This window comes from Novosphingobium sp. fls2-241-R2A-195 (assembly GCF_030209485.1).
GTDB classification, from domain to species: Bacteria; Pseudomonadota; Alphaproteobacteria; order Sphingomonadales; family Sphingomonadaceae; genus Novosphingobium; species Novosphingobium resinovorum.
The window spans coordinates 1-57671 of the sequence record NZ_JARVRY010000026.1; the positions used below are offsets into that span (position 1 = coordinate 1).

Genomic DNA, 57671 nt, shown 5'->3' on the forward strand with positions numbered 1-57671 from the left:
CTGTGTTGGCGACCGTAGCAGAAGCGTGCTCCGCTGCGGTGAAGCGGCCTCTAAGACCACCAAGTGAGTCGGTCAACAGTCTAATTTCAAAAAAAGTTCATTTTCAACGCAAAGCCCGGATTTGCGCGGGTTTGGCACGATCATGCCCGGAAACGCACGGCCCGACCGTCTCCGGCCGGGCCTTTTCGCGTCAGGGCACGATCACGAAGTCCGGGTTGGAGACCGCGAAGACCGCCTCCCGCTCCGGCGCAGGCGGATAGATCCACACGCCGTTGATTTCCTGCTTCAGCTTCTTGCCTTCCGCCCGGGTCAGGTGGACCTGCCGGTCCCAGCCCTCCGTATAAAGGGCACCCCATGCGCCGAGGTCGAGACAGGTCACGTACTTGGGCTGGCTGTAGGGGTGGAGGCCCAGCCCCACCAGTTCCGCAGCGGCATTGTGGCCCGCCACCCGGCCGAGGCTCAGCGCGTGCTGGCAGGACATGACGGTGAAGTTGCCGATATCGTCGGTCGCCGCTTTCACGGTGTCTCCGGTGACGAAGATGCCTGGCGCCTCGGGCGCGCGCAGATAGACGTCGCCGAGCACCCGGCCGGTGGCATCATGCTCTCCGGGCACCTGCCCTGCCAGCGGATGAGCACGCATCCCGGCCGACCACACGACGGTCGCTGCATCGATCCGCGATCCATCCGAAAGCGTGACCCCGCCTGCGTCCACCGCCGTCACCCGCACGCCGGGGCGCTGCTCGACACCCAGTTCGTCAAGGGCGCCCCGCACGACCACGGCCGCATCGGCGCCCATCTCGGCGGCGATCTGTTCGGCCGGGTCGACGATGACGACGCGGATCGGCGCATCCTTGCCCAGAATGGCGCGCAACCGTTCGGGCATCTCCGCCGCGCCTTCGAGGCCGGTGAAGCCGCCGCCTACCACGACTGCCGTACCGCGTGCCTCGTCGGTGCGGGCAGCCAGCAGCCCGAGGTGCGCGTCCAGCCGCTGCGCCGAGTCCAACTGATCGACATCGAAGGCGTGATCCGCAATGCCCGGGATCGGCGCAGTCGACAGGCGGCTGCCGGTGGCCAGTACGAAGCGGTCCCAGGCGATCGTCTCGCGCCCGCCGTCGTTACGCAGGATCGTGGCCTGCTGCGTATTCGCGCCGATCGCCTCGACCAGACCGGCCACGTACCGCGCGCCGACCGCTGCGAGCAGGGCAGAAACGTCGGGGTTCATGTTCTCCAGCACGGCTTCATAAAGGCGCGGACGGATCACCATGGTCGGGCTCGGCGAGACGACGACGACTTCCACGTCGTCCTCCCGCCCTGCAAGCGCAATGGCGCGGGTTGCCGACAGGGCGGCCCAGACTCCGGCGAAACCGGTGCCGGCGATCAGGATGGTCTGCTTGCTCATCGATCTTCTCCTCTTGTGCGCCGGACGCGGTTCATCGTCCCGACAAGCGCGAGGTCTGCGAAGGCAGCGCGCAAGTCGGCGCTTTCCCGGTGCGTCCGGCAGGACGCCGAGAAAGGTGTTCAGGAATGCGGGTGAGAAAGGCTCAGATCATGAAGGACCGTCCCGCCGGGGACGGCCGATGCGTGCGGTGCGGGTGGTCTGGCGATCGCCCGCCCAGTCGCGGAAATCGTTGAAGAATGTCTCGGGCGCCTTGCGGCCGAAGCGGCTCGCCACATCGCCCAGGGTCTGCGCGGCAAGAGCATCGCGCATCGCCTTCTCGGCCTGGAGCATGACGGCGTGGACGGCGCAAGTTCCGGCGGTTGCCCAGCCGGGCGCATCGCCGCCGAACAGGGCGCAGCGGCCGCGCACCTCCTGACAATCGAACAGCGGCTTGTCGCCTTCGATCGCGTCGATGATCTGGAGGAAGGTGATCTCGCCCGCCGGCCGCGCGAGGCGGTAGCCCCCGCGCACGCCTTCGCTGGCGGCGACGATGCCGGCTTTCTCCAGCTTGGGGAAGATCTTCGCCACGAAGCTGGGCGAGATGCCCTGGATCTCGGCGATCTCCCGGCTGCTGAGGGCGCGGCCGTCTTCCACCAGCCAGAGCAGGCCGTGGATTCCATATTCGACGCTGGTGGTGATGTGGGCCATGAACGCGGAGTTACTCTGTCTGCGTTAAAGCGTCAAGTATATAACGACGACAAATTTGGTCTGCGTTTATCGTGCAATCATGCGAAAAGGGGCGAGCCTTTCGGCCCGCCCCTTCGGTAGCGTGATCAGGGATAATCGTTCAGGCGCGAGCCTTGCCGAAAGCGACGATCTGCAGCAGGCCGCCGGCGATCGCGATGTTCTTGAAGAAGTGGATGAATTGGTTCTGGTCGGCCAGGTTGTTGTGGAAGAACGCGGCGGTGGCGAGGCTGAACAGCGCGATGACGGTGGCGACCGCACGGACCTTGTAGCCCGAGATCAGCAGCGCGCCGCCGACCACTTCGACGAGGATGGCGCCAGCCAGCGCCACGGCGGGAAGCGGGAGGCCGACCGAGGCGATGTAGGCCATCGAACCGGCGGGGTCGGCGATCTTGGACAAGCCGCTGATGATGAAGATGGCGGCGATGAGAACGCGGCCGACGAGCGGCAGCCAGGCTTCGAGGGTGCTGGCGGTGTTGGCGGGAGCGACGGAGGCCGTGTCGATGGTGGTGATGGTCATGGCGGGAACTCCTGGGTGATCGGGGGCAATACGGTGACGACGGGCGTGTCGTCCTGACGCCCTCCAGATGCGCCCGGTCAGGGTTCCGAAATAGTGGGATTAAACGCGATCATATGTTCGAATTATGCCAACATAAGGCGGATAGGCTATCCGCCAAGCACCAACGCACGATGATTTTCCATCAAATCGTCATTGCGAGCAAAGCGAAGCAATCCAGGGCAGCATCACACCGCGCTGGATTGCTTCGCTTTGCTCGCAATGACGAACGTGCTTTAGATCGCGCCCTAAGCGCTCGCCGGGGCCGCGGCGTACAAGGTGATCTGCGTGTGCAGACCATCTTCGGAAGACTGGCCCACCCAGACGTCGAACGCGCCCGGCTCCGCCAGCCGCCGGTTGCCCGCGCCGACGAATTCGAGGTCCGTGCGGGACAGGGTGAAGCGCACGGTGCGGCTCTCGCCCGGCTCCAGAGTGACGCGCTCCATCTTCTTGAACTCGCGGATCGGGCGGGTGCGACTGGCCACGCGGTCGCGTGTGTAGAGCTGCACGATCTCGCTGCCGCGCCGCTTGCCGCTGTTGGTCAGGCGCGCGGTGATCGAGACGGTGCCGTCCCAGCGCAGGGCGGGGTCGGAAACCTGCAGCTTGTCCAGCGTGAAGCGCGTGTAGCTCAGGCCATGGCCGAAGGAGTAGCGCGCGCTGTTGTCGGTGGTGGCGTAGCGGGCCTTGTACTCGGTGCTGCCGTTGGGGACGGTCGGGCGGCCGGTGGACTTGCGATCGTAGAAGAACGGCTCCTGCCCCGACTCCCAGGGGAAGCTGACCGGCAGCTTGCCCGAGGGATCGACCTTGCCGAACACCACGTCGGCGATCGCATTGCCCGCCTCCGAGCCGAGGAACCACGTCGCCAGCACGGCATTGGCGTTCGCCACTCCGTCATGGATCGCCAGCGCACGGCCGTGACGAAGCAGCACGACGGTCGGCTTCTTCACCGCCGCCACCGCATCGGCGAGCGCCTGCTGCGCGGGCGGGATCTCGATCACGGTGCGCGACTGCGCCTCGCCCGACATGTCCTGCGATTCCCCGAGGGCGAGGATCACCACGTCGGCCGCCTTCGCCGCCTTGACCGCCGCCTCGATCCCGCCGTCGGTGGGGCCGTGAATGGCGCAGCCGGGCACGACGGTCAGCTGGTCCGGATCGACCATCGCGCCGCGCAGCCCGCTGGCCACGTCCACGCCCTTGCCGGGATCGCCGTAGAAAGCCCAAGGGCCGTAGAGGTTCGCCTTGTCATCGCCGAACGGGCCGATCAGCGCGATCTTCTGCTTCTTTCCCTTGTCGAGCGGCAGCACCCCGTCGTTCTGCAGCAGCACGATGGAGCGCGCGCCCGCCTCGCGCGCGAGTTCGCGGTGAACGGGCGCGCCGATGCGCGATTTCTCCGCCGCCTCGTCCAGCGAGCGCCAGGGGTTGTCGAACAGGCCCATCGCCATCTTGACGTAGAGGATGCGCCGCACCGCCACGTCCACCGTGCCCATCGGCACCGCGCCGCTTTTCACGAGGTCAGGCAGGTAGCGGATATAGAGCCCGCTCTGCATCGACATATCGACCCCCGCCAGCACTGCCAGCCGCGCGGCGTCGCGGTCATCCTCGGCATAGCCGTGGGCGACCAGTTCCTCGTCGGCGGTGTAGTCCGAGAAGACGAAGCCGGTGAAGCCCATCTCGCCGCGCAGGATATCGGTGAGCAGGGTGCGGTCGGCGGTCGCGGGCACGCCGTTGATCTCGCTGAACGCCGCCATCGTGGTGAGCGCGCCCGCAGCGAAGGCGGAGCCGAAGGGCGGTAGGTGCGTCTCGCGCAGGGTCTCGTCGCTGATGTCGACACTGCCGTATTCCAGCCCGCCCGCCACCGCGCCATAGGCAGCGAAGTGCTTGGGGCAGGCGAGCAACGAGTCGTCGCGCCGCAAGTCGCGCCCCTGGAATCCGCGCACCCGCGCGGCGGAGAGCAGCGCGGTCAGCGTCACATCCTCTCCGGCGCCCTCGACCACGCGGCCCCAGCGCTGATCACGCGCGACGTCGGCCATCGGCGCGAAAGTCAGGTGCAGGCCCGCCGCCGTCGCCTCCAGCGCCATGGCGCGCGCGGTGCGCTGCGCCAGCACCGGATCGAAGCTGGACGCCTCGGCCAGCGGCACCGGGAAGATCGTCTTGAGCCCGTGGATCACGTCCCCCGCCAGCAGCAGCGGAATACCGAGGCGACTGTCGTTGACCGCGATCTCCTGCGCCTTGCGCGCGCCCGCCACGCCGATACCGTTGAACAGGCAGCCGACGCGGCCCTTGCGGATTTCCTCCGAGAGCTTCTTCACGTCCTGGATGCCGGCCGCCGGGTTGGGCGGGTTGAAGGGGCGGAAGGCGTCGGCAAGGCAGGTCATCTGCCCGGCCTTCTCCTCGATCGTCATCTTCTTGATGAGATCGTCCACCCGCGTCACCTCTTCGGCGGCGAGAGCCCTGAACGAGAAGCCCGATGCGATGGCGCTGGCGATGATACCGGAAAGAACGGTGCGGCGGTCTGGGTTCATGAACTCTTGGCTGTTGGTGCGTCGATTTGCCCCCGTCAAACCGCGGTAGGGCATTTTGTTGCATTGCGGCAAGGCCCGGGCGGGCGCCATGGCTTCGGACCACCCTGCCCCCGCGCCACCTCGTCGTACGGCGACACCGGGTTGACGCATCGCGCCGCACGATGCACAAGATATGCGAATAATTCGCAATAGCATATCTTGAGGCACGCGCATGTACGACTTCCTCGACCGGCCGGTCACCGAACTCGACAACGACGGCCGGTTTCTGCTCTGGGCCATGCGCGGATGGGCGCATTCGGCATCCAAGGGCAATTGCCCGGCGCAGTCGCTGGCGCGTGCCTTTGCCGGATACAACGCCGCCGCCGTCCTGCCGGACTTTCACATGGCGATGGCGCTCGTCAGCCGCCGGGCATCCGAAAGGATCACGGTCGCGCCGATGGGCTGCCACCGCATCTGCGAACATGAGGCGTTGCTCCTTGCACTTTGGCGCGATGTCGGTATAGGCCGCCGCGAAAACGTGCGCGCGACTCTCGCGCATGTCGTGCCATGCGACACGGTCGCCGCGGTCGCTCAGGCCATGAGCCGCGCAAGCGCCGCGATGACCATCGCCGGCTTCGGCATTGCACTGATAAACCCGCCCGCGTGACCCATTCGATGAACCAAGGACTGACGTTGATGAACGATAGCAAGGCAGAAGCCGCCACCCTGGACAATTCGGCGGCTCCTGCGACCGTTCTGGAACCCACTGGTGCGCTGACCGTGGAAACGGTGCTTTCGGTCCATCACTGGAACGAGCACCTCTTCAGCTTCAAGATCACGCGCCCGGCCTCGTTCCGCTTCCGCTCGGGTGAGTTCATCATGATCGGCCTGCAGGGCGACAACGGCAAGCCGCTGCTGCGCGCCTATTCGATCGCCAGCCCCTCGTGGGCCGAGGAGATCGAATTCCTCTCGATCAAGGTCGAGGACGGCCCGCTGACCTCCAAGCTGCAGTTGATCCAGCCGGGCGACCAGATCTACCTCGGCCGCAAGCCGGTGGGCACGCTCGTCACCGACGCGCTGACGCCGGGCAAGCGCCTGTTCCTGTTCGGCTCGGGCACCGGCCTCGCGCCGTTCCTCTCGCTGATCCGCGATCCGGACGTCTACGAGATGTTCGAGCAGGTCGTGATCGTCCACTCGGTCCGCCGCGTCGCCGACCTCGCCTTCCGCCAGGAGCTGGAGAGCCAACTGGCCGGCGACCCGCTGGTCGAGGACCAGGCGCTGGTGCAGCTGACCTACGTGCCGACAGTCACGCGGGAAGAATTCCACACCACCGGCCGCATCAACGTGCTGATCGAGAACGGCCGCCTGTTCGAGGGCCTGAAGGGCGAGGCCCGCATGGACCCGGCGACCGACCGCGTGATGCTGTGCGGCTCGATGGCGATGAACAAGGACATCGCCGCGATGCTGGAAGGTCTGGGCTTCGTCGAAGGATCGAACAACAAGCCCGCCGACTTCGTGATCGAGCGCGCGTTCGTCGGCTAAGCGACGACTGCCGTGATGCGAGAGCGGCCTGCCCGAAAGGGCGGGCCGTTTTCGTTTCGAACATCCTCCCTGTTGCGAAGCAATGGGGAGGGGGACCGCCGCCGCAGGCGGTGGTGGAGGGGAGAAGGCCCCCTCCGTCAGTCGCTGCGCGACTGCCACCTCCCCATCGCTGCGCGACAGGGAGGATGCTTCTTCATCGCCCGCCTTGACTTCCCCCCACCATTGCGCTGAAATCCCACCAACGGGCACGCGCGGACGCCCGTTCAGACGGCAACGTCCAAGTCCGCTCCATCAGCCGTACCTGCGGCCTGCGGAGCACTTGCATGACGACCGACACCGCCTCCATCACTATCGCGCCGCCCACCCTTTCGCTGCCTGCGCTGTTCCTCAAGTTCCTGCGGTTCGGCGCGCTGGCCTTCGGCGGGCCGGTGGCGCAGATCGCCATGCTGCGTCAGGCGCTGGTCGAGGACGAGCGCTGGATCGACAAGGGCCGCTTCAATCGCCTGCTCGCGGTCCTGCAGGTGCTGCCGGGGCCGGAGGCGCATGAACTGTGCGTCCATCTCGGCATGATCGCGCGCGGGCGGATCGGCGGATTGCTGGCCGGGCTGGGTTTCATGCTGCCGGGGCTGGTGCTGATGCTGGTCGCGGGATGGGCCTACGTCACCTGGGTCGCGGGAAACCTGACGCTGGCGGGTGCGCTTCTCGGCGTGCAGGTCGCCGTGCTCGCGATCATCCTGCGCGCGGTGGTGCGCATCGGACACCATATCGTCGAGAACGCGCTGCTCGGCGTGATCGCGGCCGCAAGCCTCGTCCTGACCCTGCTGGGAGTGCCGTTCTGGATCCTGCTGGCGGCGGGCGGACTGACCTATGCCGTGTCGCATCGGCCGCTGGTGGCTTGCGCGATCCTTGCGGTCGCCCTCGCGCTGGCGACCGCGATCCACCTGCTTTCCGGCTCTGGCGACGGCCTGCATGCCGTGCAGGGCATCCCCGTCACGACCTTCGCGCTGTTCGTCGCCGGGCTCAAAGGCGGGCTGCTGACTTTTGGCGGGGCCTATACGGCCATTCCCTATGTCCGCTCGGATACGGTCGGGCGGGGCTGGATCGGCGACGGCGCCTTCCTCGACGGGATTGCGCTCGCCGGGGTGCTGCCTGCGCCGCTGGTGATCTTCGTGACTTTCGTGGGCTATGTCACCGGCGGGGTGAGCGGCGCGCTGGCGATTACCGCGGGGATGTTCCTGCCCGCCTTCGCCTTCTCGCTGGTGCTGTTCGAGCGTTTGGAGGCCATCGTCGAGAATCCGGCGCTGCACCGCCTGCTCGAAGGCATCGCCGCCGCCGTGGTGGGGATCATCGCCGCCACCTTCGTGCAGCTTGCCTATGCGACCGGACTGCGCGTGACCGCCCCGCTCGGTGCGCTCGCGATCTTCGCGGTGGCCCTGGCAGTCGTGTGGCGGATCAAGGGGGCCTGGGTGACGCCCGCGCTGGTGGCGGGAGGGGCCTTCGCGGGCTGGGCCTTGTTCACGTAAAGAAGCGGGCGCTTTCCTACAGGACGGGCGGCGCGGTACGATGCGCCCATGCCCCGCCCGATCGCTTCCATCTGCACAAGGTTACACCGCAAGGTGACACTTTCTCCTCACAAGGTGACACATCGTCCGCAAAATGTGTCACCTTGCGCACCTAAGGTGACACTTTCCGGCCCAAGGTGACACCTTTTCCCTCTGGACCGTGTCAACCGTGTAAACCTGCCCGGAACCTCCCGCCCCCCATGCGTGTTAGCGGATGCAGCATCATGCAGGAGGCAGCACGTGACGCAGGGCCCAGCTACCGACCATCCCGCCGACATCGCGTTTTCCCGCCCCGAGCGGATGATCCATGAACTCGGTGCCGAATATACCGGCGAGGGCACGCATTTCGGCGTCTTCTCTGAAAATGCCGAAGCGATCGAACTGTGCCTGTTTTCCGAGGACGGCACCGAGGAAACCGCCCGCCTCGAACTGCCATCGCGGGAAGGTTCGATCTTCTCGGGCTACCTCCCCGGCGTGAAGCCCGGCCAGCTCTACGGCCTGCGCGCCCACGGCCCCTACGATCCCGCGAGCGGCCACCGCTTCAACCCCAACAAGCTGCTGCTCGACCCTTATGCCCGCGAGGTTTCGGGCGCAATGCAATGGGACGATGCGCTCTGGGGCTATGACCTGACCACGGGCGACGACACCACCTTCGACGCCCGCGATTCCGCCCCCTTCATGGTCAAGAGCGTGGTGCAGGACCCGGACTTCGACTGGGAAGGCGACAAGTCCCTCTCCCGCCCCTGGACCGAGACGGTGATCTACGAGGCCCACGTGCGCGGCCTGACGATGACTCACCCCGACGTCCCCGAAGCCCTTCGCGGCACGTACGAAGGCATGGCCAGCGAGCCGGTCCTCGACCACCTCCGCAAGCTGGGCGTCAGTGCCATCGAACTGCTGCCCAGCCAGTTCTTCCTCGACGACCGCATGCTGCTGGACAAGGGCCTGTCGAACTACTGGGGTTACCAGACGCTCGGCTTCTTCGCGCCGGAACCGCGCTTCCTGCGCGGCGGCGACGTCGCCCCGCGCGCCATCCGGCAGTTCAAGGACATGGTGAAGCGGTTCCACAAGGCGGGGATCGAGGTCATCATGGACGTGGTCTACAATCACACCGCCGAAGGTTCGGAGAAAGGCCCGACGCTCAGCTTCCGCGGTCTCGACAACGCCGCCTACTACATGCTGAGCCCCGAGAACCCGCGCTTCAGCTTCGACAACACCGGCACCGGCAACACACTGGCGGTGGCGCATCCGATGGTCATGCGCATGGTGCTCGATTCGCTGCGCTACTGGGTGCAGGTTATGCACGTCGACGGCTTCCGCTTCGACCTTGCCTCCACATTGGGCCGCGAGGAAGCGGGCTTCGACCGCGAGGGCGGCTTCTTCGACGCGATCCGGCAGGACCCGATCCTTGCCGGCGTCAAGCTGATCGCCGAGCCGTGGGACATCGGCATGGGCGGCTATCAGGTCGGCGGCTTCCCCCACCCGTTTCGCGAATGGAACGACAAGTTCCGCGACGACACCCGCGCGTTCTGGCGCGGCGACGAGGGGCTGGTGGGCGACATCGCCCAGCGCCTGATCGGCTCGCCGGTCCAGTTCAACCATTCGGATCGCGGCGCCACCAGTTCGATCAACTTCCTCGCCGCGCATGACGGCTTCACGCTGATGGACACCGTCTCGTTCAACGACCGCCACAACGAGGCCAACGGCGAAGGCGGCGCGGACGGGCACGACAACAACCTTTCCGACAACATGGGCGCCGAAGGGGCCACCGACGACGAGGCCATCACCGCCGCCCGCGCCCGCCGCCGCCGCGCCATGGTGGCGACGCTGATGGTCAGCCAGGGCGTGCCGATGCTCCTTTCGGGCGACGAGATCGGCAACAGCCAGCACGGCAACAACAACGTCTACTGCCAGGACAACGAACTCGGCTGGCTCGACTGGGAGAGCCGGGACGACGATTTCCTCGACTTCTGCAGCCGCATGATCGCGCTGCGCCGCCAGTACCCAGTGCTCTGCCAGGAGAACTTCCTGATGGGCGAGACCGGCGACAACGAGCGTCTGGAAATCGCCTGGTTCCAGCCGGACGGCCGCGCGATGGACGGCGAGCTGTGGGGCCAGCAGGGCCTGCGCGTGCTCGGCATGCTGCTCGACTACTCGACCCGCGAGGTCTTCCTCGACGGCGGGCGCCCGCTGTTCACCGTGGTCAACGCGGGCGACGGCCTCGACTTCACGCTGCCCGAGGGCGAGTGGGTGCGCCTGCTCGACACCGCGCGCGACGATCCCTTCACCGAGGAGCCGGTCGACCGCGAGGCCGCCGCGATCTCGCCCGGCAGCCTCTGCCTGTTCCGCCCCGCGTGATGGCAACGCACTGGGGCGCCCAGCCGCTGGGCGACGGTCGCTGGCGCTTCGGCCTCTGGGCGCCGGACGCGGAGGAGACCCGGCTGGAAGTCGGCGGCTTGGCAATGCCCGCGCAGTCTGCCGGGCAGGGCTGGTGGCTGTTCGAGGGCGAGGCCGCCGCAGGAGACGCCTATCGCTGGGTCATCGAGGGCACGCCCTACCCTGACCCCGCCGCGCGGGCGCAGATCGGCGACGTGCACGGCCCCTCGATGCTGATCGATCCGGCGGCCTACCAATGGCGACGCGAATGGCCGGGACGCCCTTGGTACGAGGCGGTGGTCTACGAACTCCACCTCGGCACCTTCACCGAGGAAGGCACGTTCGCCGCCGCCATAGCAGAGTTGCCGCGCCTTGCGGACCTCGGCGTGACGATGATCGAGATGATGCCCGTCGCCCAGTTCGAGGGCGACCGGGGCTGGGGCTACGACGGCGTCCTGCCCTTCGCACCGCACCCCGCCTACGGCACGCCGGACGAGATGCGCGCGCTGGTCGATGCGGCTCACGGGCTGGGCATCGCAGTGATGCTGGACGTAGTCTACAACCACTTCGGGCCTTCCGGGAATTACCTCGGCGCGTGGTGCCCCTCGTTCTTCCACCCCGAGCGTGCCTCGCCGTGGGGCGCAGGGATCGCCTTTGAGGCCCCGGCCGTGCGCGAATACTTCATCGCCAACGCCCTGTACTGGCTGGACGAATACCGCCTCGACGGCCTGCGCCTCGACGCGGTGCACGCCATCGAGGACCATTCCGAAACCCATTTCCTCGACGAACTGGCCGCGCGCATCCGCGCCTGTGACTTCGGCCGACCGATCCACCTCGTCACCGAGGACGAACGCAACCTCGCCCGCTACTTCACCGCCGATGCGCCCTACGACGGCACTTGGAACGACGACTGGCACCATGCCGTCCACTGCCTGCTGACCGGGGAGGAAGAAAGCTACTACGCCCCCTTCGCGGTGGACCCGGTCGCCGACATCGCCACAGCACTCGCCGATGGCTACGTCGAACAGGGCCAGCCTCGCGAGAATGGCGAGGACACCCCGCGCGGCGAACCCTCGACGCACCTGCCGCGCTCCGCCTTCGTCAATTTCCTCGGCAATCACGATCAGATCGGCAACCGCGCACGCGGCGAGCGGCTGCACCATCTCGTCACCGACCGCCATGCCTACCGCGTGATGACCGCGCTCACCCTGCTGACTCCCTTCACGCCCATGCTGTTCATGGGCGACGAGTTCCTCACCGATGCGCCCTTCCAGTTTTTCGTCGATTTCGAGGGCGACCTCGCGGAAGCCGTCCGCAAGGGCCGGGCGCAGGAATTCGCCCGCTTCAGCAGCTTCGGCGGCGAGGTTCCCGACCCGGTGGCGGCGGGGACTTTCATGGCCTCCAGGATCGGCCGCGCTGTCCGGCAGGAACAGCATGACCACCACGCTTTCGTACGCGAACTCCTCGAACTGCGTCGGACGCATGTGACGCCGCTGGTTGCCTGGAACCCCCAGCCGACGGTGGCCATTCGACGGGAAGCGCTGCTTATCGACGCGCAATGGTCCTTCGCCCCCGGCACCCTGCATATCCGGGCCGCCCTGGGCACGGAGCGCACGCCCTTCCTCCCTCATCGCAGCCCGAACCTGCTGCTTCACGATGCGTCGAGCTCCTTCGCGCTGTCGGCGACAGTCTCACCGGAGTGATACCGATGTCCAAGGCCATCCCTCTCGTCGCCACTTATCGCCTCCAGCTTCGGGACGGCGTGGACCTCGACAAGGCGCGCGAACTGCTGCCGTGGCTGGCCACGCTGGGCATCAGCCATCTCTATCTTTCCCCGCCCTTCCATGCAGCCTCTGGATCGACCCACGGCTACGACGTGATCGATCCCACGCGGATCGATCCGGTGCTGGGCGGGGAAGCGGCGTTCCAGCGCCTTAGCGGAGCAGCACAACGGGCCGGGATCGGCATCATCGTCGATATCGTGCCGAACCACATGGCGTTCACGCCCGAGAACCCGTGGCTGGCCGACGTGCTGCGGCATGGCCGCGGCAGCGCCCATGCCGCCATCTTCGACATCGACTGGGACGCCGGACCGCTGCACTTCCCCGTGCTGGACGGCGCCATCGAAGACCTGCTCGCACAAGGCCATCTCGCCCCGGCGGGCGACGCCGACGATCCGCGCCTGCGGGTTTACGATCGCGAATATCCGCTGCGCCCGAACGACCTCTCGCGCCATCTGTGCGGCGTGACGCGCACACTGGACGCACCGACGCTGGACGCTCTCCTCGCCGAACAACATTGGTCTCTGGGCGACTGGCGGACGAGCGCCGACCGCATCACCCATCGCCGCTTTTTCAACATCACCGACCTCATCGGCGTGCTTCAGGAAGATCCCGAAGTTTTCGCACTGACACACCGCTGGATCATCGAGCAGGTCGAGGCGGGAAACATCCAGGGTTTGCGCGTCGACCACGTGGACGGACTGGCTCGGCCGGGCGGCTATCTCCAGCGATTGCGCGATGCCGTGGGCGACACGCCCATCTGGGTCGAGAAGATCGTCAAGACCGGGGAGGACTTCCCGTCGGCGTGGCCGGTGGAAGGCATGAGCGGATATGAATTCATGACGCCGCTCACGCGCCTGCTGACCTCCCGCGAAGGCCTCGCGACGATGCGTGAGACGTCGATCGATGCCGTTCCGCCGGACTATGGGCGGGAGGTCCGCAAGGTCCGTCGGGAACTGCTGGAACAAGTGTTCACGCCGGAATTGCGCCGTGTGGCCGGAGCCGCGCTGACGGCGCTTGCGCTTGATGAGGGCGCACGCGCACAAGTGTCCGAAGCAGTCGGCCGACTGGCGACGGGGTGGCCGGTCTACCGCTCTTACGCGGCCGATCTGGCCCCGCTCTCTCCCGCGATCACGCAGGCCATCGACGGGCTGACCGAAGACACGACGGTCGCGAGCCTGATCGGCCTGCTGCGCGCGCCCGACGATCCGCACGCACGCGCCTTTGCCGTTAGGTTCGAGCAGCTGACCGGAGCGCTGACGGCGAAGTCCGAGGAAGACACGGTATTCTTCCGCAGCGTCGCCTTCCTGCCGCTGTGCGAAGTGGGCGCCGAACCGGACCTCGGCGTCATCGACGATGCGACATTTGCCGCCGGCATGGCGAAACGTGCGGACCGGACGCCGCTCGCGCTGGATACCCTGTCCACGCACGACACCAAGCGCTCTGCGGATGCGCGCGCCGTTCTCGTCGCGCTAAGCCACTTCCCCGATTTCGCCCGAGAACTCTACACCGATGCGCGGCAGCGCGGGCGTGAGGCGGGGGTATCGGAGCAATGGGCACTCTATGCGCTCCAGACCGCCTTAATGTTGCGCGCCGAGCCGGATACGCCGGAGCGCATCGATGCACACGTCGCCAAGGCCATGCGCGAAGGCAAGGACCTGTCGCGGCACGAAGCACCCGATACGGCCGCCGAGGCCGCAATCGCACAGCTATGCCGCGCCCTCCATCACGGACTGGCGACCGGCGAATTGCTTCCCGACCGTCTGCGCGGCGACTTCGAAGCTGCGATCGAGACCATTGTACTGGCACAGACCGCCCTTCAGCTGACTGCGCCAGGCATTCCTGACATCTACCAGGGCAGCGAGGGGCTGGCGGTCACGCTGACCGATCCGGACAATCGTCGTCCGGTAGACTGGGCGGCGCTGGCATCAGGCCAGTTCCCGCCCCTCGCTGCACGCAAGCTGGAACTTACCCGTATCCTCCTGACCCAGCGGCAGGAGCGACCGGATCTGTTCACCTGCGGAACTTATGCGCTGCGGACGGACGACGACAGCTGGATCGTCGAACGTACAGGGGAAGGCGAAGCCTTTTCGGTGCACATCCCAATGCCCAAACGCCACTCCGCCGATTGCCTGAAAGATGTGCGCGCCGTCGACTAGGGATGCACCCATGCGTTGACAACTCCCTGGCCGCAGCCTAGCGGAAATTGCGAGTGCGTCGCAATAGTGAGTTGCGCGACAATAGGGGGCTTCGTGATAGTTCGCATCGCCGGCAGTCATCGATGACCGCACGCAACGGCACCATCGGTCGCGGCGAGATCGTCGCACGGCTGATTGCAGCGATTCCCGCGAACTACCTTCTGACGTCGGCGGCGACGGCCTGCATTGCGCGCCTGCTGTGGCGCGGCATGGGCGTCGATCCCGCCAATGCCAGTGTCGCCGCGACGCTGATCTCCTTCGCCCTGTTCGCTATACTGGCGCTCGTCGCCTTCGGAGCGCGTTCGGTGGTGAGGCTCTGGCTGTGGCTCGCCGGCTCGGGACTGACGCTCGGCATCACCCTGTGGTTCTCGCTCTCGGCTGGAGCGCGGATATGAAGGACAGCCTCCGCCAGTCGATGGCGCTGCTTCATACCTGGAGCGGACTGCTCCTTGGATGGCTGCTTTTCGCGATGTTCGCCACCGGGACCGCAGCCTATTTCCAGGACGAGATCACTCGCTGGATGCAGCCCGAGGTAACCGGCGATGCAGAACCCGCAACCGCCGCGGAGGGCGCGATGCGTTACCTCAATTCTGTCGCTCCGGACGCGAAGAGCTGGTACATCTCGCTGCCCAACAGCCGGAGCGCCACCACCCAGGTATATTGGCAGCCCTCCGGGGAACGCCCGGCGAAGCGCGTCGAAACCAGCGCGCTGCTCGACCGTGGCGGCCACGCCATCACCTCGCGCGAGACACGTGGCGGTTTCTTCCTGTACCGCTTTCACTTCGACCTGCATTACATGCCGGTGTTGTGGGCACGCTATCTCGTCGGCGTCGCGGCGATGTTCATGCTGGTGGCCATCCTCTCGGGCGTGATCACGCACAAGAAGATCTTCGCCGACTTCTTCATGCTGCGCTTCGGCAAAGGGCAAAGGAGCTGGCTAGACGCCCACAACGTCACCGCGGTGCTGGCATTGCCCTTCCACCTCATGATCACTTTCACCGGACTGGTGACACTGGCGTCCATGTACATGCCGTGGGGCATAGCGGCCAATTATGCCGAGCAGACCGCATTCTCCGAAGCGGTGTTCGGCCGCAGCGCCGAGACCGTCCCCAGCGGCAGACATGCTCCCTTGGCGGACCTAGGGCCGCTAGTGCGTAATGCCTCCGCTCGGTGGAACGACGAGCGGGTCGGCTACATCAGCATCGCCAACCCCAACGACGCGGCCGCCCTGATCGAGATGAGCCGCGCGCCCGAAGCCGCCTTCGGCGCACGCGGCCAGACTGCCACATTCGAAGGCGCTACCGGCCGCGCGATCGGCACGCACCAGGCGACCGGCAGCGCCCTCGCGACCGAGAGCGTCATGATCGGCCTGCACACGGGCCGCTTCGCCGAATGGGGCCTGCGCTGGCTCTACTTCCTCAGCGGTCTAGGCGGCACGGTGATGGTGGGTAGCGGCCTCGTCCTGTGGACGGTCAAGCGGCGCGCCCGCCTTTCCGACCCCTCTTGCCCGCACCTTGGCTTCCGCATCGTCGAGCGTCTGAACATCGCCGCCATTGCCGGGCTGGCGACCGGGATCGCGGTCTATTTCCTCGCCAACCGCCTGCTCCCGCTGGAAATGGTTGACCGCGCGGAGCGTGAGATCGACAGCCTGTTCCTCGCTTGGCTCGGCATCGGACTGTGGGGCATCCTGCGTCCCGCCGGACGCGCATGGACGGAGGCGCTGGCGATCGCCGGTGCCTGCTTCGCCGCCATCCCGCTGGTCAATGCCATGACGACTTCCCGCGGGCTGCTCCCTAGCTTGCTGGCGGGGGACTGGACTTTCGTGGCCTTCGACCTGGTGATGCTCGTCCTCGCCGCAGGCTTTATCCTTGCCGCAGTAAGAAGCGCTCAACTCCGGACAAAGGCAAAGGCCGGTGCGAAGCCACGTAGTGCGAACCGGCGGGCAACAAGCGCATGATGCACATTCTTCCCGCCACCGTGATCGTTGCCGGATTCCTCGCGCTCGCCGCCAGCATGAAGCGGCACCAGCGCGATCTCCTGGGTCGGCTCCTCACTCATGTACAGACGCGCTCTACCCGTATGGCAGGGTGGTTTCTGCTCGGCATCGGCTGGGCCGTAGACGCCGCGCTGCTCGGTCCGGCCATGGGCACGATCGTCTGGTGCGGCGAACTGAGCCTAGGCGCCGCGCTCACGGTCACCACGCTCAACTGGCGCACCCGGCGCCCCTCTCGCTAGCCTCCTTCGGGCAGCACCAGTCTCGCCTCAAGAAAGTCGAGGAAAGCGCGGATGCGGGAAGCCAGTCGCCGATGGCCCACATAGAGGGCGTGAATGTCTTCATGGTCCCCCGGATTGAAGGGGCGCAGTATTTCGACCAGCCTCCCGGCCGCAAGATCGGCAGCGACATGAAACCGCCCCAGCCGCGCGATACCGCCGCCCGCGACCGCCATCAGCCGCACCACTTCCCCCGAATTGCCGAGGAATGCCGCCTCGATCGGCCTTTGGACTAGTGCTTCGTCGATCCGGAACGGCCAGGTGTCGATGGAGCGTCGGAAGCTGAACTGCAGGCAGGCGTGCCCGGCCAGTTCGCGCGGGTGTACCGGTTCGCCATGCATGCGCAGATAGTCCGGGCTCGCGACCAGCGCCATCATGCTGCGCCCCAGTTTCTTCGCCTTTAGCCCGGTGTCCCGCAGGGGGCCGATGCGTATGGCAAGGTCGGCCCGTTCCTCGACAAGATCGACCAGTGTATCGGACAGCGCCAGGTTTACTGTGACCCTGGGGTACGCTCGCTGGAAACGAGGCAGGATCGGTAACAGGCACTGCGTCCCGAAAGGCACCGAGGCATTGATGCGCAACGGCCCGCGCGGTGGCTCTTCAGCCGAGCCGAAGCCCCGCTCGACCTCGTCGATTTCCGCCACCAGCCCTGCTACCCGGGCGCGATAGACTTCACCCTCCGCCGTCAGGGCCAAGGCGCGCGTAGTGCGCGACACCAACTGCACGCCCAACCGCCCTTCGAGCCGCGCCATGGCCCGGCTCACCGCCGAGGGCGTCAGGCGCAGCGCCTTGGCCGCGCTCGCGAAACTGCCGTCCTGCGCGACCGCGAGGAATATCTGCATCTCGCCAAAGCGGTTGTCCATGACGCAATCCGTGATTTTGATTCACTTCTGATATGCCAGATGCATCACTATGCATCAATGACGCGACAACCTAGATTTCAGGGCACATCAGCAAGGAATATCCCGTCATGGATCTCAAACTCACCGGCAAGTCCGCTCTAGTCACCGGCTCGACGGCCGGCATCGGCCTCGCCATCGCCGAGCGCCTCGCCGCCGAGGGCGTGAACGTCGTCATCTCCGGCCGCAACCAGACGAAGCTCGACGAGGCGGTAGCCAAGGTCAGCGCAGTCGCCGCAAACGGCGGCAAGGTACGCGCCGTGCTCGCCGACCCTGCAACCGCCGAGGGTGCCGAAACCCTGATCGCCGCGGTCCCGCAGGTCGATATCCTCGTCAACAACCTCGGCATCTACGAAGCCAAGCCCTTCACCGAGATCACCGACGCGGACTGGCACCACTTCTTCGAAGTCAACGTCGTCAGCGGCGCGCGCCTTGCCCGCCACTACTTCCCAAAGATGCTGGAACAGGATTGGGGCCGCGTGATCTTCATCGCCAGCGAAAGCGCGCTCGTGATCCCCGGCGAGATGATCCATTACGGCATGACCAAGACCGCCCAACTGGCGATCGCGCGCGGCCTTGCCGAGCAGACGCGCGGAACCGGCGTAACAGTGAATTCGGTCATGCCCGGGCCGACGCGCTCGGAAGGCATCGTCGAGTTCATTCGTTCGGTCGTCGACAACAAGGATGCGCCGGAAGCCGAGCGCGAGGCGGAATTCTTCGCCAAGCTGCGCCCCTTGTCGCTCATCCGCCGTTTGATCGAAGCTGACGAGATCGCGGCGCAGGTCGCGCTGCTCGCCAGCCCGCTCGGCGCCATCACCAACGGTGCGGCGATCCGCGTCGAAGGCGGGATCGTGCCGACCATCGCCTGACGCGCCGATAGACCGCCTGCCGCCGCGTTTAAGTCACATTTCAGTTTTGTAATTTCGATTGCAACGCGGCGGCAGATGACCGAGGGCTCTATCTCCCGCTTATACGGAGATTCCCTTGGTCGGGTCGTTGTCGCGTCGCATCGTCATCCTGTGCAGCGTGCTGTGCCTGTTGCTGGCACTGCTCGCAGGGTTGCTGCTCGAAGGCTCCGCGCAGACACGCGCCAGCCTCGCGTGGGTCATCCATTCTTCGCAGGTGCTCAAGACCGCAAACCGCGCGATGGGGCATCTGCAACAAGCGGAATCCGGTGAGCGTGGCTTTGCCCTCACGCACAACCCCGAATTCGGCGAGACGGTAGAGGCCGAAGTCGGCGCGGCACGGGCGGCGGCAGGCGAGCTTGTCATCCTCACCAAGGACAATCCTGCCCAGAACGACCGCGCCGTCCAGATCCGCACCCTCATCGGCCAGCGCGCGGACCTGCTGGAGCAGATCGCCAAGCAGACCCGCGCGGGCGATTTCACCGGCGCACAGGCCGCCGTCGCATCGGGACGCGGGCGCTATCTCATGCAACTCGTCGAGGCACGCGTGAGCGACCTGCTTAACGAGGAACGCGCTCTGTCGACGACGCGAACCGACGTCGTGGACAAGCGCCTGAGCTACATCACCTGGCTGGTGCTGGGCGGCGTGCCGCTGACGATGATCTTCGTCGGCTACACCGCGGCCACGCTGATCCGGCGCATCCGCCGCCCGGTCGATGCGATGATGACGGTCATGGGCCAGCTTGGCGCGGGCGACCGCGCCGCGCGCATTGATGCCCACATGGAATCGAGCGAGTTCGAACGGCTGGCAAACGGCTACAACGCCATGGCCGAGGAACTGGAGGGCGCCGTCGCCGACCAGCACGAAAGCCAGGATCGCCTCCACGTCGCTAATGCGGAACTCAGCCGCAACACCGAAGTCCTGCGCGAACGCGGCGAGGTGATCGAACTGCTCGGCGGCATGGCCCATCGCATGCAGGCCGCCCGCACCGACGACGAACTGGCATCGATCATCCGCGTCTTCGTCCCGCGCGTGCTACCCGAAATCCCGGGCGCGCTCTACGCCCACAACAATTCGCGCAACCTGCTGGTGCCGATCGCGGCCTGGGGTGGGCTGGATGTTGCCTCATCAGGCTTCGCGCCCGATCAGTGCTGGGCTCTGCGCCGAGGCCAGAGCCACTTCGTCGTCGAGCCCGATTCCGACATCGTCTGCGCCCATGTCGGCAACCAGACCGACCATTACCATTGCGAACCGCTGTTGGCGGGAGGCGAGGTTATCGGCGTCCTCTACCTCAAGGGCGTGGTCGGAACCGAGAACCGTTTCCGCCTGACGGTGCTGACCGAGAACATCGCCTCCGCCCTCGTCAACCACCGCCTCCAGCGCGGTCTGCGCGAGCAGACCATCCGCGATCCGCTCACCAGCCTGTTCAATCGGCGCTACATGGAAGAGACGCTGGCGCTGGAAATCGCTCGTGCCTCGCGTTCAGGCAGCCCGCTCAGCCTCGTCATGTGCGACGTCGATCACTTCAAGCGCTTCAACGACGAGTTCGGCCACGACGCCGGCGACGCCGTGCTGCAGGCCGTGGCGGCCGAGATGCGCAGCCGCTTCCGCGACGGCGACGTCGTCTGCCGTTTCGGCGGCGAGGAATTCACGATCATCGCGCCGGGTACCTCAGCGGTCACTCTCGCCGCGCGAGTGGACTCCGTACGCCAGTCGATCAGCGAACTGATTGTCCACCAGGGCGGCCGCGCGCTGGGTTCGCTGACGATGTCCTTCGGCATTGCATCGTGGGAGGACAGCATGGAGCGCGACGGCTCCACGCTTATAAAGGCCGCCGACGCCTCGCTCTACCGGGCCAAGCGCGAAGGGCGCAACCGGGTCCTCGTGGACGCGCGTTCGGAAACGCTGGCGGCCTGACGCCTCAGGCGCTGCGGCGCTGTTCGGTCTCATCCGGCGGGATCATCTGCGCGACCAGTTCCGCGGTGATTGCCGAGAGCGTCCAGCCGAGATGGCCGTGGCCGGTGTTGTAGAACACGCGCGGATGCCTGCCCCGGCCGACGAAGGGCATCATCGTCGGCGTCATCGGCCTCAGGCCCGCCCACGGCACCACCTGCCGCGTGCTCATGCCGGGGAAGTGCCGCTCGCTCCAGTCGACCAGCGGGCGGATGCGGTCGGCGCGGATGTCGCGGTTGAAGCCGTTGAACTCCGCCGTGCCCGCCACCCGGAAGCGGTCCGCGCCGAGCCGGCTGGTGACGATCTTGGCGTCCTCGTCGAGCAGGCTGACCTCGGGCGCGGCGGCGCGGCTCTCGTCGTCGTTCAGCATGACGGTGATCGAGTAGCCCTTGACCGGGTAGATGTTGACTCGGTCCCCCAGTTTTGCCGCCAGCGCGCGGCTGGCGACCCCGGCGCAGACCATCACCATATCCCCCTCTACGACCGTTTCGGCACCGAGATCATCGGTCGAGAAGTCCTGCAGGCGGCCGGTATCGGAACCTTCCCCAAGGCCGCCCGCCGCCTGCAGCCGGACCGACACACCGTCGGGCCGAAGCGCTATGCCGTCCACCTCGCCCCCCAGCACGAACCGCGCGCCGAGGCGGGCGCAGGCGCGGCCGAGGCCGGTGGTGAACTTGTGAATGTCGCCCGTGGAATCGGACGGCGTGAAGAAGCCGCCGCAGAAATCGCCTCGCAGCGCCGGTTCGATGCGGGCGATCTCGGCGGAGGAGACTTCCTCGCGCTCCAGCCCGCCCTCGACCAGTAGCGCATTGCCGCGCCGGGCCGCCTCGAACGTCTCGGCGTTGCGATAGAAATGGAGGATGCCGCAGCGCGAGAGGTCGAAGTCTATGCCCTCGCGCTCCGCGATGTCGAACAGGTGGCGACGCGCGGCGATGGCGAGGCGGGTCGTCTCCACGGTGTTGGCGTGGTGCCTGCCGATCGCGCCGACGAACTGCGCCATCCACGAATACTTGTGCAGCGAGGGACGCGGGTTGAACAGCAGCGGCGCGTCGGGGCGCAGCAGCCAGCGCAGGCCCTTGGCGATCGTCGCCATCGAATTCCACACTTCGGCATTGCTGGCCGAAAGCTGCCCGCCATTGGCGAAGGAGGTCTCCATCGCCGGATAGCGGTGCCGCTCGACCAGGGTGACCTCGTGCCCGCGCGAAAGCAGGGCGTAGGCGGCCGTGACGCCGGTGATGCCGGCGCCGATGACGATGATGCGTGCCATCTGCAGTTCCCTTCGTGGGAGGGAGGGTGTCGGAAAGAAAAGAACCGGCCGGGGCAGTTGGCTCTTGTCAGGGTGTTCGTGACCCCGGCCGGTTGGCGCGCTGGGGGGCTTAGCTGCCCGCGCCGGAGGTTTCGCGACCCGAAGCCTCGTAATCGATGCCCAGTTGCTGGAGGTAGGAATCGTACTTCTTCGGATCGTAGTAGCTGGGCTGCATCGCCGGGCGGATCTGCGCCATCGTGCGCGCATTGCGGTCGATCGCGGGCATGTCGGTGGCGGCGATCAGCGGATCGTACTTCTGGTCCTTGAGCTGGACGTCCTTCATCCAGGTCTTGGCCTCCGTGATGATCTGCGGCGTGGTGACGAGATCGAGGATCGTCATCGCCACCGCCTTGGCGCCGACGACGGTGCCCTTGTGCGCGATCGGCGTGGCCATCGCCATCGCGGCGGTGGCGTGGTGGAAGATCACGTTCGGGATGTTCGCCGGATAGCCGATGGTGACCGTCGGCACCGTCCACATCACGTCGCCGATGTCGTCCGAACCGCCGAAGCTGCCACCGCCGCGCAGTTCGGGGGTGGAGAGCGGCGCCACCTTCGTCGGCAGCGCCTCCACCTTGAGGTGGTTCTTCACCTGCACCGCCTTCGCGAAGGCCTGGTCGGCGGCGGACCACTGCGGCACGCCCACCGTCTCGATATTGGCGTAGAGCGCCTCGGCCAGCGGCTTGTTGCCGTAGTTCGGCGCGGCGAAGCCCAGCACCTTGCGGCTGACCGTGGTGCCCGTCGCCAGCGCCGAGGCCTCCGAAATCTGGTTGCCGACTTCGTAGAGGTTGCGCAGCGAAGCGAAGTCCTTGTCGCGGAAGTAGTACCAGCTGCTCGCCTTGTCCGGCACCACGTTGGGCTGGCCGCCGCCGTTGGTGATGACGTCGTGCGAGCGCTGCGTCAGCGGCAGGTGCTCGCGCCGGAAGTTCCACATGACGTCCATCAGCTCCACCCCGTCGAGCGCGCTGCGGCCCTCCCACGGCATGCCTGCGGAGTGGGCGGTCTTGCCCTTCCACTCGTACTCGACGGAGATCATGCCGGTTAGGCCGAGGTCGCCCCAGCCGGTGCCGAAGCCGGTGTTGACGTGCGCGAAGATCGAGGCGTCGACGTCCTTGAACATCCCGGCGCGCACATAGTACGCCTTGGTCGCCAGCAGTTCCTCGGCAACGCCGGGCCACAGCATCAGGCGGCCCTGCAGCCCGTGCTTCGTCATCACCTGCTTGGCGGCAAGCGCGGCGGCAACCATCAGCGGCATGCCCGAGTTATGCCCCTCGCCATGTCCCGGCGCGCCTTCGGTGAGCGGCTTGACGTCCGCCACGCCGGGCACCTGCGAGACGCCGAGCAGGCCATCGATGTCGCTGCCCAGCGCGATCTTGGGGCCGCCGGTGCCCCATGTCGCGGTGAACGCAGTCGGCACACCGGCGACGCCGCGCACGACGGTGAAGCCGTTCTTCTCGAGGATGCCGGCGAGATATTCGCTGGTCTTCACCTCCTGAAAGCCGGGTTCGGCGAACGAGTAGATCTCATCCACCATGACCTGAATCTGCTTGCGCTGCGCCTCGACGGCGGCGGCGACTTCCTGCTTGAGCGCCGGGTCGGCGGCCGCCTGCGCAGCGCCGGGTGTAAGCGAGGCCGCAGCCAGCGCGGCGGCGATCAGGGTACGCAAACCGTACCCGCCCGGGCGCCGGTCGTCCCCCCCTCGTTCGTCATTGCGAGCGTAGCGAAGCAATCCAGAGCGGCGCGGCTCCGCCCTGGATTGCCGCGCGGCTTCGCCGCTCGCAATGACGGGGGTGGGGGAGGCAGAGGAATGTGTGTTGCTGCGCATCCCGATTACTCCGCCGGCTTCGTCAGGGTGGGGTACTTGACGCCCAGCTGGTCGAGGTAAGTCGGGTACTTGGCCGGGTTGTAGTAGTATTTCTCCATCATCGGCCGGTAGAGTTGCATGTTGCGCTCGTTCAGCCAGATCGCGGGCACGTCCTTGTCGGTCAGCACCGGCGCATACGTGTCGGTCTTCAGCTGCACGTCGGTGAAGTAGGTCTTGGCGTCGGTGACCAGCTGCGGCGTCGTCAGGATATCGAGCACAGTCATCGCCACCGCCTTGGCGCCGACCTCGACGCCCTTGTGCGCGATCGGGGTGGCCATCGCGAAGGCCGAAGTGGAGTTGTGGCCGATCATGTTGGGGATGTTCGAGGGGAAGCGGATGGTGATCGTCGGCACCGCCCACATGATGTCGCCGATATCGTCCGAGCCGCCACCGGTGGAGGGCTTGCGGTTCTCCGGCGTCGAGAGTTCGGTGACTTCCGACTTCAACGGCTCGATCTTGCGGTCGTTGAAGGTCTGTGCCGCCTTGGCGAAAGCCTGGTCGTCGGCGCTCCACTGCGGCATGCCGACCGCCTTGATGTTGGCATAGGCAGCTTCGGCCAGCGGCTTGTTGCCGAAGTTGGGCGCGGCATAGCCCAGCGTCTGCTGGCTCACCGTAGTGCCGGTGGCGAGCGCGGCGGCCTTGGCGATGTCGTTGCCGGTCTCGTAAAGCTTGCGGATATCGGCGAAGGTCCGCTCGCGGAAGAAGTACCAGATGCTGGCCTTGTCCGGCACCACGTTGGGCTGGCCGCCGCCGTTGGTGATGATCATGTGCGAGCGCTGCGTCAGCGGCAGGTGTTCGCGCCGGAAATTCCACGCGACGTCCATGATCTCCACCGCGTCGAGCGCGCTGCGGCCCTCCCACGGCATGCCCGCCGAGTGCGCGGTCTTGCCCTTGAAGCTGTATTCGACCGAGACCATGCCGTTGTTCCCCATCTCGCCGTAGCCGGTCGAGAAATCGGAACTGACGTGGGTGAAGATCGAGGCGTCCACGTCCTTGAACAGCCCGGCACGCACGTAATAGGCCTTGGTCGCCAGCAGCTCCTCGGCGACGCCGGGCCAGAGCATCAGGCGGCCTTCGAGGCCGTGCTTGGTCATCACCTTCTTCACCGCGATGGCCGCGGCGACCATCAGCGGCATGCCCGAGTTATGACCCTCGCCATGCCCCGGCGCGCCTTCGACGATGGGCTTGAGATACGGCAGGCCGGGGGTCTGCGACACGCCGAGCACGTCGTCGATGTCGCTGCCCAGCGCGATCTTCGGCCCGCCCTTGCCCCAGGTGGCGGTGAAGGCGGTGGGAATGCCCGCCACCCCGCGCGTCACCGTGAAGCCGTTCTTTTCGAGGATGCCGGTGAGGTATTCGCTGGTCTTCACTTCCTGAAAGCCGGGTTCGGCGAAGCTGAAGATCTGGTCGACCATGACCTGGATCTGCTTGCGCTGCGCCTCGACTTCCTTGGCGACCTCGTCCTTGAGCGGCTGCGGCGCGGCGGCATGGGCAGGGGCGCCCATCATCGCGGTGGTGGCAAGGGCGGCGGCGAGCGCGGCGCGTTTGACGGTCTTCATGATCCGAAATCCTCTCTTAGAACTCGACCTTGGCGGAGACGCGGAAGGTGCGGCCGATCACGTCGTAGCGGCTGCGGTTGGTCTGGGCATAAGCGGGTACGTTGTTGCCGTCCGGACCGTTGCCGACGAGCACCGGATCCTTGTTCAGCAGGTTGTTCACAACGAAGGTCAGGTGGCCCATGCCGCCGCCCATCGCCGGGAACTTGAAGTCCACCGAAGCGTCGAAATAGACCGCGCCCTTGATCGAATTGTCGTTGATCGTGCGGTACTGCGCGGTGCTGGCCGGGCAGTCGCCATCGCACTCGATCCAGTCGTTGCCGTAGACGCCATTGGTAAAGCCGCGCGCCACCAGATTCAGGCTGACCGGGTCGATGTCGTAGAATGCGCTGACGCGGTAAACCCAGTCGGGCGAAGCATAGGTGGTATTATTGGTCAGCACGCCCGCATAGTCGATCGGGAAGCTGATGCCGTCATCGACCACGTTCTCGATATAGTGCGTGGCCTGCCCGTGCAGGCGCAGGGTGCCGGGGCCGACTTGCGCGGTATAGCTGGCCTCGATGTCGAAGCCCTTGGTCTGCTGGCGGGCGAAGTTGATCGGCGTCAGGTCGATCGTGCTGAGTTGCCCGTTCACGAAGTTGATGTTGGGGCAATACGAGGAGATGCCCTGTTCGTAGCACAGGTCCACCGTCTGCTGCGCGGTGATCGAGCCGATCGCGTCCTTGATCTTGATCTGGTAGTAATCGAAGGAAAGCGAGAAGCCCGGCAGGAAGCTGGGTTCGAACACCGCACCCAGCGTCCAGCCGTCAGCCACTTCGGGCTTGAGCGAGGAGTTGCCGAAGGCGTTCTGCACGAACTGCAGCGATCCGGTCTGCGGGGCATCGGCGCCGTCCGGGATGATGACGGTGTTGGTACGCGCAGTGCCCGCCGCGAACAGTTCGTCGAGGTTGGGCGCGCGGATGTCGTGGCTCAGCGTGCCGCGGAAGCGCAGCGCGTTCATGGCCTGCCAGTTGGCGCCGACCTTCCACGTACCGACCCAGCCCGACGTGGAATAATGCGTCCCGCGCGCGGCGGCGTTGACATTCATCCCGTCGAAGATCGGCACGTCGAGTTCGAGGAAGCCTTCATAGACGTCGTACTTGCCCTGGTTGACGCGGAAGTTGCCGTAGAGCCAGCCGGAATTGTACTGCGAATCCACGCTGCCGTTGATCTGCTCGCGTCGCCATTCGACGCCGGTGGCAAAGGCCAGATCGCCCGCCGGAAGCGCGAAGGCCTTGCCCGAGATCGTGGCGGCGGCGACGTCCTGCTTGATCGTCTGGTGGCGCAGCGGCTGGTTGCCATCGTTGTAGATGTAGTCCAGCGCCTCCTGCGAGGGGCCGTTGGTGCCAAGCCGGTCGATCGGCACGCAGCCATTGCCCGGATTGGTCAGCGTGGAACGGCACACGATGTTGCCCGATCCGTCGAACACCGCATCCTGCGCCAGCGCCATGCGCGAATTGACCCAGGTGTTGGTCAGTTCCTCGCGCGCCTTGGTGACGCCTTTCTGGTAGTAGACGTCCCAGTTCATCGGCTTGTCGAACAGGTCGAACTTGCCCTTGGCGCCGATGACGCCGCGATAGACCTGCCGCTTGATGTTGCTGCCCGGGATCGGGAAGCCTGCGTTGGAGGTGCCCACGGTGATCGAGGACAGCCCCTGCGCCGCCATCTGCGCCGCGACGGTGGGGTACTGGCTGAGCAGGTAGGCATTGTCCGCCGCGATGGTCACCCCGGTGCTGGGAGTCTGCTGGTACGAGGACGCACTGACCGAGCGGTTGTAGGAGAACTGCCCGAAGATCTCGATGTCGGGCGTGATCTCGAAGCCGACGCGCTGGAATGCGCTCAGGCGTTCATCGAGCGGAACGAGGGTGTTGGTGCCGACATGGCCGGCGAGCGTGGTCTGCCAGTCGCCGCCGATCATCCACGGGCTGGAGACGATGCCGTAGTTGAGCTGCCCGGTCTGCCCCTCGCCCAGGAAGTACGTACCGCGCAGCGGGCCGCTGGTGATGAGGCCGCCCGCCGTGTACCCCGCCGGGCCGATCCCGCTGCCGACCAGCCGCTGTGGCTCGCCGTTGGTGGCGGTGTAGGCGGGGTTGTTGATCTGGAAATAACCCTTGTTGTTCCAGTCACGGTCGATCCCCTCCTCGCGGTTCTGCTTGAAGTACGACACGTTGGTGAGCAGGTGCAGCCGGTCGTCCAGCAGCGAGAAGCCCGCGGTGCCCGTGAAGCGGTAGTTGAAGGCATCGCCATAGGTCGAGATGCCGGTGTCGGCGCCAATCTTGAAGCCCTTGTAGCCGGTGTCGAGGATGAAGTTGACGACGCCGCCCACCGCGTCCGACCCGTAAGCGGCGGAAGCGCCACCGGTGATGACTTCCACCCGCTTCACCAGATCCTGCGGGATCGTGTTGATGTCCACCGTGCCGCCCACGGTCGAGGCGACCGAGCGCTGCCCGTCCACCAGCACCAGCGTACGGCCGACGCCAAGCCCCCGCAGGCCGATCGAGTTGATGCCCGCACCCGCGTTCGAAAGCCCGCCCGAGTTCGTGCCCGAAGTGCCCGAACCGGCGATGGCAGGCATCTGGTTCACGAAGTCGGAGATGTTCGCCGGGGCCTGCGCGGCGATGTCCGCCTCGCCCAGCACCGCCACGGGCGTGGGCGCGCTGTAGCCGTCGCCGACAATGCGCGAACCGGTCACGACGATGTCGTTGACCGGCTCCTCGTCCGCAGGGGCCGGAGCGCCTTGGGCCATCGCCGGAGCCGCAAGAAACAGCGGTACCGCAGCACCTGCCAGCAGCAGGGCACGGGCCGAACGCACTGAAAAGCTTTCCATCATGCCCCGACTTTGCGAGGTCTGGCCCAAGGCCGTGTTTGCATTGCGCATCGCGAAAAACTCCCTGTGACCGAATCTCTCGCCACAGGCGCCCTCATCCCGATGGACGGAGAATGGACGCGGTTCCTCCAGGCACACGGATGTGCTCACCGCCCTCGCGGTGCCGCCGGCAAAGCGCTTGATGAAAAACCCGTATTCCCCGTTCCCGCCTACCCTTGCGGGAACCCCATCATCCGGCAGTGTCCGTCTTGGATTTCGGTTTGCCCCCGATCCGGATCGCTGCCTGATGCCGTCGATACTATCCGGAAGGGGGCGAATGATCCCAATAAAGTTGCGGCTATTTTGCCGATCGCTTGATGGATTTCAGCGTTAATATCGCGATCCGCGCAAGATTGGTGCGGATGCTCCGGAACCCGCGCATTTTCCCGAACCCGATCGCGCCGTGATTCGCGAAATGCAGCGCAGCATCGGCGATGCGGTAGGCGACTTGTGCAAGCGACCGAGCACTTGCGCATGATTTTCGCGGCTTTCTAATTCTCTGCGCAGGATTCCATCAACGATGCGCCATTCCGCCCCGATAAGTTCGGGGAAGCTGCGCGAGGTTTGCGCTAGGCTTTGCTGCAACGGCGAGATGAGGGGTTCACGCTCTCGCCACCAGCTCCACAGGGGGAATACTCACGATGTCTTTCGTCGCCCGCATGAAGCCTTTCCTCGTCGCCGGTTGCGCTGCCGTAGCCTGTGCAGGCGCCCCGTCCGCATGGGCCGCACCGGTTGCGGTCGCTTCCACCGCTGATGGCGCGCTGCTGCCGGTGCAGGTCGATGCCGCCAAGGGCAAGGTGCTGTTCACCCTGCCCGCCCCCGCCGCCGACGGCACTTCGGGCCGCTACCTGTTCACGCAGGCGATCAAGACCGGCCTCGGCTCCGCCGCGATCCGCATCGACCGGGGCATGCAGGGCGATACCAAGGTGCTCGCCTTCCGCCGCATGGGCGGCAAGGTCGCCGTAGTGTTCGAGAACCCGCGCTTCCGCGCCAGCGGCGACGCGGGCGTGCAGATGGGCGCGAAGGCCAGCTTCCCGTTCAGCACCGTCGCCATGCTCGACGTGGTGAGCGAGGGTGCCAACATGAACGGGGGCAGCGTCACAGTGGACCTCACCCCGCTGCTGATGACCGACGCGATGGACCTGGCCGGCGCGATCGGCGAAAGCGCCAAGGGCTACAAGCTTTCCGAAAAGCTCAGTGCGCTCGATCCCGCCTCGGTCAGGGTCTTCCCGAAGAACGTTGAGCTGGAGACGGTCCAGACCTTCACCGCCGACAGCGCGGGCCGCGAACTCGATACCCTGGCCCCCGATGGCCGCGCGGTCAGCGTCACCGTCCATTCCTCGCTGATCGCCCTGCCCGAGCCCGGCTTCGTGCCGCGCAAGTTCGACATCCGCTCCGGCAGCCACGCCACGCAGGCCTATGACTTCGGCACCCCGCTGGGCACGCCGATGCTGGTCGAATATTCCAACCGCTTCCGGCTGGAGAAGACCGATCCGTCCGCCGCGCGCTCCCCGGTGAAGAAGCCGATCGTCTTCTACATCGACAGCGCCGCGCCCGATCCGATCCGCACCGCGCTGGCCGACGGCGTGCGCTGGTGGGCCGACGCCTTCGACGCTGCGGGCTTCGTCGATGCCTTCAAGGTGGAGATCCTGCCCCCCGGCGTCGATCCGCAGGACGTGCGCTACAACGTGGTCAACTGGACCGACCGCCAGAACCGCAGCTGGTCCTACGGCGGCGGCGTGATCGACCCGCGCACCGGAGAGATCGTCAAGGGCGTGGTCGTGCTTGGCGCCCTGCGCGTGCGGCAGGACATCACCATCTTCGAGGGTCTCGTCGGCACCGCGCAGAACAACACCGGCGGCCCCAACGACCCCGTCCGCGCCGCGCTCGCGCGCATCAGCCAGCTCGGCGCGCACGAGGTCGGCCATGCGATCGGCTTCGTCCATAACTTCAAGGCGAGCCTGCAGGACCGCGCCTCGGTGATGGACTATCCCGCGCCCAAAGTGACCATAAGCGGGGGCAAGCTGGACCTCGGCGATGCCTACGCCACCGGCATCGGCAAGTGGGACAAGTTCACCGTGGACTGGCTCTACGGCCAACCCGCGCCCGGCGTCGACGGGGACGCGGAAGCCGCCGCCAAGGCCGATGCGATCCGCAAGGCGGGCCTGATCTTCGGCACCGACGTGGACGGCCGCGCGCCCGACCTCGCGGTGCCCGGCGTCAACATGTGGACCGAGGGTGACGACACCCCCGCCGACCTTGCCCACACGATGGAGGTTCGCCGCATCGCGCTGGCGAACTTCGGCCCCGGCGTGCTCCTTTCCGGCGAGCCGCTGTCCAACCTGCGCCGCAAGTTCGTGCCGATCTGGTTGTTCCACCGCTATTCGATCGACGCCACCGGCAAGCTGGTGGGCGGCGTGAACTATGAATACGCCGTCGTCGGTGACGGGCGCGGTGCGCCCTATCCGGTCCCCGCCGCTCAGCAGTTGGAGGCGATCGACGCGCTTGTCGGCACGCTTTCGCCCAGCGTCCTGACGGTGCCCGCATCACTCGCAATGATGCTGTCGAGCGGCAGCAGCGCCCGCCCCGATGCCGAGGCCGTGCCCGAAGTGATGCGCGGCGCGGGCGCTGCGGTGTTCGATCCGCTCGTCACCGCGCAGGTCGCCGCGCAAGTCACCCTCGACAGCCTGCTCGCGCCCACACGCCTCACCCGTCTGCACATCCAGCATGGCTACGATTCGAGCCAGCCCGGCGTCGGCACGCTGCTGGGCAAGCTTTCGCCGGTGGTGGCCGCGCATGGCGACGCGGTTTCGCGCCGGATTTCGCAGGCCACCCTGCTCGCCATCGCCGCCGCGCGGGCCGATGCCGATACCCCCGCCGACGTCGCCGCCCTGCTCGACGGCTACCTCAAGGACACCGCGACCGGCTTCGCGAAGGCGAAGGGCGGCTCCGAGGATGCGCTGTGGCAAGTCTCGATGGCCGCACTGCTGCGCGATCCCAGTCGCCTCGCCGACGAGATCGGCAAGGCCAGCCGCCCGCGTCCGCCGATCCCCGCCGGAATGCCCATCGGCGGTGACACAGGCTGGTTCGATAACATTCTGTCGGAATAACACCCCCACTCGATCCCTTTTGTTTGAAATCCAGAGGACATTCGGCACTATGGTTTCGAAATTAAAAAGAGGGGCGCTCAACAAGATGGATATGCTGTCCGGTAAACTGCACTGGCTGGATGCCGCGCGCGGCAAGCCAGCGCAGCACGAACTCGACGACACCGACCTCAGGTTGATGCGTGCCCTCGTCTCCGATGGGCGCGCATCGGACGTGTGGCTGGGCGAGAAAGTCCATCTGTCGAGCACCGCAGTCGCCCGTCGCCGCAAAATACTGGAAGAAGCGGGCTATATCTCGAACTATTCCGCCAACCTCAATGTCCGCGCGCTGGGCTATGGGACGCTGGTGATGGTCTCCATAGAGCTCATATCGCAAACCGAATCGGTACTGCAGGACTTCGAGAAGGCCGTGCTAGATAGCCCATCGATGCAGTTCTGTGCCTTCGTCACTGGAGACACCGACTTCCTGATGATCCTCAACGTGCAATCGCTGGAAGATTACGACATGATCTACCGCAAAGAGCTTTCGGTTCTTCCTCACGTGCGCCGCATCCGCAGCAGTTTCGTCCTGCGCGAAGTGGCCAGCCGCCAGATCGCGCCGGTGATCCTCGCCGGGCGTTAGTCGCCCTGCTGGTCGTCGCGGTGGCGGTGCGTCACCATGCGGCGGTGGAGAGTGCGGACCACGTCGCTGCCGGAGGTCGTGAAGACCGTCGGCAGCAGTCCGTGGATCAGGCACTTGATGCCGCCCGCGACCATCGCGGTGCCGAAGCCGAAGGCGGACTGGAAATGCTGGCCGTAGGTCTCGCCGACGGACTCGGGATGATCCTGGAAGATCTTGCGAAACATGGGGATATTCCTTCAGTTGAGAGTGCTCGCCAGCATGGCCAGCGCCATTGCCGCGACGAGCGTGGAAAAGAGGTAGCGCAGCAGATCCCTGCCGCCCGACAGGCGCCCGGCGATCACGCCACCGCCTAGACCGCCGAGCAGTCCGCCCGCGATCAGCGCCATGGCGACCGGCCAGTCGACCAGACCGGATGCCGCATAGTTCGCTGCCGTGGTCGCGCCGAAGGCGGCCACCGCGATGAGCGAGGTTGCGACCGCTTCGGCCGTCGACATGCCGGTCGCCCTGACGAGGCCGGGCACGATCATGAAGCCGCCGCCGATGCCGAAGAAGCCCGCAAGGCCGCCGCTGCCCGCGCCGAACCCGGCAAGGCGGCGCCAGCCGGTGGGCACGGCGGCGGCACCCTCGGCCGTGCGCCGCAGGATCATCGAGGCGGCGATCACCAGCATCAGCACCGAAAGGCCGCGCAGCAGCCACTCGGCGTCACACAGCTTGCCGAGGGTGGAGCCCAGGCTCGCCCCGCCGAGGCCGCAGAGCGCGAACAGCATGCCGCTGCGCCAGCGCACCCGGCCCGCCCGCGCGTGTCCGGCCAGAGCCATCGCCGCGTTCACCGCGACGCCGATCGCGCCGGTGCCGATCGCAAGGTGCGGATTGCCCAGCCCGATCACGTAGACCAGCATCGGCGTCGCCAGCACCGAGCCGCCCCCGCCGATCAGCGCGAGCACGAGGCCGATCAGGCCGCCGCAGCCGATCGCGGTCATCAGGGGGTGGGCATGGAGCAGGAACAGCATCGCGGGAACCGGGCGCAGGACGACACCCCGCGCGAAGCCCGCAGGTTCGCCGGTGTGAAATCGTCAGGTTGTAAGGAGAAAAGTGCGGCCGGCCGACGCAGTCGGCGCCGGTCCGGCCGCCAGGATGGGTAGGTTAGAAGTCGAAGGAGAGGCGGCCGTAGTAGTAGCCGCCGTAAGCACCGAACGGCGAGTTGCTGCCGTAAGGCGAGCTACCGATGGTGTTGGGCACGGTGTTCTTGTCAGGATAGGTGTTGAACACGTTGTACGCGCCGCCCGAGAGCTTGAGCTTCTCGGTCACCTGAAACCCCACTTCGACATCGGTGATCCACTTGGCACCGTAGCTCTGGTCAGCGGTAGGCTGGCCATTGACGAGATTCGCCAGCGCCTTCCAGCTGCCGTAGCGGGTTTCCTTCGCGTTGACCGAGAACGGCCCCTTCGACCAGTTGAGGCCGAGGATGATCTTGTCCTTCGGGGTGAAGACCGTGAAGTAGCCCTGCGTCTGCCGGTCGAACAGGGTCAGGCCCAGGTTCGCCAGTTCCTCGGGGTTGTCGGCGATGTGGGTGATCTTGGTCTTGTTGTAGTTGTAGGCCGCGCTGGCCCGCACGTTGCCGAAATCGCCCAGCGTGAAGCTGTAGTTCGCCACCGCGTCGATGCCGCGCGTGCGGGTGTCGATGGCGTTGGCGAAGAAGCGCACGTACTGGTCGCCCGAGAACCCGTTGTCGCGCAGAATCTGGCGCACCCCGGCGCTCGAGAGCAGGCCTGTCAGGGTGATGCGGTCGTCGATGTTGATCTGGTAGGCATCGACGGTCAGCGTGAAGCCCGCCAGCGGCGTCAGCGTCACGCCGAAGCTGTAGTTGCGCGACTTCTCGGGCTTCAGGTCCTTGCCGCCCAGCGCCTGCGCGATGGCCGAGCCGGTCTGCAGGATCTTGGATTCGATCAGCTGATACGAACCGTTCACCAGCGAGACTTGCGTGGCGGTCTGCGCATAAGCCTGCTGCGAGAGCGAAGGCGCGCGGAAGCCGTTGGAGAATGCGCCGCGGAAGTTCAGCCAGTCGGTCGCCTTCCACAAGGCCGAGACCTTGCCGCTCCACACGCTGCCCGAACTGTCGTCATAGGTTTCGAAGCGGCCCGCGCCGGTCACCAGCAGGCGATCGGTGAGATCGAGCGCGAGGTCGATGTACGCCGCGCCGATGGTACGCTGGGCGCTCGCCTCGTCCGCCGGGGTGATGACCGTCGCGCCCTGCGCGCCGATCGCGCCGGGCTGTCCCGCCAGCGCCGAGCCGGTCGGGTAGACGTAGCCGCCGTTCTGCCACGACGCGGTGTCGAGCGACTTGGTGACGTAGCTCTCATAGCGGAACTCCGCGCCTGCCGAGACCTGCAGGTTGCGGCCGCCGAGAACTTCGAAGCCCTTGGTGACGTCAAAGTTCGTCGTCCACTGGTCGAACGCGGCGCTGAAGGTGTCGAAGCTTGTCGGGCTGGAAGTCCCGAGCGAGGCGTTGAGCGTATTGTCCGCGCCCGAACGCACGTAGTCGCGCCCGTAAGTGGTGCTGAGATCGAGGTTCCAGCCGTCGACCGTCTGCTTCATGCCCGCCGTGGCCTGCCAGTCGGTCTCGGCCATCGTGTAGTAGGGCGTGAAGCCGTCGGGGTAGATCTCGACGATGTCGCTGGTGCTGTAGGGATAGCGGCCCGCCTGACCGACGCGCGCCTCGCGGTAACCAAAGGTGGCGTTGCTGTAGAGCGTCAGGTCGCCCGCCTGGATCTCGCTGTTCTGGGCGAGGTTGACCGACTTCAGGTCCGGCAGACCGCCCTGGTAGCGGCGCTTGTCGCCGGTGGCGTCGCGCGGATTGGTGGCGCCATTAATCTTCGAATAGATGGTGCCGGTGTAGTCCGAATTGCGCACAGTCGCCTTCTGGCGCTTGGCTTCGGCGGAGACCACGATCGAGCCGTTGTCGCCAAGGTGGAAGCCCTTGGACAGCTGCGCCGAGACGGTCTCGCCGTCGCTGCCGTTGACGCTGTCCTTGTAGCGCTGGCCCGCCTCGATCGAGCCGCTGCCCGCGTCGGGGTTGCTCTTGAGGATGACGTTGATGACGCCGGCGATGGCGTCCGAACCGTACTGCGCCGCCGCGCCGTCGCGCAGCACTTCGATGCGGGCGATCGCGCTGGCCGGGATCTGGTCGAGATCGACCGGATTGCCGCCCATCGAGGTCGAGCCCGAATTGAGGTCGATCAGCGCCGAGTTGTGGCGGCGCTTGCCGTTGACCAGCACCAGCACATGCACGCCCGAGAGGCCGCGCAGGCCCGCCGGACGCGTGACCGAGTTCCACGAGGAGGAACCGACCTGCTGCGACTGGAACGAAGGCACCAGCTGGCTCAGCACGTCGCGCAGTTGCATCGAGCCGCCGAGCTGGGCGATCTGCTCGCCGCTGATGACGTCGATCGGCGTCGGGCTGGTGGCGACCGTGCGGGCCTGTCCGCGCGAGCCGGTGACGACGATGTCCGAACCGCCCGGTGCTGCGGTATCATCAGCAGCTTGGGCGTACGCTGCGTTGCCGGAAGCAATGCTCAGCGCGAGGATGGACGAGGTAACGAGTATTCTACGCATTCAAACCCCCATGATGGGCGGCGTATCTGCTGCCGCCGGATAGATGACGCTGTCTCCCTGGGCATCGTTGCCCGAAGGGGCGACGGCGCCGACGTGTCCGGCGGGTTGTCCCGTCCCGGTTTGCGCGCCCTCGCCGACCGCCGCCGCAAATGCGGAAAGCGCGTCGCCAAGTTCGCGAATGAGGTCCGCGGTGTCCTCCAGCCCCACGTGGAGGCGGATCACCGGGAAAGTCGTGTCAGCGGCGAAGGACCGCTGGCGGATCTGGCCGCCGCATGGAATCGCCAGGCTCTCGAACCCGCCCCACGAGAAGCCGAGGCCGAACAGCGAGAGCGCATCGAGGAAAACGCGCTCGGCGCTCTCCGGCCCGTCGAGCACCACGGTGACGAGGCCGTTGCCCGCGCTGTAGTCGCGCATGAACAGGTTGTGCCCCGGCGCGCCCGGCAGCTGCGGGCAGAGCACTTCGCGCACCATCGGCTGCGCGCGCAGCCATGCGGCGACTTCCAGCGCCGCCTCGCCGTGACGGGCAAGGCGCGCATGCAGCGTGCGCATGCCGCGCAGGGCAAGGTAGGCGTCGTCCGAAGACACCGCCCAGCCCATGCTGCGCGACCCGCGCCGCAGCAACGCGCCCACTTCGCCGCTAGCGACGGCGCTGCCCATGAACACGTCGGAATGGCCGCAAACGTACTTGGTCAGCGCCTGCACCGAGATATCGACGCCATGCGCCAGCGGCTTGAACAGCACGCCCGCGGAATAAGTGTTGTCCACCAGCGTCAGCACGCCCCGCGACCGCGCCAGCGCAGCGATGCCCGGAATGTCGAGCATGTCGAGCGTCAGCGAACCGGGCGCCTCCAGCACGATCAGGCGGGTCTTGTCGCCGAGCATCGCCGCCAGATCATCGAGCGTGATATCGGCAGGGAAGTAGCGGACGGTGACGCCGTAGTCGGCCATCGTCGTCTCGGCGAAGCGGCGGGTGGGGCCGTAGATCGTGTCGCACACCAGCAGTTCGTCGCCCGCACGGCACACCGCGAGGATCGCGCCAGACAGCGCCGCGAGGCCCGAAGGATAGAGTTCGGCCACCTCGCCGCCCTCCAGTTCGCACAACGAGCGGCGCAGCGCCGCCTGCGTCGCCAGCCCGCCGCGACCGTACGTGGGCGCTTCGCGGCCGAAGCAGCCGTAGTCGTCGAGAAGTACCGTCGTCCCACGCTGAAGAACAGGTGCGGCTGTGCGCAGCGCGAATTCGCCATCCATTACAGGATGGATCATCCGCGTCGCTTCACCCTTGCCGCCGTCTTCGGTAATCACTTTGAAATTCCTGTCGTATCCCGCGCGGTTCGAAGGCCCTGCGGTGTTTCCATGTCTTCTAGTCGGTGACGGGGGTGACGATCTCACCCAGATTTCGCGTCGTTTCGCAAAATGCCGTGATGACCATCACCCCGAATTCTTCATTCCCCGCACATTCATCACCCCGTCCTGCAGGGCGACATCGCGAGGGGCAGTTCGGTGGTGTTCTTCATCTCCTCCATCGCGAAGGCGGAGCTGACGTCGGTGAGCTTCACCATGCCGATGAGCTTCTTGTAGACCGCGTCGTAGGCCGCGATGCTGGAGACGCGGATCTTCATCAGGTAGTCCACGTCGCCGGTCATGCGGTACAGCTCGACGATCTCGGGCATCGTCTCCACCGCGTGCGCGAAGCTGCGCAGCCATTCGTCGCTGTGCTCGCTGGTGCGGATCGAGACGTAGGCGGTCAGTTCCAGCCCCAGCTTCACCGGGTCGAGCAGCGCCACACGGCCGGTGATCGCGCCAGCAGCCTCCAGCCGCTTGAGCCGCCGCCAGCAGCTGTTGTGCGACAGGTGGACGACCTCCGACAACGCCGCGACCGACAGCGTGCCGACCTTCTGCAGCGCGCCGAGGATGCGGATATCGGCATCGTCGAGCGTCAGCCGTCCGGATGGGGCGCCGGATAGGGCGAGCGCCATCAGCGTGCCTCCGCCAGCGCAGGCGGGGCGAGCAGATCTTCGAGCGCAATGCCCTTGGCCAGCCCGTCGCGGATCAGCGTCTCGCGGCGCACGGCGGCCTCGGCGCGGTCGATGTCTCCCGCCGCGTCCTCGGGCGAGAGGAAGACCACGCCGTCCGCATCGCACAGCGCGATGTCGCCCGGCCGCGCGACCACGCCGCCGACGCTGACCGCAGCATTGAACCGCCCGCCGAGGCCCAGCCGCCGGGTGGTGCGCGCACTCACCCCGCGCGCCCAGACCGGCAGCCCGGTCTCGAGAATTTCGCCGAGGTCCGCCACGGGACCATCGACGACGATGCCCGCGATCCCGCGCAGCATCGCCGCCGCCGCGACCACGCCGCCAACCGCAGCATGGCGGGTGTCGCCAAGCCGGTCGATCACCAGCACGTCGCCCCCGCGCAGATGCGAGAGCGCCTCGTGCAGCAGCGCGCCGTCCGGACCAGACAGAGCGAGCGTGACGATCGTTCCGCACGCCTTCATGCCGGGTGCGAGCGGCCGTAGCGCCGGATCGCACAGGCCCCATAGCCGCCAGTGCCCCAGCGTCGAAGTCTCCACGCGAGACAGACCGTGCACCAGATGGAGCGCGGCCTGCGGGGGCATCGGATGGCGATCGAACGTCATTCTCCCGGCGCCGCTTCGGGGCGGCGCGGATCGCACTTGGCAAAGTGACGCAGGAAATCGGCGACGTGGCCGACGAGGAAGCGGGTGAACACCTGCCCTGCCCGCGCGCTCGACAGCGAGGGATCGCCCGAGCCGACGCCGTCGTCCGCCACTTCGGTAGCATCGAGCGGCAGGTCCACGGATACGCCGCCAAACTGCGCGCTGGCGAAGTGCGGGTCGGACGGCAGCCCGAACACGGCCTTGCGCGGCGTTGCTCCCGACTTCGCCCCACCGACGAGGCCGGGGGCGAGGTACATCATCACCGAGGTCACCGGATCGGCGCCATGGCCGCGTGCGGCAGCAGCCTTGTCGCCATGGACCTCCTGCCACACCGTCTCAGGCAGCGAGCGCCAGAGATGGACGGCGGGAATGACCACGCCCGTCTCGCGGCGCACCGCGTGGACCACTTCGGCGATCAGCGGCGCGTTGGTGGAATGGCCGTTGACGATGACGATGCGGTCGAGGCCGTGGTCGAGGAAGCTGTCGATCATGTCGCGCAGCACCGCGCGGAAGGTCGATCCGCGCAGTTGCATGCCGCCGGGGAAGCCCCGGAAGAACTCAGCAAACCCGAACGGCAGCACCGGCGCGCAGACCGCACCCGCCGCTTCGGCGGCTGCCATGGCGATGCGCTCGGCGGCGACGAAATCGCCCATCGGCGCATGAGGCCCCTGCTCCTCCTGGCTGCCCAGCGGCAGGACGATCACCGGGCGGTCCTGCGCGATGCGCGCGGCGAAAGCGGCGTGACTCAGGTCCTGCAGGGCGTGCGGGCGAACGCAGTTCATAGCGACGCCTCGATGCGGATGGCCTTGTTCGCAGCGACCGGAATCTGGCTGCGTACGCGGTTGACGATGCCCATGTCGATGCCGGCGGACGCACTGCCCAGCCCTTCGGACACGCGCGAAACGACGGTTCCCCACGGATCGATAATCATGGATTGGCCGAACGACTGCCGCTCGCCCGCAGGCGTCTGGTATGTGCCCCACTGGCCTGCGGCGGCGACCCAGCATTCGGTCTCGATCGCACGGCTGCGCAGCAGGACTTCCCAGTGGTCCTTGCCGGTCAGCAGGGTGAAGGCGGCGGGCACGGCGATCAATTGCGCGCCCTGCCTCGCCAGCTGCTGATAAAGTTCCGGAAAGCGCACGTCGTAACAGATCGAGCAGCCGACGGTGACGCCCTCGCAATCGTAGGTGACGATTGCCTTGCCGGGATCGACGGTAGCGGATTCGTGGAACTTGGCGCCGTCGGCGGTGGTCACATCGAACAGGTGGATCTTGCGGTAGCGGGCCTGTTCAACGCCGTCGCGGTCGAAGACGACGGTGGTGTTGTAGGCACGGCCGGGATTGTCCGACTGCTCGTAGAACGAGCCGCCGTGGATCCACACCTTCAGTTCGCGGGACAGGCGCGAGAGCAGCGTCCAGGTGTCGCCATCGCGGTAAGGCTCGGCGACGGCGGGGGCACCGGCAGAGCCGCCAAGCCATTCGCAATGCTCGGGAAGCTGCACCCAGTCGGGGCGCTCCTTCGCCACGCATTCGCGCACGGCGGCCTCGATGGCGGCGAGGTTGGCGGCCTTGTCGCTGCGGGTATTGAGCTGGATGACGGCTGCGCGCAGCATCTTACTTTCCTTGAGGACGCGCGGCGGAGAGCGCGATGGCGTTGAACAGAATCTTGAAAGCGCCCTGAGTCTGGGCGCGCAGGGCTATCTCGGGACCGATGAGCACGACCTTGCCCTTGCCCTGCGGGACGGTGAGCACGGCGGCGGTGTCCTTCAGGTATTCGGGATGCCAGGCCCAGCCGCTGTGCAGCAGCGCACCCTCACCGAACGACACCGCGACCGAGGTGCCGGGTGCGGTCGGACGGAAGACCGGGCTGGAATCGTAGAACAGGTCCACCTTGGGATTGAGGCCCCAGGCGATCGGGTCCGCCGAATTGGCATCGGCCGTCAGCACGGCGCCGGGCACGTAGAACTGGGTGTTCGACAGCGGCACGCGCTTGCCGTCCTTCTCCACCAGCAGCGGATCGGCAACCGGCAACTTCAGCGCGGCGGCGAGGCCGGACGAGGAAGACCCCATCGCCAGCAGCGTGCCGCCCGCGTCGGCAAAAGCCTTGAGCGCAGGGATGGTCTTTTCCGCGCTGATGTCACCCAGCGAGGCGCGGTACTTGGCGGGCATGTCCTTGGGATCGGGCTGGACGCTGTCGAAGCGGCCACGGAACATGCCGCCGTCCACGCCCGAGCGGGCATTCGGGATAGCAGCATCGGGCACGACGACGATGTCGTACGACTTCGCGAGGCCGCCCTTGTCGAGTTCCTGCGGGTAGACGATCGAGTACGGCAGTTCCTGCCCGTCGAGAATCCAGCGCAGCCAGCCGGTGGGATGGAGGCCGCCGTAGAGATCGACCACGGCGACGCGCGGCTTCTTCACGGCAAGCCGCTCGCCCTGCGGCGCGGCAGCGACCGCTTGCACGGTGAGGCCGAGTGACTTCGCGCCTTCCTCGACGATGCCGCGCGCCTTGGGGGACACAGGCACGAACCATGCGCCCGGCTCTACGGCACGTCCGGCAACAGCGAGCGGCGTCTTGTACGCGCTCACCGCGATGCCCGCCGCCTGGAGACGGTTGACGAGACGGAAGGCGTCGTTCTGGTCATGGCTGACGAGCCAGCCGCCGGAGGTGCCCTCCACGCCCGCATCCGCGATCGGCTGCGCATCGGGCGCGATCTCTCCGCTAACCGGGCGCACCTTCACCTCCACCGGATCAAGCGCGCGGGCGAACTCCACGCCCGCCTGAAACGCCGGGGTATAGCCCGAAGCGTCGGCCGGCGGGATCGGCGGACCGCCCGGATAGGCGAAGTTGTTCGGGTAGTGCTGCGGCTCGAACATGTCGAGCACGTGGGCGCGATACGCCTGCGCGGCGGGGACGATGTACGTGCCTGCGGGCCAAGTCTTGCCCGCAGCGGTGAACGGCTCCTCCGCCCGGTCCATCTCCACGCCGAGGCGCGAGAGCGAGGTCAGGAACTTCGCCGTCGTCGGGAAATCGTGCTGGTCGACTGGCACGATATAGGCCCGCGCGTCGCGCTGCGCCGGATCGTGCAGCACCGTATCGTAGAGGTCGGCGTCGATCTCGCTCCAACCGCGCGTGCGCACCGGCTTGGGCTTGCCGCCGCGTTCCGCCAGCGCCGCGTGGGCCGCCTCGATACGGTCCTTGGAGATCGTCCAGCTGTCGGTCGAGCCCTTGGCGATGGCATTGGCGCCCATCTGCCAGCGGTCGAACAGCAGCTTCTCGCGGTTGTTGGCCGCATACGTCAGCAGCCCGCGCGCGAGCGAGAGGCTGTAGGACACCGATTGCGCCATGCTCCACGGGCCGGGCTTCGCGGGCAGCGCCTGATCGTTGCCGGGCACCTGCCGCTCGGGAACGAAGGGGATCGTCTCGGGCACCGGGCTGCCGATGATCTCGACGAGGATGCCCACCGCGTTGTGGAAGTACGTCGAGGTGCGCAGGTTGCCGTTGTACCAGGTGTCGTAGTGCGCGCCGCTGCGGGTGGTGGCGCCACCCTTGTTCTCCGAAAGCAGGCGGCTCTGCAGCGTGGCACCCACTTCGTCGAGGCTGGAGATCACCAGCGGCTCGTAGTGGTAATTGAACGGATCGCGGAACGGCGGGAGGAACAGCACGGTGCCCGCGGGGCCCGTCTGGTGCTGGTTCATCACGATCTGCGGGCGCCAGTCGCGATAGAGCACGCGCACCATGTTCTGCGTCTCGACCTGCGTGGCGAGGAAGAAGTCACGGTTGTTGTCGTGCCCGACGTAGGGATGGTAGAGGCGCGGCAGCGACTTGAAGTCGGCCTCGCGCTTCATCGGATCCTTGAAACGCATGTACCAGTCGGCCACGAACTGCTGGCCGTCCGGGTTGTCCGGCACGAACAGGGTGACGACGTTGTCGCGGATTTTGCGCGCTTCGGGATCATCGGAGGAGACCAGATCGTGGACCTGCGCGATCAGCGCGGTCTGCGCCTCGACCTCGCTTGCGTGGAGGCCGCCGTCGATCCACACCAGCGCCTTGCCGGTGGCGGCCATGACGTGGGCCTTGGCGGCGTCGATGCCCTCGGCAGCGCCGAGTGCGCGGCTTGTCTCGCGGTATTCGTCCAGTTTCGCGAGGTTTTCCGGCGAGGAGACGACCGCCATGACCTGCCGCCGTCCCTCGGTGCTGGGGCCGATGTCGACCAGCTTCACTCGGTCGCTGACGGCGGCAACGGCCTTCCAGTAGGCCATCATGTCATCGTAGGACGGGACGTAGCGGTCCTCGCCCATGCGGTGGCCCAAGACTTGCTCGGGCGTGGGGACGGGCTTTTCCTGCGCCATCGCCGGGGTGGCCAGCGTCAGGCAGGTGGCGAGGAGGAGAGCGCGGGTCAGTCTCATCGGTCGATGGCCTTTGCAGGATCGGGGGCACGCACGCAGGCGATCACGAGGAAGGAGAGCACGGCTGCGGCAGTGACGTAGAAGGCCGGAGCGATCGTCACGCCGGTCAGGCGCACCAGCAGCGTCGCGATGAAGGGCGCGAAGCCGCCGAACAGCATGACCGCGCCGTTGTAGCCCACCGAAAGCGCGGTGTAGCGCACGCGGGTCGGCAGCAGTTCGCACAGGTAGGTCGGCGCAGTGCCGCTGAAGAGGCCGGAGAAGACGCCCGCAACTGCCGTCGCCGTGATGACGGAAATGCCGCTGCGCGCTTCCGCCATGAACAGGAACAGCGGGATCGAGACGATCGCGAAACCAGCGGCGCTCGTCAGCAGGAAGGGTTTGCGTCCGACCGTGTCCGAGGCCCAGCCCGCGAGCGGGATCACCGCGACGTTGCACAGCGCGCCGGTCAGGGTGCCGAGTAGCGCATAGCGCGAGGGCACCTCCAGCACCTGGCTGGCGAAGCTGACGAGGAAGGTGCCGTAAGTATAGCCCGCCACGGTCCAGATCACGACCATGCCCGCGATCGTCAGGACGGTGCGGCGGTGGATCGTCAGAGCCTCGCGCAAGGGGTGCTCGGGCACTTCGCGTTCGGCCTTGAAGTGCGGGGTTTCAGGGACTTTCGCGCGCAGGTAGAAGCCCAAAGGCGCGATCAGGATGCCCAGCACGAAGGGCACGCGCCAGCCCCACGCCTGCAGGTCCTCGGCCGAAAGCACCGAATTCAGCGTCAGCGCCACCAGCACGGCGGAGACCACCGCGAGGCTGGTGCTCAGTTGCTGCAGCGCGCCGAACAGGCCGCGCCGGTTGGCCGGCGCGTACTCGACGAGGAACGTGGTCGCCCCGCCCCACTCGCCGCCGGCCGCAAAACCCTGCACCAAACGGCACACAACGAGCGCACAAGGCGCCACCAGGCCTACAGAAGCATAAGTCGGGATCAGCCCCGTCGCACATGTCGCGCCCGCCATCAGCATCATCGTCAGCACCAGCGCCGACTTGCGCCCGAAGCGGTCGCCCATCGATCCCAGCACCATCGAGCCGACCGGGCGCATCACGAAGCCGACGCCGTACGTCGCGAAGCTGGAGAGGATCGTCGTCACCGGATCGGCGGCCGGGAACATGGCGATGCCGATCTGCGCGGCGAAGTAGCCGTAGATGATGAAGTCGAACAACTCGAACCAGTTGCCGATCATCGCCGAAGCCAGGGCCCTCGCAATGTCCTTGCGGCCGGGTACAGGGCGCGCAAGCTGTCCCTCGGCGGGAAGCGCCGTAGTCGTCATGGCAGGTCTTCCTTGCGTCTTAGGGGGCTTCGGCGGGCGAAGGCTTGGGCAGCGGCACGGGAACATGCGGCGGGATGACGACGGCGCCGTCCTTCACCATCATGCGTCCGTCCTTGAACACCATCGTGACCTTGCGCAGCGCGTCGATGTCCTGATCCGGGCGTCCGTCAACGACGATCACGTCGGCCAGCTTGCCGGGCTGAATGGTGCCAATGAGGTCGTCCATCGCCAGCAGCTTCGCGTTGGTGAGCGTCGCCGCCTGCAGCGCCTGCGGGACCGTGTAGCCGCCCTTCACGAACCACTTGAGTTCGGCGAGGTAGATGTTGGGGATCATTTTGTTCGCATCACCGATCGTGTCGGTGCCCACGCCCATGACGATGCCCGCCTTCTTCATCTTCTGGAACAGCGCGAAGTTCGCGTCCGAGGTCATCGTGAAGCGGCGCGAGGTCGAATCCCAGAAGCCGCCCGCGCGGTCGAGCACGTTCTGGTAGACCTGCAGCGTCGGCACCGAGGCGGTGTGATGCTGCGCCATTTCGGCAATGGTCCTGTCGGTGCGCGGAAGCGGATGCTCGATCATGTCGATGCCCGCTTCCACCGCCATCTGGGTGTAGATCGTCTCACAGTCGCACGTCACCTTGAGGCCAAGGCGATGCGCCTCGTCCACCGCCGCCTGGATCTCGTCCGGGGCAAAGTGGCTGGCGACCTTGATGACGCTGGCGCCTTTCTTGAACGTCTCACGCACGGCGGCGCGCCAGGCGTCGGCGCCGTTGCGTTCCCAGGCATAGTCGGGGCCGTGCGAGGGGCGTACCGGACGTTCGGTGGCATGGCCGCCGGTGCCGGTGATGATGTGCCCGGCGGTGAACACGCGCGGCGAAGGGATGGCATCCTGCGCCGCCCAGTCGGCCAGACGATAAGGCGCATCGCCCACGCCGTTGAGATCGCGCACGGACGTGAAGCCCGCCTCGATGAACCAGCGCAGGTTGCGTTCGCCGCGCAGCACGCCGTCGGCGTCCTCAGCCTGCACGTCGTAGGGCGTGTCGTTGTCCGGGTACGTCAGGTGCACGTGCATGTCGATCAGGCCGGGCATCACGAACTTGCCGGTCACGTCGATCACTTTAGCGTCGGCGGGCCACGCGGTGCTGTCCGCAGACAGCACCGCAATAACCCGCCGACCCTGCATCACCACGCTTCCCGGTGCGACCCGAAGGGACTGCGTGTCGAAGACGAAGCCGCCGCGCAGCACGGTGACCGGTCCGGCGGCGCTTTCCGGCCGCTCGGGGATCATGCGCGGGGTGTGATCGGTGTTGGTACCGCCCGCGATCCACTCGTGGCGGTCGGTGCGCGGCACTGCGGCATCGCGCTCGGGCGCGGCGGCGGAAGCCATGCCCGACAGCCCGAGAGCGGTGCCGGCAAGGACGAGGTTACGAAAAGGATGCTTCATGATGTTTGCGACCGTCATGTTTTGCGCGAAGCGTTGGTTACATGTTGCCCTGACCCGCCATTGCCTCGGCAATGCGGGAAATCGCGCCGCCCAACTGGGCTTGAAGGCGCGCGGGGTCCTGCCGGTAGCGCTGCGAGATGCAGGCGAGTCCGAGCGCCGCCAGCGGCTGCCCCGGCCCGAGCGGAATGACAGCGGCGACACCCGTGCCGCCGATCGCGAATTCGTCCTCGACCACCGCGAAGCCCGTCTCGCGCGCGGCTTCTACCGCGTCGATCACGGCGCTGCGATCGACTTGCGTGGAGGCGGTTAGCGCAGCGCGCGGCACGCTGTCGAGCGCGGCCTCGAAGGCGGCAGGCTCCATCCGCGCCAGCAGCACGCGGCCCAGCGCGGTGCAGTAGGCGGGAACCTTGCGCGGCAGTTCGATGTCGTAGCGGATGTCCGAAGGCGATGCCTCCTTGGCCAGCAGCCGCACGAGGCCGGACGCATCGGGCATGCCCAGCAGCACCGTCTCGCCTGCGTCCACTGCCAGCGCGGTCATCACCGGCGGGGCGACGCGCAGGATGCGGCCATGGCGGGCGAAGCCGTCGCGGCGGATCATGTCGTTGAGGCGGTAGCTGTCGTCCTCGTCCTCGCGCACCAGATAGCCACGCTTGTGCAGGGTGCGCAGCAGGCCCAGCGTGCTGCTCTTGGGCAGTTCCAGACCGCGCGCGACTTCGCTGAGCGTCAGCCCGTCGCACCGCGTCGAAAACAGCTCGAGCATGTCGAGCACGCGTGCTGCGGACTTGATATCACTGGTCATCGCGGCCCCTGATCACTTTCACATCATTCGTTCATGAATCAGAACGACACGTTCATATCCGTGAACAGACTGTGCGCTGTTTGCCCGGAGGTGTCAAATGTTTGTCTTTTGCGCCGATCTGCGCATGTTTGTTACGGTATCGCGGGGAATCGTCGGATGATCTGCAATGTGGCATCGTCGGGGAAGACAAAGCGCATAGACCAGATGACCTGAATTTCACGCAGTCCCGCATCACTGGCACGAGCCAGTCCGCACGATGCGTTCACGAACGTGAACACTGCCTTCTCCTTACGTTTCTTTCTCGATTATTTTATGATCATTTATTGAAATTTGATCAGAATGCGTACATCTGATGGTCATGGCCACGATCATGCAGTCCCGCGAACCGAACCGGAAGGATCTGACCGGCCCTGCCTTGCGCACGTTCTTTCGCATCGCCGATGCCTGGGGACTCAAGGAGAACGAACAGATGCGGCTGCTCGGACTGGACAACCGTTCCACGTTCCAGTCGTGGAAGCGCGGCGCCGTGGCGGCCATTCCCAAGGATGCGCTAGAGCGCATTTCCTACGTCCTAGGCATCTACAAGGGCCTGCAAATCCTGCTACCGCGAACGGCCGACGATTGGGTGCGCAAACCCAATGCCGCACCGCTATTCAGCGGCCGCTCGGCGCTTGATCGCATGACTTCAGGCAACGTCGCGGACCTCTATGTGGTGCGGCAGTACGTCGACGCCCAGCGCGGCTGACGGCAAACATCCTCATGGACGTTCCGGTAACCGCCCTGCTTTGGACGCCGTGCTATCGCATCGTGCCGAGCCGGTTCCCGCCGGTCTCCGTGTTCGACAAGGTTGCCGATCCGGCCGACCTCGAAGCCGTATTCGCACTGGAGGCGATGACGAACGACCGTCTGCGCGAAGAGACCGGCCAACTGGCGCTGGTGCCGCCCGAGGACCGCGTCTCCGGCCCCGGTTCGACGCCGATCATGGCGGCCTTTACGCATCTCAATCCGAAAGGCGACCGGTTCACCGACGGGGCATTCGGGGTTTTCTACGCGGCGCGCTCGGTCGATACGGCAGTGGCGGAAACCTGCTACCATCGCGGCCGGTTCATGGCCTTCACCTTGGAGCCTGCGCAGGAACTCGACATGCGGGTCTATGCCGTCGATCTTGCCGCGCGGATGCACGACATACGTGAGCGGCGGGAAGATCTTGCGGCGATCTATCACCCCGACCACTACGGTGCATCGCAGGCCTTCGCCGTAACTCTGCGGGAGTCCGGGTCGGATGGCATCGTCTATGCCAGTGTCCGGCACGAGGGCGGCGAATGCGCGGCTGTGTTCCGGCCGCGCCTGCTTTCCAACTGCCGACAGGAACGCCACTTGTGCTACGTCTGGGACGGCAGCGCGATCGCTACCGTCTACGAAAAGCGCGCGTTCGGCTGAGCGATCAGCCGCGAAGGCGCTCCGCGTGCCAGGCGACGTGCTCGGGCATGAACGTGGAGATGAAGTAGTACGAGTGGTCGTACCTCTCCTGCATGCGGATCGTCGCGGCCTGCCCGGCCTTCTCGCATGCTGCGGCGAGCAGCGACGTGCGCAATTGCTCTTCGAGGAAGCCGTCCGCCGTCCCCTGATCGACCAGCAGCGCCGGAACGCGCGCGCCGTCCTCGATCAGCGCGCAGGCGTCATAAGCGCGCCAGTCGGCACGGTCTTTGCCAAGATAGCCCGTCAGCGCCTTGTCGCCCCACGGGCAATTAAGCGGCGAGACGATCGGCGAAAACGCGCTGACCGAGCGGAAACGATCGGGATTACGCAGCGCGATCGTCAGCGCGCCATGTCCGCCCATCGAGTGCCCAGTGATCCCCTGCCGCGCCATGTCGGCCGGGAAATGCTGCGCAACAAGCGCGGGCAATTCGGCCTCGATATAAGAGCGCATGCGGAAATGCTGCGCCCAGGGATCACGCGTCGCATCGACGTAGAAGCCCGCGCCCTTGCCGAAGTCGTAGCTCTCATCGTCGGGCACGTCGTCGCCGCGCGGACTGGTATCCGGCGCGACGAAGATCACGCCATGCTGCGCGCATGCTGCACGAAACTCACCCTTCTCGGTGACGTTCGCATGCGTGCATGTGAGCCCGGAGAGATACCATAGCACCGGCAGTTTCGCACCCGGCTCATGGTCGGGTACGAAGACGGAGAACGTCATCGGCGTTCCGGTCTCGGCGCTGTCGTGGTGATAGACGCCCTGCGTGCCGCCGTGGCTGCGGTTGGTGGAAATCGTCTCCAGGCTCATCGCATCAGGCCTTCGGTGCCTGCCAGAGGCAGAGCTTGTTGCCGGTCGGATCGCGCAAGTACGCGCCGTAGGCACCGGGGAACATCTCGCGCGGGCCGGGTGCACCTTCACAGGTGCCACCCGCAGCAAGACCTGCAGCATGGGCGGCATCGACCGCATCGGGACCGGATGCGGCAAAGCCGATCGTGCCGCCGTTGGCGAAGCTCGGCGCATTGCCGTCGCGCGGAGTCACCGCAGCGAAGAAGCCGCCGGACGTCGCGTATCCGACGCCGTGCCCTTCGCCGATCAAGTTGCCCTCGCCATGACCGAGCGCGCCGAGAACGGCATCGTAGAAGGTCTTGGCGGCCGGAACGTCATTGGCGCCGACCATGATATGCGTGAACATCGAAATTTCCCTCTTCAGAAGACCACGACCGAGCGAATGGATTCGCCCGCGTGCATCAAGTCAAAGCCCTTGTTGATTTCTTCAAGGCCCATGACGTGGGTTATCATCGGATCGATTTCGATCTTGCCGGTCATGTACATATCGACGATCTTGGGCACGTCGGTGCGGCCCTTGGCACCGCCGAACGCGGTGCCGCGCCAATTGCGGCCGGTGACCAGTTGGAACGGGCGCGTCGCGATCTCCTTGCCCGCCTCGGCCACGCCGATGATGATCGAGGTGCCCCAGCCGCGATGGCAGGCTTCGAGCGCGGTGCGCATCACTTCGGTGTTGCCGGTGGCGTCGAAGGTATAGTCGGCCCCGCCGTCGGTCATCAGCACGATCTTCGCGACGATGTCCTCGCGGCTCATGCCCTTGGTGTTGAGGAAGTCGGTCATGCCGAAACGGCGGCCCCATTCCTCGCGATCGGGGTTGATGTCGACGCCGATGATCCTGTTCGCCCCGGCAAGCCGCGCGCCCTGGATCACGTTGAGGCCGATACCGCCGAGGCCGAAGATGACGACGTTGTCGCCCACCTGCACCTTGGCGGTGTTGATCACCGCGCCCACGCCCGTGGTGACGCCGCAGCCGATGTAGCAAGACGACTGGAACGGCGCATCCTCGCGTATCCTGGCGACCGCGATCTCGGGCAGAACGGTGAAGTTCGAGAAGGTCGAGCAGCCCATGTAGTGGAAGATCTGCTGGCCCTTGTAGCTGAACCGGCTGGTGCCGTCGGGCATCAGGCCCTTGCCCTGCGTGGCGCGGATCGCGGTGCACAGGTTGGTCTTGCCCGAGAGGCACGACTTACACTGGCGGCATTCCGGCGTGTAGAGCGGGATCACGTGGTCGTCCTGCTTCACGCTGGTGACGCCCGGCCCCACCGCGCGCACGATCCCGGCGCCTTCATGGCCGAGGATCGAGGGGAAGATGCCCTCGCTGTCGAAGCCGTCGAGCGTGTAGGCGTCGGTGTGGCAGATGCCGGTCGCCATGATCTCGACCAGGACTTCGCCTTCCTTCGGCCCTTCCAGGTCCACTTCGACGATTTCGAGCGGCTTCTTCGCCTCGAAGGCAACGGCGGCGCGGGTCTTCATGCGGGGTGTCTCCTTTTCGCCGCGGGCTCTAGCGCCTTGCCGGATTGTCGTTAATGGGGTTCTTGGGAAAAGCATTATAACCGAGTGGAAAAAATCGTGATTGGAGCCTGGGACGGCATCGAGGAGTTCGTGACGGTGGCGCGGACCGGCAGCTTCACCGCCGCCGCACGCAGCTTCGGCGCTTCGGTCACGCACATGAGCCGCGCCGTTTCCCGGCTGGAGGCGAAGCTGGGCAGCCAGTTGTTCCATCGCACCACCCGCTCGCTGGGGCTGACCGAAGCGGGCCGCATCTTCTACGAGACCGGCAGCCGCCTGATCTCCGAGCGCGAGGACGCCATCGCCGCCGTCACCGCGCAGGGCAGCCCGCGCGGCAACTTGCGCATCACCTGCTCGTACACATTGGGAGAGCGGTTCATCGGCCCGGTTTTGCGCGAGTATGCGCGTGAGCATCCCAGGCTCGCGATCGCCTGCGACCTCGACAACGACGTCGTCGATCTGATCCGCGACGGCTACGACATCGCCATCCGCACGGGGCATCTGGAGGACTCGCGCCTCGTCGCGACACGGGTGGCTTCGCGGGCGATGGTCACCGTCGCCGCGCCCGCCTATCTCGCCGCGAAGGGACGCCCACAACGCATCGCCGAGTTGAAGGAGCACGACTGTCTCGTCGGCTCGGCCGCGCTCTGGCACTTCCAGCGCGGCGAAACCTTTCGTCCGGAAGGGCGCTGGCGCTGCAACAACGGAACGATGGTGCTGGAAGCGGCGCTAGAGGGCATGGGCGTGTGCCAGTTGCCCGCGTTCTATACGGCAGCGGCGATCGCAGAGGGCCGGCTGGAGGAAGTGCTCGCCGGAGAATGTCCCGACGACGAACCGATCTGGGCCGTCTATCCACGCCTCAAGCACCTCTCCCCCAAGGTCAGCCTGTTCGTGGCGCTGCTGCGCCGCCGATTGCCAGCTCTATTGGCGGGGGAAGCGGCGAATTAGCGAAAGTCCGCCCCACTTCGTCATTGCGAGCGGAGCGAAGCAATCCAGAGCAACGTAAAGCTGCCCTGGATTGCTTCTCCGCTTCGCGGCTCGCAATGACGAAGTCCTTGGCGTCTCAGCGGCTGCCGAAGGCGTAGCGGACGTTGATACCGAACTCGCGCGGGGCGGTGGTGGTCACGCCGTTGTAAGTGCTGGTGAACGTGGTCGCCGCGCCACCCGCCAGAATGTTGCGATAGGACGTAAACAGCGGGTCGGTCCGGGTCAGCGTCTTGGTGGTGTCCAGCAGGTTCTTGGCGAAGAGCGAGACTTCCCACGCCCCCTTGGCGTCGCGGATGCCGGTAAAGACATTGACCAGACCGTAAGAGCCCAGGTTGTCGTAGATGTTCACCGGGTCGACGCGCGAACTGCCGAAGAAGTTGAACAGGCCGCGCACGTACGCATTGACGTGATCGCTCACCGCGAAGCTGTATTCGCTGGTCAGCGTTGCGCTGAACGGCGCCTGGAAGCCGGAGCGCTGGTTGACCTGGCAAGCCGAAATGTTGTCACTGCCAACCGCAGCCTGCAGAACCGGCAGCGAAGGCGCGGACGTGATCACATCCGGCACGCCGTCCCCGTTGAGGTCGTTACATGGAACCGTACCGCTCTTGATCTTGCCGATCGAGTAGCTGGCGACGAGACCCAGGTTCCAGCCGTCCATCACGTCGATCGAGACGTCGCCCTCGATGCCGTTGACCTCGACCGGGACGGCGCCGACGAAGTTGAACTGGGTCACCACCGGGTTGGCCGGATTGGTGTAGTCCACGAAGTAGACCCCGCGTCCGCCGGTGCGGTACGGATAGTTCTTGAACTTCTGGTGGTAGGCCGTCGCGTTCAGGCGCATGCGGCCGCCCAGAAGCGTGCTCTTGAAGCCCAGCTCATAGGACTTGGAGCTTTCCGGCGGCAGGTTGACGAAGCTCTCCTCCAGTTCCGACATGCGCTGGCTGAAATCGCCAACCACGTTGATACCGGGCCGCCAGGAGCTTCCCGTGCTCGCATAGACCATGAAGTCTGGCGAGAAATTGTGCTTCACCGAAGCCGAGTAGATCCACTTCTTCGCGTCCTGACCGGTCGTGGCGGTCGAGGCGCCATTGATGAACAAGCCGTTCTGCGAAGTGTAGGAGATGTGGCGCACGCCGCCGGAAACTTCGGTCCCCTCGCCCAGATGCGCGGTCAGGTTGCCGAAGAACGACTGCTCGTGGCTGGTATTGGTACGCTGGATCGCGGTGTTGACGATGCCGAAGATGGCACCGGTCGTCGCGCTCGTCGGATAGCCCAGGATGGTCGGACGGTTGAGGGTCGTCGGGTTGTCGTTCTTGTAGTCGAAGAAGCCGACGACGTAATCGAAGATGTCGGCGATGCGCGCGTCGTTCTGCAGGCGCACTTCATGCGAGGTCGCCTTGGGCGACGAATACGTATCCTGAACGGTGCCGGCGGAAAAGAAGTTGGCCTCGTCCGAATTTTCGATGCCGGTGATCTTCTGGGTATAGTGCTGGCCCTGATAGATCAGCACTTGCCCGAAGCCCGATGCCTCCGCGCGCCAGTTGTAGATGTCGTAGATCTGGTGGATCGGACGCGGCGATTCCATGATCGAGCGGCGGTCCGAACTGTCGATATAGACCGGGCTCGCAGCTGCGTCGGGGTTCACTTCGCTGAAGGACGCGACCTGGTCGTAGAGACGGGCCTTGCGGTCCATCTTCTGGTACATGCCCTCGAACTTGAGCCAGTCGGTGGGCTGCACGATGGCGGAGATGCGGCCGCTCTTGGTGCGCTGGAAGGGATCGCGCGCAGAAGTGATCGGACGGACGCGGTCGGCCTCGTTCTCGTCCCAGACACCGGCGACGCGGATCGCGGCGATGCCTTCGATGATGGGCAGGTTGAAGCCGCCCTTGAAGTTGAGCGTGCCGATATCGTTGGCAGTCATGTCGGTGAAGCCGCCCACCGAATAGAGATCGGGCTTCTTGGCGCCGATGGTGATCGAGCCCGAAGGCGCGGCGCGGCCGCGCAGCGTGCCCTGAGGCCCGCGCTGCACTTCGATCTGGCCGATGTCGTACATCTGCTGCAGGATCACGCCCGCCGTGATCGGCGCGTCGTTGAAGTAGAATTCGACCGTCGGGTTGGTGCCGCTGGCCGAGACATCGAAGTTGACGCCGCGCAGGCGGCCGCCGCCGCCGACACCGTTCGCCTCGGTGGTGAGCTGGAGGCCGGGGACGAGGGTGGAGACTTCCTTGAAGTCACGGATGTTGAGCTTGGCCACGTCGTCCGCCGTCACCGTGTCGATGACCGCCGGAACGTCCTGCACCGCCTCGTCGCGGCGGCGGGCCTGGACGATGATGACGTTGCCGGCGACCGCTTCGTCGGCGGACGTGTCCGCATCCTGCGCAAGGGCCGGGGTCGAGAGACCTGCCAGGCTGGCGGAACACAGAAGTACAGACGAAAACAGCCTCATCACATCATCCCCATCATTGGTCTTACCGTTCGGTCGCTCCCGGCTGCGGCCCTGAGGCCGCATGGTGCTGGAAACGCCCGTCGATCGCCCCGTCTTGGCGGCGGAGCCTTCTTCGGCGGCCCCCGTCGACGCGGGAACCTGTCCGTCCAATTGCGAGGCCGGAAAGCTCCGCAATCAGCCGCTGGACCATACGGGCGGGCGGCGGAGTAATGAAGCAGTGGCGGCCAACATCTTCCCGGCGATGATGCTCGTGCGGGCATTCGCTGTGGCGATTTGTCGAGGCAAGTCCGCATGAAGGCAGGATAAGTGCCGGAAATGACACTTTTCCGAAGTATTCCTGCGCAATTCGCCGCCCCCCTACTTCATACCGGCAATGTTTGGTGCGTCCGATACCCACGTCGGTCTTACCAATTCGCGGGTATGTTTGATTGCACGCGCATCGGGTCAATTGGCGTGAAAGGTTCGCCGGGCGTAGCGAATCATGAGCGTAATGGAGAATCTCACCCGTGACACTTTGCCCCCGGTAAAGTGTCATTGCTGACAAAGCGAAACATGGTCCGGAAAGGGGATTCTCACGATTCCATTTATGTGCTCTATTTTGCCTCGCTATGTTCCATTACACGCCTCTCTCCCCGCATCGCGGGCAGGCCAGCGACATGGCGGATCTCCTCGACCGCGTGGCACAGACAAGTTCGCGTCCGCGCTATGCCTTCATGGTTCTGAGCCTCATCGCCGAAATCGCGCGGCCCGACGGCAGCGCGGGGCCCTTCATCCTGCGCGCAGGCCGCAGCATCCTGCTGCGCGACTGGCTCTGCGACGCGCTCGCCCCGATGGGCGCACGCGACCCGAAGCGGCTGATGCTGGCGGAGAAAGTGCGCCTTGAGCTGCTCGCCTCCGGCAAGGCCCCGGCGGAACCGCAGGCGGCCGAAGCGGTGATCGCCGCCGAGGTGCACGAACGTATCCGCAAGTCGGGCAAGACCAACCTCAGCCGCGCGGTTTCTGAACTGGTGCATGCCGGGCTGATCCGGCGCCACTACCAGGGCTTTCGCGTCGATCACCAGAACCGCGGAGCGGGGCGCCACGCGGTCTATACGCTGGTCGGCGGAGCGCGGTGTCTGATGGGGCGATCGGGTCCGGCGCCACAGTCGCCCCGCAGCGAAGCGCTCCAGGGCGAACTGAGGCTCAATTAATGCCCCGCCGTAGCATCCGCAGGTGCCGTTAGACCGCCCCCGAGAGCCTTCACGAAGGCCACGCTCGCCTGCATCCGCTGCGTCTGCACCGAGATGTACGCACGCTGCGCATCGAGCGCATCGGTCTGTGCGGTCACCACGTCAAGATAGCCCGCCGCACCGTCGCGGTAGCGGGACATTGCAATGTCCCGCGTGCGCTGCGCGGCATCGGCCGCCTCCTTCTGCGCCACGGCGGCGGAAGAGAGGTGATGCATCGCGGCAATGGCGTCCTCGACCTGCCGGAACGCGGTGAGCACGGTTTCGCGGTAGTCCGCCGCCGTCTCCTCGTAGTCCGCGCGCGAGATCTTCACTTGTGCCGACCGGCGGCCGCCGTCGAAGATGGTCAACAGGCTGGTGAGCGGGCCGAGCGACCAGAACGTGTTCGGCGTCGTCAGCAACTGACCGTTGGTGGTCTCCCATCCGCCCGCCGCGCCCAGCGTCAGCGAAGGGAAGAACGCCGCCTTGGCCACGCCGATGCGGGCGTTGGCTGCGAAGACCCGCCGCTCTGCGGCGGCGATGTCGGGGCGGCGCTGCAGCAGATCGGACGGCGTCGCGGCGGGCGGCGCAGGCGGCGCGAGGTCGGCCGCCGCCACCGGCAGGCTGAAACCGGAAGCCACTTCGCCGACGAGGGCCGCAATCTCATGCTCGGTGGCGGCGCGCTGGTTGGCGATCGTCGCCACTTGTGCGCGGGCATTGCCGAGGACGGTGCGGGCGCGATTGACGTCGATCCCGGAGGCGACGCCGCCGGTGTGCCGCTTATCGGTCAGGTCGTAGGCCCGCGCGAAAGCCTCGACCGACTGGTCGAGCACTTGCGCCTGCGCGTCGAGGCCCCGCAGCCGGAAATAGGCATCGGCCACCGCCGCCTGCAGGCTCAGCTGCGCGGAGGCGAGATCGGCGCGGCTCGCATCCGATTCCGCCGTCGCCGCCTTCACCTGGTTGCGGATGCGCCCCCAGAGGTCCAGCTCGTAGTCGATCGAGCCGCCGACGGTATAGTCATTGTACTTGCGTGCGGTGCCGGTCGTCAGCGGGCGATTGGCCGAGAGCCGCTCACGCGAAGCCTCGCCGCTCACCCCGACTTGCGGATAAAGGTCGGATTGCTCGACCCGCGCGGCCGCGCGCGCGGCATCGTAACGCGCGAGCGCTGCGGCGAGGGTCGGGCTGGCCTTGGCCGCCCGTGCCTCGAGATCGGCGAGCGTTGGATCGGCGTAAGCGTCCCACCAGGGCCCCCTGCCCTCGCCGTCGCGCGGCGTGGCGCTGGTCCAGCCCGCGACTTCCTTGAACTGCGCGGGCGCGGCGGTCTGCGGCGGCTGATAATCGGGTGCCATCGAACAGGCGCCCAATGCGAGAGCCAGCGCGAGAGCGATCGGCAGCTTCGGGGCCGACACGGCCCGGCGCCTGTCCGCCATGGCGTCAGCCATTGCCGCCGGTCCCCTTTGCGCCCTTCCCTTCCGGTGCGGCTGTGCGCACGCGGTCGCCGGTGCGGAGCGAATCCGGCGGGGAATCGATGACCTTATCGCCGGGCTTCAGGCCCACCGAGACCAGCACGGTCTTGCCCTCGTCGCGCGCAATGGTGACGCGGCGCAGTGTGACCGTCCCGTCCTTGCCGACGATCGCGACGCTCGGGCCGTCCTCCGCAGCCATGATCGCGCTGCCGGGAAGGCGCAGGCCGCCGCCGACGCCGTCGATGGCGAAACGCACATGGGCGAAGGCGCCGGGCTTGAGCGCGCCATCGGAATTGTCCGCCTGCAACTCGACCAGCATCGCGCCCGACTGGGCATCGACGGAGTTCGCCGAACGGGTCAGCGACGCCTCGAAATCGCGGCCTGCGAATTCGGGCAGGTTGAGGCTGGCCTTCATCCCGGCATGGATCTGCGAGGAATAGACCTGCGGCACGCGGACGTAGATGCGCATGCGGTGCACGTCGGACACGGTGAAGAGGGGCTGCGATGCCGCGTTACCCGACACGACCAGCGCGCCGATCTGGGCCGAGCGACTGGTCACGACACCACTGAACGGTGCGGAAAGCTGGGTGAAGCCGTGCTTGGCGTTCAGTTCGCGCACGCTGGCCAGCGCAGCGTTAGCCAGCGCGGTCTTGGCCGCGAGGTCGCCCGCCTTCTCGTCCGCTTCCTGCTGCGAGACGGCGTCCTGCGCCAGCATCGACTGCCAGCGCTTCGATGTCGTCGCGGCAAGGCGCTGGTTGGCGAGCGCGGTCTGGTAGTCCGCCTTGGCCTGTGCCAGCTGCTGGTCGATCTCGGGCGCGTCAAGGATGGCGAGCGTCTGCCCGGCATTCACGTGATCACCGATGTCGGCCAGCCAGCGGCGGACGTAGCCGTTGGTCCGCGCGTTGATCGCGGCGCTGTTGTAGGCCTGGATGGTTCCTGGCAGGACGAGCCCGTCGCCGCCCTCGGCCGTGGCGGGCGAGACGACGGTGACGGTGGGAACCGCAGCGTCGGCGGCCACCGCCTCGAGGTCGTTGGTGGCGCTGATCCGGCTCGCGACGCCGAAGGCGACGACGGCCAGCGCGACGACGGCGGCGCCGATGCCGACCTTCTTCAGCGTGCCGCTGGAGAGGCTGTTGTTTTCAGTGATCTCGGGTTCAAGCATGGCTGGGCTGCATTTCCATCGAACGGGTCTGCTCGTCGCCATGGGTGCGGCGGCGGTGGACGAAGCTGAACACGGTAGGGACGAAGAATAGGGTTGCGATCGTAGCGCAGATCAGGCCGCCGATCACCGCGCGGCCGAGCGGGGCGTTCTGCTCACCGCCCTCGCCCAGCCCGAGCGCCATCGGCGCCATGCCGATGATCATCGCAAGCGCGGTCATCAGCACCGGGCGGAAGCGCACGAGGCCCGCCTCGATCGCCGCCTTGGTGGCATCGCCCAGTTCGGCGAGCTTTTCGCGCGCGAA

At 66.4% G+C, this 57671-nt stretch carries 45 protein-coding genes (1 of these 45 running past the window's edge); 17 read left to right on the forward strand and 28 right to left on the reverse strand.

The features are described from left to right. Window positions 1-190 precede the first annotated feature (190 nt). The 4 genes from QRN25_RS19285 to QRN25_RS19300 form a co-directional block, all read right to left on the reverse strand. Window positions 191-1399 (reverse strand): NAD(P)/FAD-dependent oxidoreductase, encoded by a 1209-nt coding sequence (locus tag QRN25_RS19285; RefSeq protein ID WP_285020864.1) that lies wholly within the window; start codon window positions 1397-1399, stop codon window positions 191-193. Between the two features lie 147 nt (window positions 1400-1546). After that, entirely contained in the window at window positions 1547-2086 is a 540-nt protein-coding gene (locus QRN25_RS19290) for an RrF2 family transcriptional regulator (protein WP_008829861.1), read from the reverse strand. A gap of 139 nt (window positions 2087-2225) precedes the next feature. Continuing rightward, complete coding sequence (locus QRN25_RS19295) at window positions 2226-2642, reverse strand: DoxX family protein (RefSeq protein ID WP_285020865.1); 417 nt, start codon at window positions 2640-2642, stop codon at window positions 2226-2228. A 284-nt stretch (window positions 2643-2926) separates the two neighbouring features. Further along, window positions 2927-5200: a glycoside hydrolase family 3 N-terminal domain-containing protein gene (locus QRN25_RS19300; protein ID WP_285020866.1), complete on the reverse strand. Its 2274-nt coding sequence runs from the start codon at window positions 5198-5200 to the stop codon at window positions 2927-2929. Between the two features lie 211 nt (window positions 5201-5411). On the opposite strand from QRN25_RS19300, the gene QRN25_RS19305 reads away from it, so the two are divergent. From QRN25_RS19305 to QRN25_RS19345, 9 genes are all read left to right on the forward strand, one after another. Next, window positions 5412-5846, forward strand: a complete 435-nt coding sequence (locus tag QRN25_RS19305; RefSeq protein WP_285020867.1) for a hypothetical protein — start codon at window positions 5412-5414, stop codon at window positions 5844-5846. Between the two features lie 29 nt (window positions 5847-5875). Then, window positions 5876-6721 carry a ferredoxin--NADP reductase gene (locus QRN25_RS19310; protein ID WP_008829865.1) on the forward strand — a complete coding sequence of 282 codons (846 nt, stop codon included), beginning with the start codon at window positions 5876-5878 and terminating at the stop codon, window positions 6719-6721. Window positions 6722-7044: 323 nt separating this feature from the next. Then, a complete protein-coding gene (chrA, locus tag QRN25_RS19315) occupies window positions 7045-8244 on the forward strand; it encodes a chromate efflux transporter (RefSeq protein WP_285020868.1) in 1200 nt (399 codons plus the stop codon). Between the two features lie 279 nt (window positions 8245-8523). Continuing rightward, window positions 8524-10641, forward strand: coding sequence for a glycogen debranching protein GlgX (gene glgX / locus QRN25_RS19320; RefSeq protein WP_285020869.1), 2118 nt, complete (start codon window positions 8524-8526; stop codon window positions 10639-10641). After that, window positions 10641-12362, forward strand: coding sequence for a malto-oligosyltrehalose trehalohydrolase (treZ, locus tag QRN25_RS19325; RefSeq protein ID WP_285020870.1), 1722 nt, complete (start codon window positions 10641-10643; stop codon window positions 12360-12362). Before glgX ends, treZ begins: the two co-directional genes overlap by 1 nt. A 5-nt stretch (window positions 12363-12367) precedes the next feature. After that, window positions 12368-14599: a malto-oligosyltrehalose synthase gene (treY, locus tag QRN25_RS19330; RefSeq protein WP_285020871.1), complete on the forward strand. Its 2232-nt coding sequence runs from the start codon at window positions 12368-12370 to the stop codon at window positions 14597-14599. A gap of 122 nt (window positions 14600-14721) precedes the next feature. Next, window positions 14722-15033 (forward strand): hypothetical protein, encoded by a 312-nt coding sequence (locus tag QRN25_RS19335; RefSeq protein WP_271184149.1) that lies wholly within the window; start codon window positions 14722-14724, stop codon window positions 15031-15033. After that, a complete protein-coding gene (locus QRN25_RS19340; RefSeq protein WP_285020872.1) occupies window positions 15030-16595 on the forward strand; it encodes a PepSY-associated TM helix domain-containing protein in 1566 nt (521 codons plus the stop codon). The genes QRN25_RS19335 and QRN25_RS19340 overlap by 4 nt, the downstream gene beginning before the upstream one ends. Further along, the gene (locus QRN25_RS19345; protein ID WP_285020873.1) at window positions 16592-16873 is read left to right on the forward strand and encodes a DUF3325 domain-containing protein; all 282 of its coding nucleotides are present in this window, start codon (window positions 16592-16594) and stop codon (window positions 16871-16873) included. Before QRN25_RS19340 ends, QRN25_RS19345 begins: the two co-directional genes overlap by 4 nt. On the opposite strand, the gene QRN25_RS19350 is transcribed toward QRN25_RS19345, so the two are convergent. Beyond that, on the reverse strand, window positions 16870-17772 hold the full coding sequence (locus tag QRN25_RS19350) for a LysR family transcriptional regulator (RefSeq protein WP_285020874.1): 903 nt from the start codon (window positions 17770-17772) through the stop codon (window positions 16870-16872). The two genes, QRN25_RS19345 and QRN25_RS19350, sit on opposite strands and share 4 nt — an antisense overlap. Before the next feature lie 107 nt (window positions 17773-17879). Here QRN25_RS19350 and QRN25_RS19355 point away from each other — a divergent pair, with 107 nt between their 5' ends. Together QRN25_RS19355 and QRN25_RS19360 are read left to right on the forward strand one after the other, a co-directional pair. Continuing rightward, window positions 17880-18677 (forward strand): SDR family NAD(P)-dependent oxidoreductase, encoded by a 798-nt coding sequence (locus tag QRN25_RS19355; RefSeq protein WP_285020875.1) that lies wholly within the window; start codon window positions 17880-17882, stop codon window positions 18675-18677. 115 nt (window positions 18678-18792) lie between these two features. Next, the gene (locus tag QRN25_RS19360) at window positions 18793-20631 is read left to right on the forward strand and encodes a diguanylate cyclase (protein ID WP_285020876.1); all 1839 of its coding nucleotides are present in this window, start codon (window positions 18793-18795) and stop codon (window positions 20629-20631) included. 4 nt (window positions 20632-20635) lie between these two features. Here QRN25_RS19360 and QRN25_RS19365 read toward each other — a convergent pair whose 3' ends face one another. The 4 genes from QRN25_RS19365 to QRN25_RS19380 form a co-directional block, all read right to left on the reverse strand. Continuing rightward, window positions 20636-21934 (reverse strand): D-amino acid dehydrogenase, encoded by a 1299-nt coding sequence (locus QRN25_RS19365; RefSeq protein WP_285020877.1) that lies wholly within the window; start codon window positions 21932-21934, stop codon window positions 20636-20638. A gap of 109 nt (window positions 21935-22043) precedes the next feature. Beyond that, a complete protein-coding gene (locus QRN25_RS19370; RefSeq protein WP_285020878.1) occupies window positions 22044-23636 on the reverse strand; it encodes a peptidase dimerization domain-containing protein in 1593 nt (530 codons plus the stop codon). Window positions 23637-23800: 164 nt separating this feature from the next. Beyond that, window positions 23801-25393 carry an amidohydrolase gene (locus QRN25_RS19375; RefSeq protein WP_285020880.1) on the reverse strand — a complete coding sequence of 531 codons (1593 nt, stop codon included), beginning with the start codon at window positions 25391-25393 and terminating at the stop codon, window positions 23801-23803. Between the two features lie 16 nt (window positions 25394-25409). Beyond that, window positions 25410-28259 (reverse strand): TonB-dependent receptor plug domain-containing protein, encoded by a 2850-nt coding sequence (locus QRN25_RS19380; protein ID WP_502910479.1) that lies wholly within the window; start codon window positions 28257-28259, stop codon window positions 25410-25412. Between the two features lie 677 nt (window positions 28260-28936). Here QRN25_RS19380 and QRN25_RS19385 point away from each other — a divergent pair. Together QRN25_RS19385 and QRN25_RS19390 are read left to right on the forward strand one after the other, a co-directional pair. Continuing rightward, a complete protein-coding gene (locus QRN25_RS19385) occupies window positions 28937-31405 on the forward strand; it encodes a zinc-dependent metalloprotease (RefSeq protein ID WP_285020881.1) in 2469 nt (822 codons plus the stop codon). Window positions 31406-31496: 91 nt separating this feature from the next. Continuing rightward, window positions 31497-32024, forward strand: coding sequence for an Lrp/AsnC family transcriptional regulator (locus QRN25_RS19390; protein ID WP_502910480.1), 528 nt, complete (start codon window positions 31497-31499; stop codon window positions 32022-32024). Here QRN25_RS19390 and QRN25_RS19395 read toward each other — a convergent pair. The 12 genes from QRN25_RS19395 to QRN25_RS19450 all read right to left on the reverse strand — a co-directional run bounded on the left by QRN25_RS19395 (window position 32021) and on the right by QRN25_RS19450 (window position 46272). Continuing rightward, a complete protein-coding gene (locus tag QRN25_RS19395; RefSeq protein WP_285020883.1) occupies window positions 32021-32248 on the reverse strand; it encodes a DUF6356 family protein in 228 nt (75 codons plus the stop codon). The two genes, QRN25_RS19390 and QRN25_RS19395, sit on opposite strands and share 4 nt — an antisense overlap. Before the next feature lie 12 nt (window positions 32249-32260). Further along, window positions 32261-33034 (reverse strand): sulfite exporter TauE/SafE family protein, encoded by a 774-nt coding sequence (locus QRN25_RS19400; protein WP_285020884.1) that lies wholly within the window; start codon window positions 33032-33034, stop codon window positions 32261-32263. A gap of 133 nt (window positions 33035-33167) precedes the next feature. Then, a complete protein-coding gene (locus QRN25_RS19405; protein WP_285020885.1) occupies window positions 33168-35636 on the reverse strand; it encodes a TonB-dependent receptor plug domain-containing protein in 2469 nt (822 codons plus the stop codon). Then, window positions 35637-36938 carry a cystathionine beta-lyase gene (gene metC / locus QRN25_RS19410; RefSeq protein WP_285020886.1) on the reverse strand — a complete coding sequence of 434 codons (1302 nt, stop codon included), beginning with the start codon at window positions 36936-36938 and terminating at the stop codon, window positions 35637-35639. A gap of 158 nt (window positions 36939-37096) precedes the next feature. Beyond that, on the reverse strand, window positions 37097-37612 hold the full coding sequence (locus QRN25_RS19415) for an Lrp/AsnC family transcriptional regulator (RefSeq protein WP_285020887.1): 516 nt from the start codon (window positions 37610-37612) through the stop codon (window positions 37097-37099). Next, window positions 37612-38271 (reverse strand): RraA family protein, encoded by a 660-nt coding sequence (locus QRN25_RS19420; RefSeq protein ID WP_271184132.1) that lies wholly within the window; start codon window positions 38269-38271, stop codon window positions 37612-37614. The genes QRN25_RS19415 and QRN25_RS19420 overlap by 1 nt, the downstream gene beginning before the upstream one ends. Further along, window positions 38268-39092, reverse strand: coding sequence for a creatininase family protein (locus QRN25_RS19425; protein ID WP_285020888.1), 825 nt, complete (start codon window positions 39090-39092; stop codon window positions 38268-38270). The genes QRN25_RS19420 and QRN25_RS19425 overlap by 4 nt, the downstream gene beginning before the upstream one ends. Next, complete coding sequence (locus QRN25_RS19430; RefSeq protein ID WP_285020889.1) at window positions 39089-39922, reverse strand: carbon-nitrogen hydrolase family protein; 834 nt, start codon at window positions 39920-39922, stop codon at window positions 39089-39091. The genes QRN25_RS19425 and QRN25_RS19430 overlap by 4 nt, the downstream gene beginning before the upstream one ends. 1 nt (window position 39923) lies before the next feature. Then, entirely contained in the window at window positions 39924-42719 is a 2796-nt protein-coding gene (locus tag QRN25_RS19435) for a M14 family metallopeptidase (RefSeq protein WP_285020890.1), read from the reverse strand. Next, window positions 42716-44032 (reverse strand): MFS transporter, encoded by a 1317-nt coding sequence (locus QRN25_RS19440; RefSeq protein WP_285020892.1) that lies wholly within the window; start codon window positions 44030-44032, stop codon window positions 42716-42718. The genes QRN25_RS19435 and QRN25_RS19440 overlap by 4 nt, the downstream gene beginning before the upstream one ends. Window positions 44033-44051: 19 nt before the next feature. Beyond that, window positions 44052-45473: an amidohydrolase family protein gene (locus QRN25_RS19445; RefSeq protein ID WP_285020894.1), complete on the reverse strand. Its 1422-nt coding sequence runs from the start codon at window positions 45471-45473 to the stop codon at window positions 44052-44054. A 37-nt stretch (window positions 45474-45510) separates the two neighbouring features. Then, on the reverse strand, window positions 45511-46272 hold the full coding sequence (locus QRN25_RS19450) for an IclR family transcriptional regulator (protein WP_285020895.1): 762 nt from the start codon (window positions 46270-46272) through the stop codon (window positions 45511-45513). 370 nt (window positions 46273-46642) lie between these two features. Between QRN25_RS19450 and QRN25_RS19455 the strand changes: the two genes are divergently transcribed. Beyond that, window positions 46643-47017 carry an MbcA/ParS/Xre antitoxin family protein gene (locus QRN25_RS19455; RefSeq protein WP_285020897.1) on the forward strand — a complete coding sequence of 125 codons (375 nt, stop codon included), beginning with the start codon at window positions 46643-46645 and terminating at the stop codon, window positions 47015-47017. A gap of 14 nt (window positions 47018-47031) precedes the next feature. After that, a complete protein-coding gene (locus QRN25_RS19460; protein WP_285020899.1) occupies window positions 47032-47712 on the forward strand; it encodes an RES family NAD+ phosphorylase in 681 nt (226 codons plus the stop codon). A 4-nt stretch (window positions 47713-47716) separates the two neighbouring features. Here QRN25_RS19460 and fghA read toward each other — a convergent pair whose 3' ends face one another. From fghA to QRN25_RS19475, 3 genes are read right to left on the reverse strand one after another with little or no spacing between them, the layout of a single operon-like run. Beyond that, on the reverse strand, window positions 47717-48556 hold the full coding sequence (gene fghA, locus QRN25_RS19465; RefSeq protein WP_285020901.1) for an S-formylglutathione hydrolase: 840 nt from the start codon (window positions 48554-48556) through the stop codon (window positions 47717-47719). Window positions 48557-48560: 4 nt separating this feature from the next. Continuing rightward, a complete protein-coding gene (locus QRN25_RS19470; protein WP_008831468.1) occupies window positions 48561-48941 on the reverse strand; it encodes a VOC family protein in 381 nt (126 codons plus the stop codon). A gap of 14 nt (window positions 48942-48955) precedes the next feature. Further along, window positions 48956-50068: an S-(hydroxymethyl)glutathione dehydrogenase/class III alcohol dehydrogenase gene (locus tag QRN25_RS19475; RefSeq protein WP_036527096.1), complete on the reverse strand. Its 1113-nt coding sequence runs from the start codon at window positions 50066-50068 to the stop codon at window positions 48956-48958. A 96-nt stretch (window positions 50069-50164) separates the two neighbouring features. Between QRN25_RS19475 and QRN25_RS19480 the strand changes: the two genes are divergently transcribed. Further along, window positions 50165-51052, forward strand: a complete 888-nt coding sequence (locus QRN25_RS19480; protein WP_285020904.1) for a LysR family transcriptional regulator — start codon at window positions 50165-50167, stop codon at window positions 51050-51052. 115 nt (window positions 51053-51167) lie between these two features. Here the strand turns inward: QRN25_RS19480 and QRN25_RS19485 are convergent, their stop codons facing one another. Then, complete coding sequence (locus tag QRN25_RS19485) at window positions 51168-53537, reverse strand: TonB-dependent receptor (RefSeq protein ID WP_271184119.1); 2370 nt, start codon at window positions 53535-53537, stop codon at window positions 51168-51170. 656 nt (window positions 53538-54193) lie between these two features. Here QRN25_RS19485 and QRN25_RS19490 point away from each other — a divergent pair. Beyond that, entirely contained in the window at window positions 54194-54727 is a 534-nt protein-coding gene (locus tag QRN25_RS19490; protein ID WP_285020905.1) for a hypothetical protein, read from the forward strand. Here QRN25_RS19490 and QRN25_RS19495 read toward each other — a convergent pair. The 3 genes in view from QRN25_RS19495 to QRN25_RS19505 are tightly spaced (at most 4 nt apart) and all read right to left on the reverse strand, a layout consistent with a single transcriptional unit that may run on beyond the window. Beyond that, window positions 54724-56172 carry an efflux transporter outer membrane subunit gene (locus QRN25_RS19495; protein ID WP_502910481.1) on the reverse strand — a complete coding sequence of 483 codons (1449 nt, stop codon included), beginning with the start codon at window positions 56170-56172 and terminating at the stop codon, window positions 54724-54726. The genes QRN25_RS19490 and QRN25_RS19495 overlap by 4 nt on opposite strands. Before the next feature lie 4 nt (window positions 56173-56176). Continuing rightward, window positions 56177-57370 carry an efflux RND transporter periplasmic adaptor subunit gene (locus tag QRN25_RS19500; RefSeq protein ID WP_285020907.1) on the reverse strand — a complete coding sequence of 398 codons (1194 nt, stop codon included), beginning with the start codon at window positions 57368-57370 and terminating at the stop codon, window positions 56177-56179. Next, window positions 57363-57671, reverse strand: partial view of an efflux RND transporter permease subunit gene (locus QRN25_RS19505; protein ID WP_285020908.1) — the 3' portion only. The gene runs 2895 nt beyond the window's last position; the window shows 309 of its 3204 coding nt (coding positions 2896-3204); the start codon falls outside the window, past its right edge; the stop codon is at window positions 57363-57365. The genes QRN25_RS19500 and QRN25_RS19505 overlap by 8 nt, the downstream gene beginning before the upstream one ends.

What these genes read in the sequence shown, in the direction of transcription:
- QRN25_RS19285 (WP_285020864.1), bottom strand. Translation starts at nt 1,399, where the DNA reads ATGAGCAAGCAGACCATCCTGATCGCCGGCACCGGTTTCGCCGGAGTC.
- QRN25_RS19290 (WP_008829861.1), bottom strand. Translation starts at nt 2,086, where the DNA reads ATGGCCCACATCACCACCAGCGTCGAATATGGAATCCACGGCCTGCTC.
- QRN25_RS19295 (WP_285020865.1), bottom strand. Translation starts at nt 2,642, where the DNA reads ATGACCATCACCACCATCGACACGGCCTCCGTCGCTCCCGCCAACACC.
- QRN25_RS19300 (WP_285020866.1), bottom strand. Translation starts at nt 5,200, where the DNA reads ATGAACCCAGACCGCCGCACCGTTCTTTCCGGTATCATCGCCAGCGCC.
- QRN25_RS19305 (WP_285020867.1), top strand. Translation starts at nt 5,412, where the DNA reads ATGTACGACTTCCTCGACCGGCCGGTCACCGAACTCGACAACGACGGC.
- QRN25_RS19310 (WP_008829865.1), top strand. Translation starts at nt 5,876, where the DNA reads ATGAACGATAGCAAGGCAGAAGCCGCCACCCTGGACAATTCGGCGGCT.
- chrA (WP_285020868.1), top strand. Translation starts at nt 7,045, where the DNA reads ATGACGACCGACACCGCCTCCATCACTATCGCGCCGCCCACCCTTTCG.
- treZ (WP_285020870.1), top strand. Translation starts at nt 10,641, where the DNA reads ATGGCAACGCACTGGGGCGCCCAGCCGCTGGGCGACGGTCGCTGGCGC.
- treY (WP_285020871.1), top strand. Translation starts at nt 12,368, where the DNA reads ATGTCCAAGGCCATCCCTCTCGTCGCCACTTATCGCCTCCAGCTTCGG.
- QRN25_RS19335 (WP_271184149.1), top strand. Translation starts at nt 14,722, where the DNA reads ATGACCGCACGCAACGGCACCATCGGTCGCGGCGAGATCGTCGCACGG.
- QRN25_RS19340 (WP_285020872.1), top strand. Translation starts at nt 15,030, where the DNA reads ATGAAGGACAGCCTCCGCCAGTCGATGGCGCTGCTTCATACCTGGAGC.
- QRN25_RS19345 (WP_285020873.1), top strand. Translation starts at nt 16,592, where the DNA reads ATGATGCACATTCTTCCCGCCACCGTGATCGTTGCCGGATTCCTCGCG.
- QRN25_RS19350 (WP_285020874.1), bottom strand. Translation starts at nt 17,772, where the DNA reads ATGGACAACCGCTTTGGCGAGATGCAGATATTCCTCGCGGTCGCGCAG.
- QRN25_RS19355 (WP_285020875.1), top strand. Translation starts at nt 17,880, where the DNA reads ATGGATCTCAAACTCACCGGCAAGTCCGCTCTAGTCACCGGCTCGACG.
- QRN25_RS19365 (WP_285020877.1), bottom strand. Translation starts at nt 21,934, where the DNA reads ATGGCACGCATCATCGTCATCGGCGCCGGCATCACCGGCGTCACGGCC.
- QRN25_RS19375 (WP_285020880.1), bottom strand. Translation starts at nt 25,393, where the DNA reads ATGAAGACCGTCAAACGCGCCGCGCTCGCCGCCGCCCTTGCCACCACC.
- QRN25_RS19380 (WP_502910479.1), bottom strand. Translation starts at nt 28,259, where the DNA reads ATGATGGAAAGCTTTTCAGTGCGTTCGGCCCGTGCCCTGCTGCTGGCA.
- QRN25_RS19385 (WP_285020881.1), top strand. Translation starts at nt 28,937, where the DNA reads ATGTCTTTCGTCGCCCGCATGAAGCCTTTCCTCGTCGCCGGTTGCGCT.
- QRN25_RS19390 (WP_502910480.1), top strand. Translation starts at nt 31,497, where the DNA reads ATGCTGTCCGGTAAACTGCACTGGCTGGATGCCGCGCGCGGCAAGCCA.
- QRN25_RS19395 (WP_285020883.1), bottom strand. Translation starts at nt 32,248, where the DNA reads ATGTTTCGCAAGATCTTCCAGGATCATCCCGAGTCCGTCGGCGAGACC.
- QRN25_RS19400 (WP_285020884.1), bottom strand. Translation starts at nt 33,034, where the DNA reads ATGCTGTTCCTGCTCCATGCCCACCCCCTGATGACCGCGATCGGCTGC.
- QRN25_RS19405 (WP_285020885.1), bottom strand. Translation starts at nt 35,636, where the DNA reads ATGCGTAGAATACTCGTTACCTCGTCCATCCTCGCGCTGAGCATTGCT.
- QRN25_RS19415 (WP_285020887.1), bottom strand. Translation starts at nt 37,612, where the DNA reads ATGGCGCTCGCCCTATCCGGCGCCCCATCCGGACGGCTGACGCTCGAC.
- QRN25_RS19420 (WP_271184132.1), bottom strand. Translation starts at nt 38,271, where the DNA reads ATGACGTTCGATCGCCATCCGATGCCCCCGCAGGCCGCGCTCCATCTG.
- QRN25_RS19425 (WP_285020888.1), bottom strand. Translation starts at nt 39,092, where the DNA reads ATGAACTGCGTTCGCCCGCACGCCCTGCAGGACCTGAGTCACGCCGCT.
- QRN25_RS19430 (WP_285020889.1), bottom strand. Translation starts at nt 39,922, where the DNA reads ATGCTGCGCGCAGCCGTCATCCAGCTCAATACCCGCAGCGACAAGGCC.
- QRN25_RS19435 (WP_285020890.1), bottom strand. Translation starts at nt 42,719, where the DNA reads ATGAGACTGACCCGCGCTCTCCTCCTCGCCACCTGCCTGACGCTGGCC.
- QRN25_RS19440 (WP_285020892.1), bottom strand. Translation starts at nt 44,032, where the DNA reads ATGACGACTACGGCGCTTCCCGCCGAGGGACAGCTTGCGCGCCCTGTA.
- QRN25_RS19445 (WP_285020894.1), bottom strand. Translation starts at nt 45,473, where the DNA reads ATGAAGCATCCTTTTCGTAACCTCGTCCTTGCCGGCACCGCTCTCGGG.
- QRN25_RS19450 (WP_285020895.1), bottom strand. Translation starts at nt 46,272, where the DNA reads ATGACCAGTGATATCAAGTCCGCAGCACGCGTGCTCGACATGCTCGAG.
- QRN25_RS19455 (WP_285020897.1), top strand. Translation starts at nt 46,643, where the DNA reads ATGCAGTCCCGCGAACCGAACCGGAAGGATCTGACCGGCCCTGCCTTG.
- QRN25_RS19460 (WP_285020899.1), top strand. Translation starts at nt 47,032, where the DNA reads ATGGACGTTCCGGTAACCGCCCTGCTTTGGACGCCGTGCTATCGCATC.
- fghA (WP_285020901.1), bottom strand. Translation starts at nt 48,556, where the DNA reads ATGAGCCTGGAGACGATTTCCACCAACCGCAGCCACGGCGGCACGCAG.
- QRN25_RS19470 (WP_008831468.1), bottom strand. Translation starts at nt 48,941, where the DNA reads ATGTTCACGCATATCATGGTCGGCGCCAATGACGTTCCGGCCGCCAAG.
- QRN25_RS19475 (WP_036527096.1), bottom strand. Translation starts at nt 50,068, where the DNA reads ATGAAGACCCGCGCCGCCGTTGCCTTCGAGGCGAAGAAGCCGCTCGAA.
- QRN25_RS19485 (WP_271184119.1), bottom strand. Translation starts at nt 53,537, where the DNA reads ATGAGGCTGTTTTCGTCTGTACTTCTGTGTTCCGCCAGCCTGGCAGGT.
- QRN25_RS19490 (WP_285020905.1), top strand. Translation starts at nt 54,194, where the DNA reads ATGGCGGATCTCCTCGACCGCGTGGCACAGACAAGTTCGCGTCCGCGC.
- QRN25_RS19495 (WP_502910481.1), bottom strand. Translation starts at nt 56,172, where the DNA reads ATGGCGGACAGGCGCCGGGCCGTGTCGGCCCCGAAGCTGCCGATCGCT.
- QRN25_RS19500 (WP_285020907.1), bottom strand. Translation starts at nt 57,370, where the DNA reads ATGCTTGAACCCGAGATCACTGAAAACAACAGCCTCTCCAGCGGCACG.